Genomic DNA, 57,218 nt, shown 5'->3' on the forward strand with positions numbered 1-57,218 from the left:
TGAAGGCACACAAACGCCTCGCTTTGCGTGCCGACAAAACCGCCTCATCCTTTGCGGGGTTCATCACTTTCGCCGCCCTCCTGGATAGAACTCACCTCGCTTGATTTGCAAAGACACCGCCTAGCCCTCGGCTTCGATCACCGCGTTTCCACCTCAAGCCGACACCCTCATGAGCTACCAAGCCTGCATCCACCATCTCATCACGGGACGCTTCCTGATGCATTGCTCCGTCGAGGGTCATGATCTGCGTGAGGCGGAGAACGCCGCGATCGCCAAGGCCGCCCTCAAGGCGAAGGCGCTGCCGCGTGACATTGACGTGCGTCATCTGCATCAATGCGCGGAGCGTCGGTTTCCAAACGTCACCGGCGGCGACAGCGCATGAGCTGAACAACGCGAAGGCACATCCTACGGAGATGCTGATATAATCGACGCACACTTCAATCCTCCTCCTCTTGCCTTGGGGGAGGAAGAATAGGAGCAGGAGTAAGAGGAGAATTTGATCCTCTTTTTGATTTGTTCAGTGCTCCCTTATTGACCGGCTCAGGCCGATGGAATATCAGCGCTCCGGCTTGAATGTGGAAGGAGATCGAATCTTGGAAGACGTGGTCATGAAAGCGCCAAAGGCGCGATATTCCTCAGCCCACGGGCGCAGCCCTGGGTTTGCGAGCCGCGCGGTGTGTTGAAGATGCTGTCAGCCCTGCAAGGGCGAGACTCGACTCTGTGCAGGCGTATGGTGATGGACCGCACCGTGAGTCGAGTGCCGCGCTTTCAGCGCTAATCGTGTTCGGGATGTTTGAACCGTGTTGGTCCCAGGATTTCATCCTGGGCTGAGGAGTGTTGCGCTCTCAGCGCGTGGACGTTGACGGAGCTGCCGTAGATCAATGGAGCCTTGGCAGGGCCGGTTCGATGGATGTTTCCCGAGCCATACGCCACGTTTGTGTGGAAGGAGATCGGCGAGGACACTGAATCACCAAAGACGCGGGCGTTTTGGACGAAGGCGTGGAGCGGCCTCAACGTCTATGTTTGCTCTTCTCCTCCAAGTAAGCCTCGAGCAGCTTGTCGAGGGACATGAATTGGTATTCCAGGGCCAGAGAGTAGAACCACTCCAGTTCCTTCAGACGGGTGGTGCCTGTGATCGCCAGGCAGCGTTTCTTCCAATAGACCAAGGCAACGATCAAGTAAGTGCTGGCAAAGGAGGCGGCCAGAATGAGACCGAGGCTAAGATTGTTCAAGAGCTGCCACCCGGCACCCAAGCCAGCGAGTCCCAACAAGAAGGAGTTCCAGTAGGTCTGTTTCAGTCTCATGAAAGTGATCGGCTTGATGAGGCGGCGTTGGCCCTGTTTCCTCCCTTATGCTGATAGGTTTGCCAAAATCAGAATCACGATGGCGATGCAGACGCCGATGAGCACCCATTCCCAGCAAACGGCCATCAGGCCGATTGCGGCGGCGGCTCCGGCCAGCCGGATATGATCTTTGCGGCACCAGGATAGGACGCCGAGGGTGAATCCCAGCAAACCCAGCGCCGTGTACACCATCTGATACGGATGCAGGGGAAGACGGCTTGAGTCTTTGTTGACGGGGGCTGGAGCCGTCGGTTGCTTGCGCAGGATTTTCTCTTCCAGAAGTTTTTTGGCCGCCTCACCCGCGACTTCCCTCAAGGTCGGCTTGGGCGGTTCTGGCGGCGGGGCCGGGTGGATGTAATTGTTCCGAAACGCTGCCAGGCTTACGGCGATGAGCGCGATCACAAGTCCAATGGCGGCCAGGCGGTTGCTCATGATTGACGACGGATTCTGAGGTTAAACTTCCGTGCTCTGCTTCAAATGCCGGTCCAGCTCATATTTCCCGAGCGCCAGGGCCCCCAGCAAACCGGAACGTGCGCCCAAACCCGGGCTGACGATGAAGTCGTCGAGGTTGCGGCCGAGTTCGGGGACGCGGAGGTAGCCGTTGTTGAGCTTGTGAAGCTGGCCGCGGATGAGGGGCAGGATGTGTTCCTGGCTCATGACTCCGCCGCCAAGGATGATGCGCTTCGGACACAGGCTGAGGGTGAGATTCATGAGCGCGTGCGCCATGACATCGGCGACCTCCTCCCAGGCGGGATGATTGGGCGGCAGGGCATCGGCTTTGACGCCCCAGCGGGAGGCGAGGGCGGTGCCGCTGACGTAGCCTTCGACGCAGCTCTTGTGAAACGGGCAGTGGCAGGCCTGCTGGATGGCCGATGAGTTCTGCGGCGGCGGCACCAGGAGGTGGCCGATTTCGGGATGGAGCAGACCGTGCAGGAGCTGGCCGTTGATGAGCACTCCGCCACCGACGCCCGTGCCGACAGTGATGTAGATGAGCGGATCGGTGTTCTGACCCGCGCCCCAGAGGAACTCGCCGAGCACGGCAGCGTTCACATCGGTGTCCCAGGCGACGGGGACGTGGTAGCGGTCATGCAGCTTCGGCACGATATTGGTGAACTGCCAGCCGGGTTTCGGCGTGGTGGTGATGAAGCCGTAGGTTTCGCTGTCTTTGTCGAGATCGATGGGGCCGAAGGAGCCAATGCCGATCGCGGCGAAGGGGCCGTGCTTCGATTTGGCGGAAGAAAGGAAGCGCGTGACGCCGGCGAGGGTCTCCTCTGGCGTGGTGGTGGGAATGCGCGTGACCTCCCGCAGATCATGAGGCCCGGTGCCGACGGCGCAGACGAATTTCGTGCCACCGGCCTCGATGGCGGCGATGAGCGGCAGTTCCTCGCTCATGAGTGCGGACGCACGGCGGCGGAGTCACGAATGCCGAGGCTGGCGTAGATCTCACGCGTGGCGTGGGATTTGTTCAGCGTGTAGAAGTGGATGCCGTCCACGCCGTGGTCGAGCAGGTTGTGGCACTGCTCGGTGGCGTAATGGATGCCAACCTTCTGCACGGCATCCTCGTCATTCCCACAGCGCTGGATGGCGCGCAGCAGCTTGGCGGGGTAACGCGCACCGGCGGCCAGCTCGGCCATGCGGCGCATGCCGGAGGCGCTGGTGATGGGCATGATGCCGGCGATGATCGGGATCTTGATGCCGGCGAGCTGGCAGCGCTCGCGGAAGTCGAAGAAGTCGTGGTTGTCGAAGAACAACTGCGTGCAGATGTAGTCCGCGCCGGCATCGACCTTGGCCTTGAGGTGATCCATTTCCAAAACACGGTTCGGCGTGGTGGGATGGCCCTCGGGGAAACCGGCCACGCCGATGCCGAAGCCGCGCTTGTCAGGATGCGCGCCGCTGTCGTTGAACTTCTTGATGAAGGCCACGAGATCAGCGGCGTGCTGGAAGGCGTCCTTCGCGCGGTCATAATTGGCGAGGTTCTTGGGCGGATCGCCGCCGAGGGCGAGGATGTTGCTCACACCGGCCTTCGCATAACGCTCCAGGATGGAGGCGATGTCAGCCTCGCTGTGGCAGACGCAGGTGAGGTGCGGGATGGGATCGAGGGAGGTGGTGGTCTTGATGCGGACGACGAGATCATGCGTGAGCTCACGCGTGGAGCCGCCCGCGCCGTAGGTGACACTGACAAACGAGGGCTTGAAGGCCTCAAGCTCGCCGATGGTCTGATACAGCGCCTCAAAGGCTTCGGCGGTCTTCGGCGGGAAGAACTCGAAGGAAAGAGTGGGGCGCTGGGCTTGGAGGATGTCGGCGATGTGCATGGAAGAAAGTTCGCGGTTCTCGGTTCGCAGTGAAATCAGGCGATGTGCTCGCCTTTGAGCACGTCATCAAGAGTCTGGCGCTCGCGCACGACGGTGGCCTTGTCACCCTCGACGAGGATTTCGGCGGGCATGGGGCGCGTGTTGTAGTTCGACGCCATGGTGAAGCCATACGCACCGGCGCTGAGCACGGCGAGGTAGTCGCCTTCGTTGACGAGCGGGAGTTCGCGGTTCTGCGCCAGGAAGTCGCCGGATTCGCAGATGGGGCCGACGACATCGACTTTCTCGATCTTGTCGTTCGCGGGCTGCTTGAGCGGCACGATCTGATGCCAGCCTTCGTAAAGCGTCGGGCGGATGAGGTCGTTCATGCCGGCATCGACGATCTTGAAGATCTTGGCGGAGCCGCGCTTCTCATAGAGCACCTTGGTGAGCAGCACACCGGCGTTTCCGACCATGAAACGTCCGGGTTCGCAAAGAATGCGGAGGCCGAGCGGTGCCAGATGCGGCACCACGGCGTCGGCGTAGGCTTGAACAGTCAGCGGGTGCGTTTCGGCATTCTCCTGCCACCACGCGGAGTCACCGGAGTCGAGGCTCTGTTTGTAATTGATGCCGATGCCGCCGCCGATGCTGAAGAACTCGATGCCGTAGCTCTTTTTGACCTGCGTCACGAGCGGGATGACCTTTTGCACCGCCTCAAGGAACGGGTCCACGTTGGTCAGCTGGGAGCCGATGTGCATTTGCAGGCCCTTGATGAAGAGATTCGGGCAATCAGCCGCCACGCGGGCGTACACATCGAGAATCTGGTCGAAATCGATGCCGAACTTGTTCTCGCTCTTGCCGGTGGTGATCTTGGCGTGCGTCTTCGCATCGACATTAGGATTCACACGCACGGCCACGGGGGCTGTGAGGCCGAGTTCACCGGCGACTTTGTTGATGTAATGCAGCTCGGCCTCGGACTCGGCGTTGAAGCAGTAAATGCCCTGCTTGAGGGCGTATTCGATCTCATCGCGGGTCTTGCCGACGCCGGCGAAAGTGCATTTTCCGGGATCGCCACCGGCCTTGATGACGCGGTACAATTCACCCGCAGAGACGATGTCGAAGCCGCCGCCGAGCTTGGCGATGGTGCTGAGCACGGCGAGGTTTGAGTTCGCCTTCACCGCGTAGCAGATGAGGTGGTCCAGCCCGCTCAGCGCTGCGTCGAGGCGGGTGAAGTGCCCGGAGATCGTGCTCTTCGAGTAAACATAGAGCGGCGTGCCGTGTTTCTCGGCGAGGGACTGAAGCGGGACATTTTCAGCGAATAATTCGCCCTGGTGGTAACGGAAGCTGTGCATAAGCGGGCCGCGTAGATAAGCGGGATTCACGCCCGCGCAACCGGCGCGGCTACTTTGCCAGCGCCTGCGTGATCGCCTCGGCGACCTTTTTCGCCAGATGCTCGCTGCCAGCGTCGGTGTAGTGCAGATCCTTCTGCTTGTGAAGCTCCTCGAAGCGGGGTGCCATCCAGGCATTGAGATCGTTGATGGTCACGCCGTTTTCAGTCATCACCTTGGCGGCGATGGCGTTGTATTCGGGCACCTGGCCGAACTTGCGTTGAGGATTGAGCTCACCTTCGGGGATAGGCGTGGTGCTGGCCCAGACGAGCTTGGCACCGGTGGCCTTCAGCGTGGCGACGAGGCTGCGCAGATTGGCCTCGTAGTCGGCGGCTTCGACCTGACGCTTGCCATCGGGCATGAACTTGAGGTCGTGGATGCCCCAGTTGAAGTGGATCACGTCCCATTTGCCGGTGCCGAGCCACTTCTTGATGTTCGCGATGCCGTTCTTCGTCGGTCCACCGTTGGCGGGGATGCGGTGGACGTTGGCCTTGCCCTCCAGCAGCTTCCGCGTCGGCTGGGTGTAGCCGATGGAGATGGAATCGCCGATGAGGAGCACTCGCGGCAGACCTGCGACATCTTGAACCGGGGCCATGGCCGGGCTGGGAGCGCTTTTGGCTTTGGCCGGGGCGGCAGGCTGTTGGGCGGAGGCCGTAAGAAGGCCGGAGAGCAGAAAAACGAGGGCGAGGGTAGGGGAGTGGCGGTGCATGGCCCTCTTTCACAGTCCCAATCAGCCCGACCTTTCAAATTATGGAAATTTTAAAACAAGGCTTGCTTGGGGGTCGAATTTCCATAAAATAAGGCTCTGTTAAGTAATTTTCATCTGGGATGCCTCCATGAAAACCCTCCGTCTGTCCCTCTCACTGCTCCTTGCCTGCGCTGGCATGGCCAGGGCGGATGTGATCACGGACTGGAACGCCCTGATGCGGCAAACCTTCAAGGCGGAAACCACTTCGGCGACGCCACCGACGAATTCGCGCACCATGGGCATGATGGGCGGGGCCATGTATGACGCCGTGAATTCCATCAGCCGCACGCGCAGCTCTTACCTAGGTTATTATGATCCGACGACTGCAGGGGTCGGTATTGACGTGACAGCGGCGGCGGCCACCGCTGCCTACAACGTGCTCATTTCGAATTACAACGACATGTACGGCGGCAGCAACTCCTACGCCTCCAGCTTCACCAGCCTCTACAACTCACAGATGAGCAGCATCGCCGATGGTGAGGCCAAAACACGCGGCATGGAGGTCGGTTTGGCAGCGGCTCAGGCCATGATCACGGCCCGTGCCGGAGATGGGTGGAATGCCGCCTCGACCTACACGCCACAGACCTTCGGCACGCCAGGAGCCTGGCAACCGGGGAACACCGCCGGTGCCTGGGGTGCCTCCAGCGGCACTTTTTTGAAGTCCGAGTGGGGATTTGTGACGCCTTTTACCATGAGCAGTGGCGACCAGTTCCGGCCTGCTACCCTCGCTGGCTTTCAGGCCAATCAAATGCCCGCTTTTGTGGCTAGCCAGACCTACACCGACGGCTTCAACGAGGTGAAAAACCTCGGCGCTGCCACAGGCTCCACCCGCACCGCAGACCAGACCACCATCGCCTATTTTTGGGTGGATGGCCCCGGCACGGCCTCGCCACCGGGGCATTGGAACCGCATCGCCCAGACCGTCTCTGCCAGCATGAACCTTTCGGTGGAAGATAATGCTCGGCTTTTTGCCCTGCTGAACCTCGCTGAGGCCGACACCGGCATCGCCACCTGGGACGCCAAGCGCGCTTATGACCTGTGGCGGCCCATGCAGGCTATCAACACCGCCAGCACGGACGGCAATGCCGACACCCTCGAAAATGCCACCTGGTCACCACTAATCCCCACCCCCTCTTTCCCTGCCTACACCAGCGGCCATAGTGCCTTCAGCATGGCCGCCGCCACGATCCTCGCAGAATTCTTTGGCACGGACAACATCGCCTTCACCACCGACTCCGAGTCCCCCTTCCTCCCGCTGGGCTATACTCGCGATTTCACCAGTTTCAGCCAGGCAGCCGCAGAGGCCGGCATGAGCCGCATCTACGGCGGCATCCACTATTCTTGGGACAACACCGACGGTGCCGCGCTCGGCGCAGCCGTGGCTGACAACACCTTCAACACTCTGCTGCTCCCCGTACCGGAACCCGGCAGCGCCTTGCTGATTCTCACCGTTGGCTTGGTCAGTCTTCTGCGCCGACGACGTTGAGCCAGGAAGGGGATCATCCTGATCCCCCGCCTGAAGGAAAGAGGGCCTCAGACGACCTCCACGCTCACCTGAGCGCTCGTGTCCATCGTGCCGATAACCTTCGCGTTCTCGCCGCAGGCCAGCGCCTTGTCCACATCACCAGGGGCAACGATGGCGACCCAGCCGAGGCCCATATTGAAGGTGTCGAAGGCGTCCTTCGGGTCTGCGTGACGCAGCACCTTCTGCACGACGTCATTTTGCCAGAACGGAATGCGCAGACTGCAGCCGAGACCGCGCTTCAGGAAGATGCGGCCCAGATTTTCAGGCAGACCACCGCCGGTGATGTGCGCCATGGCACGCGGGCGGACGCCAGCAGCTTTGAGCGCCTTCGTCTCCTCATGATAAAGCAGCGTCGGCAGCAGCAGCGTGCGCATTTCATCGTCGCTGAACTGGAGATTCTCCTTCTCGATGATGCGGCGCACGAGGCTGAATCCATTGGCGTGGAAACCCGCGCTGGGCCAGCCGATGAGCACATCGCCTGCGGCGATGGTGCCGGGATCGAGCATGTCTTCCTTTTCGCAGGCGCCGATGGCGAAGCCGCTGAGCTCCACCATGCCCTCGGGCACCATGCCGGGCATCTCCGCCGTCTCACCACCGGCGAGGATGCAGTTGCAGGCCTCCAGGTATTCCGTCATGCCGGCGATGATGCGGGTGATCTGCCGCTTGTCGATCTTCGGGATGCCCACGTAGTCGAGGAACATGATCGGATCGGCCCCCGTGGTGAGCACGTCGTTCACGTTCATCGCCACGAGGTCTTTGCCGGCGGCTTCCAGTTGGTCGTGCTTCAGCAGCAGTTCGATCTTCGTGCCCACGCCGTCGCAACCGGTGAGGATCATGGGATGCTTGTAACCGCTGAGGTCGTAGGCGGCGGCGAACAGGCCAAAGGGGTTCGCCAGCTTCCGCTTCTGCTGCGTGCGCTTCACCAGCACGCCGATGTCATCGACCAGCGACGCTGCTTCGTGAATATCGACGCCGGCTTCTTTGTAAGTGTGTGCGGAGGAGCTGCTCATGGGGAAAAGGTGGCCCGCTGACTAGCCCGAAAGCACGGGCGGCTCAAACGGAAACTCATTCCGACGGGACGTGAGGCAGCCTGTCCCCCCACCTCGCACAAAGCCTCCGGCCAAATAGCTCAGAACGGCCTGTCTTCCGTCATGCTGGGAAAGCCCGCCTAACTCCAAAAAAATCAGCGGGACTCAGGGCCGATCCTGAGCGATTCTTAAGCTCGCGATGGAAACACCAGGTGCCCCATGATGAAAACCTTCCCATGCCTCACGACCGGACTGCTTCTGTTAAACAGCCTTGCTCAAGCCCAGGTGGTGCCGCCTTCACGACCCTCTGGATCAGGACCGGCGTATCCGTATCCCCCGCCCGGTGGGTCGGGAGGCGGGACTTTCGGCGAGACCGTCATCGCGTTCATCGTGATGGGCGTGGTGTTCTACGGCGGGATTTACGTGATCATCCGCATTTGGGATTTTCTGAAACGCTGGAGGTAGGCGTGGGCAAGCCGCCCTTTCTCACTTTTCGAAACCAAACCTTGATCGAATGAGCAAACTACAATGCGTAAACTTCTAACAGCACTTGCCTGCCTCTTCTCTGGTTGCCGAGACGAAGGCAACGCTAACTCATCGGCCGCCAAGCAAGATGCGAGTAAAGACGATTGGGGACAGAAAGTAGTTTGGCTTCAAGCCGGGAATCAGGACAACCCGTTTCCTCAGAAGGTGCTGGATTGCCGGGCGGTTGCGCTTGGATTCACGGCGATGACCTCAGATCGCGCCATAGCCGCATCCTTCAATCAATTGCGCACTGATGATGGCCGTTCGCTTATTGGCTCTTTACCCAACGACGATTTCATTGTGCCATGCGATCTGAGATTTCCTTACAATGGCAAGCGTGAGGATGGCGTTCTGTTCTCTGCCCCAGAGATGGAAGATAAGTGGGATTTCTTCGCCTACGACTCACGACTCTATGTCCGTCGCAGTTGGACGGGGCTATTGCTTCATGTCGCCGAGTTGAAATACACGGACACCGAGGTTGTCATCTCGACGCTCCATTCAAATCGAGAGGTTGTGCATGGTGACGCTGACTTTGCCAGGGCTCACCTTCGCTTTCTCATCCTCACCCATCTCGGAAGAAAAAAGCTGCCCTTCCCGATTCCTCCAGGCGCTAACCTTGAAGACGCAAGGGCGATCGCGCTGGCCGGATTCAGTAGTTATGGTCGCAGGGCTGAGTTTGCTTTTATCGTAAAGCAGTAGGCAGGAGCTTGAGATGTTGGCGGAGTGCTGCGGAATAAATTCCGCACGCCATTACTTCTTCTCAAACACCGGTTTCCCGCCCTTCATCACCGCCGTGATGTGGTCGCCGTCTTTGAAGCCGCCTTCGAGGACCGCCAAGCTCAGCGGATCGAGGAGGTGCTTCTGGATGGCGCGTTTGAGGGGTCTCGCGCCGAAGACGGGATCGAAGCCGGCGTCGGCGAGGTAGCGGGTGGTGTCGTCGGTGACGGTGAGGTGGATGTTCTGCTTAGCGAGGCGGTCGATGACGCGCTGGAGCTGGATCTTGACGATCTGGTCGAGCTGCGCGGCGTCGAGCCGATCAAAGATGACGATCTCGTCGATGCGGTTAAGGAACTCGGGGCGGAAGAATTGCTTCAGGCTGTCGCGCACCAGTGCATCGCGTTGCTCAGGATTGCTGACATCCTGGATGGCGCTGCTGCCGATGTTGCTGGTCATGATGAGGACCGTGTTCTTGAAATCGACCGTGCGGCCCTGGCCGTCGGTGATGCGGCCATCATCGAGCACCTGGAGCAGCGTGTTGAAGACATCCGGGTGCGCTTTTTCGACCTCGTCGAACAAGACGACGCTGTAAGGCCGACGGCGCACGGCCTCGCTGAGCTGACCACCTTCTTCATAACCGACATAGCCTGGAGGCGCTCCGATGAGGCGGCTGACGCTGTGCTTCTCCATGTATTCGCTCATGTCGATGCGCGTCATGGCGCTGTCGTCGTCGAAGAGGAACTCGGCGAGGGCTTTGCACAGCTCTGTCTTGCCGACGCCGGTGGGGCCGAGGAAAAGGAAGCTCCCAATCGGGCGGTTTTCATCCTGAATGCCCGCACGCGCACGACGCACGGCATTGCTGACGGCGACGATGGCGTCCTTTTGCCCGATGACGCGGGCGCTGAGGCGTTCCTCCATCTTCACGAGTTTCGAGCGTTCGCCTTCTTGCAGGCGTGAGACGGGAATGCCGGTCCAGTTCGCCACGACGCGGGCGATGTCTTCCTCGGTGACTTCTTCACGCAGAAGCGTGTTCGCGGTTCTCGGTTCGCGGTTCTCAGTTGGAGCGGATTGGAGCTTCTTCTCCAGATCGGGGATAAGGCCGTACTGAATCTCACCGGCGCGGCCGAAGTCGCCGCGGCGCTGGGCTTGTTCGAGTTCGGTGCGCAGGCGGTCGATTTCTTCCTTCACCTTGCGGCCGGCATCGACGGATTCCTTTTCCTTCATCCACTGGGCCTTCAGCGCGGAGGATTTCTCCTTTTGATCGGCGATTTCGCGCTCGAGTTTTTCGAGGCGGGCCTTCGAGGCGGCGTCTTTTTCCTTCTTGAGGGCCTGACGCTCCATTTCGAGCTGCATGATGTCGCGCTCGATGACGTCGATTTCCGTGGGCATGGAATCGAGTTCGATCTTGATGCGGCTGGCGGCTTCATCGACAAGGTCGATGGCCTTGTCCGGCAGGAAGCGGTCGGTGATGTAGCGATTGCTCAGCGTGGCGGCGGCAATGATGGCGTTGTCTTGAATGCGCACGCCGTGGTGCACCTCGTAGCGTTCTTTGAGGCCGCGCAGGATGGCGATGGTGTCCTCCACGGTCGGCTCGCCAACTTTCACTGGCTGAAAGCGACGCTCCAGCGCGGGGTCCTTCTCGATGTGCTTGCGGTACTCATCCAGCGTGGTCGCGCCGATGCAGCGCAGTTCGCCACGGGCGAGCTGCGGCTTCAAAAGATTGCCTGCATCCATCGCACCCTCGCCTTTGCCCGCGCCGACGATGGTGTGGAGTTCGTCGATGAAGAGAATGATCTCGCCCTCGCTCGACGTGACCTCCTTCAAGAAGGCCTTCAGGCGCTCCTCGAACTCGCCACGGAACTTCGCGCCTGCCATCATACCGCCGAGGTCCATGCTGATGAGCTTTTTGCCTTTGAGCGAATCCGGCACGTCACCCGCGACGATGCGTCGTGCGAGACCTTCGGCGATGGCGGTCTTGCCGACGCCGGGTTCACCGATGAGCACGGGATTGTTCTTCGTGCGGCGGCTCAGCACCTGCATCACGCGGCGGATTTCCTCATCGCGACCGATGACAGGATCGATCTTGCCGGCCTTCGCGCGAGCGGTGAGGTCGGTGCCGTATTTCTCGAGCGTCTGATATTTGCCCTCGGGGTCCTGATCGACCACGCGCTGGCTGCCACGCACCGCAGTGAGTGCCTTCGAAACGGTGTCGTAGGTCAGTCCGGCCTGCTTCAGCACGTCGGAGAGTTCCGTCTTTGTTTTAAAGAGCGCCAGGATGATGTGCTCGACGCTCAGATAGTCGTCCTTGAGCTTCTTCTGCTCGTCCTCGGCCTTCGTCATGAGTTCCCGCAGTTCATTGGAGAGGTGCAGTCCGCTGGTGCCGCCGGTGACCTTGGGTTGTTTAGCGAGCACAGCTTCCACTCCTGCCTTGAGGCCTTGGGCTGCGGCTGGATTCACAGCCGCCTTTTCGAAAAGCGGCGTGGCGATGCCGCCTTCCTGCTCAAGCAGGGCGAGGAGAAGATGCGAGGGCTTCAATTCCTGATGCCCATGCCTCGTGGCGATGGATTGCGAGGCATTGAAGGCTTCCTGAAGTTTGACGGTGAATTTTTCGGGGGACATGGCTGGTGGTTGGGTTGGTTGTTCGTAGCTTCTTTTGCTAGAACCATGCCACAGGCCTGCCATGGGCCGCTACGCTTGATTTGTCTAGGCTGGGGCGTCTTTGGAGGCCTTTCCAAGCCACGAGGTGAAGTGGCGTGATGGCACAGATGTGCTGCCGCTTTGGGCAGTTGCGTCACTCCCGCCCTGGAATCTCCGTGCTGGCTCCGCTGCCGATGGTTTCATCATCGTTGAGATGCAGGTCATAGCCAGCCACCTCGACCTCACCATGACGGATTTTTTTCTTCGCCATGGCGACGGAGATCCATTGGAACTCGGCGCTGTTGTCGAGCAGCACCTTGAGCACCATCGTGAGCGGCACGGCCAGAAACATGCCCAGCGGCCCCCACAGCCAGCCCCAGAAGATGACGGAGAGAATGACCACGAGCGGCGAGATGCCGAAGCGATTTCCAAGCATCGTGGGCTGCACAAAGGTATCGAGGCAGAAATTGATGCCACCATAGCCGATGGCGACGAAGATGGCCGTTCCCGGGCCGTGTTGCACGAGCGCCTCCACCACCGCTGGAATGCAAGCCGCAGCCGACCCCACCGCCGGGATAAAATTGAAGAGGAAGGCCAGCAGCGCCCAGAGCAGCGGGTAATGCAGGTCGAAAAACCAGCACCAGAAGCCGGCCAGAAGCCCGGTCAGCGCACTGATGAGTGTTTTGACGCCGAGGTACTTCTGAATGTCGCTCGCGCTGCGCATCAGCCCGCTGAAGTCCGGCCCGCCGGAAAGATTCACGGCCTGGAGCCGGCTCTGCGTGCCGTGTGCCTCCAGCAGGATGAAGAGCATCAAAATCAGCACCATCACCAGGCTGCCGAACAACGTTGCCAGCGTGCCGAAGGTGCTGCCCACCAGTCCGCCGAGGTTGCTCATCACGTCCTGCTGGGTCGCGTAGCCGATGAGCGTGTTCCAGTCGAACACGCCGCTCATAGTGGCTTTGGCGCCTGTGACACCTTTCATTTCCAACCAAACTCCGGCATCGTTGGAGTATTTTTCGAGACCACGCAGGTAACGTGGCAGATCAGCCCAGAAGCTGATCAGCAGCCGCACGCCCACAGTGATCAATCCGGCCAGCACGCCCAGATTCATGAGCATCGTGATGCCCAGCGCCAGACCGGCGGGAACGCGGTGCCGCCGCATCCAGCTCACCAGCGGATAACTGAGCACCGCGAGGAAAAACGCATACACCACCGGCACCAGCACCCCGGCGGCGATTTTCATGCCTGTGAGCACGACGAAAAGGCAGGCGAGCGTGACCACCGCCTGCGAGCCTTTGCGGCCCCAGTCCACCGTTTGATCATGCTCCTGAAACATCGACATGGTCTGCAATGCCGCAAAATGGACGCTGGCTCAAGATTTTTCCATGAAGTATAAGACCATCCATGATCCCCACTCTCCAACGTCTTCTTTGTGCCGGGCAAGCCCTCATGTATGGCGACTCGCGCGGCCGCCGCGGCTGTGCTCTCAACCCGCGTGTGATCATGGCGCTGCTCATCATCGGCGGCACCTTGGTTTATCACTGGATGGGCACCACGGAGTATCAAAATGAGTTCACCGGCCGCACGCAGACACTTGCGCTGGCCACTCCCCAGGAGGAGATCGCGCTCGGCTTGCAGTCCGCGCCGGAGATGATTCGTGAGATGGGCGGCCTTTCCCGCGATTCTGCCGGTCGTGCGCTGGTGGAGAAAGTGGGTGAGCGTTTGCTCGCCTCCACGGCAGCGCGGCAGACGCCGTATCAGTTCAAATTTCATTTGTTGTCCGATGCGCGGACCGTGAACGCCTTCGCGCTGCCCGGCGGCCAGATTTTCATCACCGAGGCTTTGTTTCGCCGCTTCAAGTCAGAAGACCAGCTCGCCGGTGTGCTCGGTCATGAGATGGGGCACGTCGTGGGCCGCCATTCCAACGAGCAGATGGCCAATTCGCGCTTGTGGAGCGGCTTGGCGCAGGGTTTGGGCGTTCTGCTCTCGGATGGCAGCAACAACACCGGTGCCCACATCGCCAACATGGTCGCGCAATACAAAGTGATGAAGTTCAGTCGCGAAGACGAGCTCGAATCCGACGCCCTCGGTGTGCGCTTCATGATTCAGGCCGGCTACAATCCCGAGGCGCTCGTCGGTGTGATGGAAATCCTCGCCGAGGCCAGCGGTGGCTCCAGCGGCTCCGACTTCATGAGTTCGCACCCGAGTCCCGACAACCGCATCGAAAAGATCCGCGAGGTGATCGCCCGCGAGCGTGGTGGGCGCTGAAAAGGAGGGGGATCATCCTGATCCCCCGTTTGCTGAGGGATCAGAATGATCCCTCTCCTAGGGCGACATCCCCAGCGGCCGGTTCTCGGTGCCTTTGACCTTGGTCAAAGCATCTCCCAGTTCTTTCCGCATCGGCTCAGTCAGCTTTTGCAGTCGCTCCACGACCTCCGGGTGCTCCTTCGCCACATCGCGCGTCTCACCCGGATCATCCTTCAGATTGAACAGCGCCAGCCCCGTCTTCTCCACGCGATAGCCATGCCGCGACGCGATGCCTTCAATGCCGCTTTGCGTGATCGCTTTCGGCTTCATTTGTCCAAACCGCGCCGGTTTGCCATCACGGCCCGGCTCACCGTCCACGGTGATGTAAGGATGCGGAAAGTGCAGCTTCCATTCGCCGCTGCGCACGGCCTGCAGCTCACTGCCACCATAAAAAATCAGCGCTTCATGTGGCGACTTCGCGCCAGTTTTGCCTTCGAGCAGGTCTAGCATGCTGTGACCATCGATCTTCTTTTCCGGCAGCTTCGCGCCATTCAAGGTGGCAATCGTCGGCAGCAGGTCGATTTCCATCACCGGCTCATCGCAAACCTGACCCGCAGGCACACGTTCCGGCCAGCGGGCGATGAAGGGCACGCGCACACCGCCTTCAAAGGTCGTCAGCTTGCCTTCGCGCAGCGGTTTCGCGCTACCCGCGTGATTGCCGTAGCTGAGGAAGGGGCCGTTGTCGGAGAAGAAGACCACAAGCGTGTCGCGCTCGATGCCGCAGCGCTTGATCGCATCGAGAATCTGTCCCACGGACCAGTCGAGTTCCTCCACGACATCGCCATACAACCCGGCAGCGGATTTGCCGCGAAACGCGTCGGAGGCAAAGATCGGCACATGCGGCATCACGTGCGGCAGGTAGAGGAAAAACGGTCGGCCTTTGTTTCGCTCGATGAAGCTCGTCGCCCGCTCGGTGAAGCGCCGCGTGAACTGGCTTTGATCAGGATCGGTCTCGATCACCTTCAAACCGTCGTAAAAGGGCAGGGGAGGCATCTCCTTCGCGAGCGAGGGGTGGAACTTGGTGTTGTCGTTCGAATACGGGATGCCAAGGAACTCATCAAAGCCATGCCGCAGCGGATTGAACATCGGGTAAGTGCCCAGATGCCATTTGCCAAAAGCGCCCGTGGCGTAGCCGACCGTCTTACACAGTTCCGGTAGCAGCAGTTCGTCAGGATGAATGCCCTCCTTGCTCGTATGGTTCAAAGCGCCCTGCATGCCGACGCGGTTCGCATAGCTGCCGGTCAGCAGCGCCGCGCGTGACGCGCTGCACACGGCCTGCGCCACATAAAAGCTAGTGAACTTCATCCCCTCCACCGCCATGCGGTCGATGTTCGGCGTTTTGATCTTTTCCGCGCCAAAGCAGCCGAGGTCGGCGTAACCGAGATCGTCGGCGAGAATGATGACGACATTGGGCAGACGCGGTTCGGCGGCGGAAACGGTCAAAGCGGAGAAAATCAGGGCAAGCAGCAGACGCATAAGCGCATCGTGGCAAAGCGAGGACGGGCTGGCGAGAAAGTTTTGCGCCGAAATGCCGCCGTGCTTGCCACGGCAGGCGTTTCCTGACACAAATCATGCAATGATCTGGCGTGTGGCGGCAGTTTTGGCGGTGCTTTTCTGGGCGGTGATGTCCGGGCTGCTGGTGCGTGACGTGTATTTCCCGGAAGCATCCCGCTTCGCCGCCGTGCCGCCGCGCCTGGTGATCGACTTGTTTCTGCGGCAGTCGGAGGTCTTTGGCAGCACGCTGCATCTGCATCATCACCGCGAGCGCATCGGCCACGCCAGCTTTCAGATCAGCCGCCGCATCAAGCCGAACCATCAGACTGTGTATGACATGTTGGCGCGTGGCGTGGTGGAGCCGACGGGTGAACAAGGCGGTCGCAGCATTGAGGCGAGTTGGAGCGTGGCCTGCATCCTGGCGGATGCCGAGCGCTGGCAGTACTTGAAGCTGGAGGCCCAGTTCCCCGCCCGCGAGGCCAGCCTGAAAATGATTTGGAACGAGGAGCACGCCACGCCCGAGGTGCTCGTGAAGCACGGGGACCGTGTGGTCATGAATTCGCAGGATATGAAGATGCTCCTCGGCTCCGGCAAGGACGGGGCGTTGGCCATGCTCTCCATGATCGGCGGCGGCATGCCAAAGGCGGGCGCGGAGCCCGAGGCCACGCAGTTGCGGGCGCGTGAGGGACTGATGCAACTCGCCGGACGCGAGCGGAAGTGCTTCGTGCTCACGCTGCCGTTGTTCGGCCCGCATGAGATCCAAATGATCTTCACCGAGGCCGGAGAGCTGGCCCGCATTGACCTACCTGACGGCTACGCCTTGCTGGAGCCAACCATCCACGGTTTGCAGGAGGGCTAGCGCTATTTGAATCTGTTTCACCCATGATCGAGATCGAAAACCTCACCATGAACTACGGCGACCTGCGGGCGCTCGATGGTCTGAACCTCACGATCCAACCTGGCGAGCTGTTTGCCTTCCTCGGACCGAACGGCGCGGGCAAAACGACCGCCATGAAGCTGCTCACAGGGCTGATGAAGCCCGACGCGGGCCGCGTCCGCCTCTGCGGACACGACATCCAGCAGGAGCCGCTGCTGGCCAAGGCGCTGCTCGGTTATGTGCCGGACGTGGCGGTGTTTTATGAAAAGCTCATGCCAGTCGAGTTCATGGAGTTCATCGCCGATTTGTTTGAGATGGACCGCGATCACGCCGCCGCGCAGACGAACGCGCTGTTCACCCAGTTCGCCCTGCATGAACACACGCGGCAGCGCATCGAGAATCTCAGCCACGGCACGCGCCAGCGCCTCGCGATTGCCAGCGCGTTGCTGCATGATCCCAAGGTTTTCGTCATCGACGAGCCGATGGTCGGCCTGGACCCCATCCACGCTCGCACCGTGAAGCGCGAGATCAAAGAACGCAGCCAGCGCGGCACGACGGTGCTCATGAGCACGCACCTGCTCAACATCGCCGAAGAACTCGCCGACCGCATCGGAATCATCCATCACGGCAAACTCATCGCCCTCGGCACGCTCGAAGAACTGCGCCGCGAGCACGAGCAGCGCGGTCAAAGGCTGGAGGACATCTTCCTCAGCATGGTGGAGTGAAAATTCCTCAAGGCCGCTCCTGCGCGAGCTGGGCGGCCAGTTCGGCGATCAAAGTCGTCAGCGTTTTGAGTTCGCGACTGGGCTCTTGTTTGGGCAGCACGAGCAGCAGCTCCGCCGTGGGCACGGGTCCGGCGAGCGGGATGATGACGCAGCCACCATGCGGCAATTTGCCGGCGTGAGCGGGTATCACGGCGACGCCTTCGCCTGAGGTGACGGCCCCCAGCATCATGGAGAGCGAATCAACCTCGCTGACAATGTTCGGCTCGAACCCGGCGGCCTGGCACATACCGCGCAAGAACTCACGACGGCCGGGAAAGAAGGCGTCGGAGAGCGAAACCCAGCGCTCGTGCTTCAGCGCGGCCAGCTTGATCGACTTCTTCTTTGCCAGCGCATGATCCTCGGGCAGCACGGCGGCCATTTTGTTGCGGGAAAGACGACGGATGTCGAAATGGGCGCGGTCACGTTCGTCGAGGTTGCCAAGGATGGCGGCGTCGAGCTCGTGATTGCGCAGGCGGTCGAGCTGCGCGCGCGGTGGCAGCTCAAACAGGCTCACCTGTGCGTTCGGATGGCGCTGGCGAAACTCGCGCACGGCGGGCGCGACGAGATCATCGAGAAATGGAGTGAGGAAGCCGAGGCGCAGCGTGCGGCGTGCTTTCCCAAATTGCTCGCGCAACTGCTGCGCGCCCGTTTCGGCGTCGCAGACGATTTGCCGCGCCTTTGGAAGGAAAAAGCGGCCTGCATCGGTGAGATGGATGCGTTTGCGGATGCGATCAAACAACGCCACGCCCAGCTCTGCCTCCAGCACGGCGATCTGACGGCTCAAAGCCGGCTGCGTGACGTGCAGACGCTTCGCCGCGCCCGAAATGCTCAAATCTTCGGCGGCGGCGATGAAGTAACGAAGCTGGTGAAATTCCACGCCAGATCAGACCACAGACCGGCTCATTGCGCAAATCTCCCGCCGGCGAGCAAGGCGGCGGGTTTGTGAACGTACAAAGCTGCCGTCATGCCATCACCGCTGTTTCGTCCCTCCATGGACCGTCGGGCCTTTCTCACGGCCTCGACGATGGGTTTGGCGTCTCTCGGATTCAAAGGTGGCGTTCGCGCTTCCACCGGACCTGCGGTCGCGGCTCCCACGCTCGCCAAGCCAGCGAAATCGACCGTACTGTTCTTTTTGTGCGGCGGTGCGTCCCACATCGACATGTGGGACATGAAGCCCGAGGCTCCTTTGGAGTATCGCGGTGAGTTCAAACCCATTCGTACCACAGGCGATGACATCCGCCTCTGCGAGCACCTGCCGCTTCTCTCGAAACAAGCGCACCATTTTGCCATGGTTCATGGCGTCACCGATGGCGGCCTGGCCACGGGCGATCATCACGCCGGTTATTATTACAACCTCACCGGCCACGCGCCTGACATCACCTTCAAGCAGCAGGGCAACGATCGCCGCCCCTATCCCGAAGACTGGCCTTACATGGGCAGCGTCGTGGCGATGAAGCGCCCGCAGCATCCGTCGCTGCCCTCGCTCATCACGCTGCCGCACAAGCCCAGCAAGCTGCCTTTCACGCGCCCCGGTCAGTTTGCAGGCCGCATCGGCATGGAGTTCGACCCGTTTCTTCTGAATGGAAACTTCGACGAGCCGCTGAACTTCGCCGCACCGACGATTTCTCTTGGCGGCGGCATGACCGCACAGCGCATGCTGGACCGCAAAGGTCTGCTCGCTGCGATGAACAGCGCCCGCCGCGAGCTCGATCACGAAATGGCGATCCAAAACTACGCGAAGCAGCAGGAGCGCGCCTTTGACCTGCTTTCATCGAGCAGCACCGTGAACGCCTTCGATATTCAAAGCGAGCCTCTCGCATTGCGTGAGCGCTACGGCCAGGACATCAACGGCATGAGCCTCCTCATGGCCCGCCGCATGGTCGAGGCGGGCGTGCCGTTCATCACCGTCTTCTGGAAAGAGGACGAAGGACTGCACAAGAAATGCAAAAGCGCCGGTGGCTGGGACACGCATGGCAACAACTTCAACTGCCTGCGCGAAAACCTCCTGCCGCAGTTCGACCGCGGCTTCTCCGCCTTCCTCGAAGACCTTTCATCGCGCGGATTGCTCGATGAAACGCTTGTGCTCGTCACCAGCGAGATGGGTCGCATGCCAAAAGTGGGCGACCGCCGCAGCGGCGGCCCTCTCGGCGCGGGACGCGATCATTGGACCGCCTGCATGAGCGTCCTGATGGCTGGTGCGGGCATCAAAGGCGGTCAGGTCGTCGGCGAAACGGATGCACGCGCCGAATTGCCGAAGGACAGGCCGATCCACCCCGAGGACATCACGAAAACCGTCTATTACGCCATGGGCATCGACAACCTCGAAGCCAAAGACAAGCTCGGCCGCACATACAATCTGCTCGATGAGGGCAAGCCGCTCACTGAGTTGTTTGGTTGATTGCCAATCCATACTTTATGCACCGCCTCATTCTCGCGCTCCCGTTTTGCGTCATCACGATTCACGCGGAGGACTGGGCGCAGTTTCGCGGTTCCAACGGCAGCGGCGTCTCCGCCTCGAAAAACATTCCGCTCGAATTCTCAGATGACAAAAACATCGCGTGGAAAGCGAGGCTCGGTGATGGAGTCGGCTCCGCCATCGTGAAAAACGGTGTTGTCTTCGCCACCGGCATGGCGGGCGATGCGAAAGTCGCGGTGCATGCCTTTGACGCGGCCACCGGAGCGCCGAAATGGAAGTCAGAGTTCGACACCGGCACGCTGCCGCGCATCACGCCGCCGAACAGCCACGCGGCCTCCACTCCCGCCACGGATGGCGAGCGTGTGTATCTGCATTTCAGCACCATCGGTCTTCTCGCTTTCGATTCCGTGACTGGAAAAGAGGTCTGGCGCTACGCGATGCCACGTCCGGCTTATTTGATGGACTGGGGCGCGGCCGCTTCGCCCATCGTGCATGAGGGCCTAGTCATCTTCTGCCAGGATGACGACCTCGCGCCCTTCCTCGTCGCTGTCGATGCCAAGACGGGCAAAGAAAAGTGGAAGACGCTGCGCAAAGACATGCTCGCCGGTTATGCGCTGCCGGTGTTGTGCGAGGCGAATGGCCGCACTGACCTCGTCGTCGCCGGTAGTGGCAAGATGAAGGGCTACGATCCTGCCACCGGCAAGGAGCTGTGGACCTGCAACACGCTGCTGCGCACCATCATGACCTCGCCCGTCGTGCATGACGGTGTCATCTACATCGCCGTGCAGAGCTATGGCGATGCCACACGCACGCTGAAGCACGCGCTGCTCGAATGGCTCGACACGAATCAGGACAAGATCCTCGCCCGTGACGAGACACCGAAGGAATTCCATGAGCGATTCGACGCTTCCGACAAGAACAAGAACGGCCTCATTGATGCCGATGAGATCGACACCGCCTTCCAAAGCCCCGACAACATGGCTGCGGGCGGAAACATCATCCAGGCCATCAAAGGCGGCGGCAACGGCGATGTGACGAAGACGCATGTGCTCTGGAACCTTGATCCTAAGACGCCCTCGAACCTTTCCTCGCCACTCCTGTTCAACAACCGTCTCTATCTGGTCAAAAGCGGCGGCATGTCGAGCTGCTACGATGCAAAGGATGGCAAAACACTCTGGGATCGCAGCCGCCTGGGTAATTTTGGCGATTACTTCGCCTCACCCGTTGCGGCGGATGGCAAGGTCTTCATCGCGGGCAAGAACGGCTTCGTCGTCGTGCTCGAAGACGGCCCGGAATTGAAGGTGCTCGCCAAGAATGACATCGGCGAGGAGATCATCGCCACTCCGAGCATCGCTGACGGTCGGCTTTATGTCCGCACGCGCGAGAACCTCTTCTGCGTGGCCGCAGGCGGCTCGAAGGCCGTGCTGGCGGAGAACGCAGCGATGCCCGCCACCATCGAACTCACCTCGCAGCCTGTCAGCGGCTCCCGCGTGTGGAATGGCTACACCGGCAATGCGATGGGCCAGGAGTCATGGAGCGAGGCAGAGCTTGAAATGCGTCTCCAACAACTCAAAAAACTCGGCTACTCCACTGTTGCGATTCCGAAGTCCGTCGCATCCTTCACGCCGATTCGTGTCGATGGTGATACCGGAGGTCGCAAGGCCTTCCGAGGCGCGAAAACCTTCGAGAATCCCGACGTGGCCGCCATCACGGCCCGTTTTCGCGAAAAGGCCGCGAAGCTCGGCTTTGAGATCATCACAGCGGAGCCGGTTGCAGCCTCGGTGCTGCCGAAGAATGACTTCCGTGACGAAAAAGCCCTCAGCGACCTCGTCACGCCCATGTGCGGCGAAGGCGTGGCCGAGCGCATGTGGCTGGGCTTCCTGGCCATCGACAAGGCCGCGAAACTCATCGCGCAAAACGATTCCAAGCTAGGTGTGCCAGCACAGGACATGCTGCTGCGTCATTTGAACTCGAAGGGGGCGCCGCCCGCTTGGCTCACCGAGGTCAAAACACTCTATACCACCGCGATGAACGAGATGTATCGCGCCAACACCCGCGCCCGCGAAGGCTCGCGCAGTTTCACGCTCTACAATGCGAAGCGGCTGGAGTTCACCTTCCACTTCATCACCGCCATCGAGTCCCTCTACAAGTCCCACGATCCCGCCACCCGCTCCGAATCGCTCGAAGCCGCGATGGAGTCCGTTTACAACTCGCTCAACTCCTATTCAGACGTGGCGCGGGACTCCAGCGACCGAGGTGCCATCGCCCTGCTGAACGAATACGGCTATCGTCCGCTGGTGAAGGCGGTCAAAGACGGCAGGTGAGTTTGATTACCATCCGGCATGAACTTGTGAAGCAAGCGGCATTGGAGAAATGACGGCGGGTGCGCGAATGCATCGCCGTTATGAAACTCAAACTTCGCAAATCCAACGAACGCGGCCATGCCAATCACGGCTGGCTCGACAGCTACCACACCTTCAGCTTTGCCGACTACTACGATCCGGCGCACATGGGCTTCCGCAGCCTGCGTGTCATCAATCAGGACGTCATCGCCGGTGGTGCTGGCTTCCCCACGCATCCGCATCGCGACATGGAAATCTTCAGCTACATCCTTTACGGGGCGCTGGAGCACAAAGACAGCATGGGCAACGGGCGCGTCCTCAAGCCCGGCCAGATACAACTCATGAGCGCTGGCAGCGGCGTGACGCACAGCGAGTTCAATCCATCAAAGACCGAGCCCGGCAGCCTGCTGCAAATCTGGATTCGTCCGCGCCAGAGCGGCCTGAAGCCCAGCTACACCGAATGGCATCCGAAACCCGAGCATGAAACCGCCGAAAAGGTGCTCGTCATCTCCAGCGATGGCCGCGAAGGCAGCGCCACCATTCACCAGGACGCCGACATCTACCGCGTGCGCCTTGGCGCAGGCAAATCCACCACTTATGAAGTCCGCGCCGGTCGCGGTGCCTGGCTCCAACTCATCAAAGGCAGCGTCAGTGTGAATGGCACCCCGCTGAACCCCGGCGACGCCGCCAGCACCGACGACACAGGCACACTCACCCTCACCGCCAGCGAAGACACCGAAGCCCTCCTCTTCGATCTTGCCTGATTTTCACAACCACCGCCAACAACTGCAAACTCACACTATGAAACACATCCCCACCATCGCCCGCCTTCTTCTCGGCCTCATCTTCACCGTCTTCGGTGCCAACATGTGGCTCCACTTCATCCCGATTCCTCCGCCGCCGGAAGGTCCTGCCTCAAACTTCATGTTCGCCATCTATGGCAGCGGTTTCCTCACCGTGGTGAAGATGCTTGAGGTCACTGGCGGTGTCCTGCTCCTCAGCGGGCGCTTCACCAATCTGGCGCTCATCCTGCTCGGTCCCGTTGTCGTGAACATTGCCATGTATCACTTCTTCCTCGTTAAAGGCGGCTATGAAATGCCTGTCGTGCTCGGCGTGTTGTCTCTGATGGCGCTTTTCAGCCGTAAAGACCTCGTGGGCACCATCTTTGCTGCCAAGTGAAACAGCTTTGTCATTCGACCTGGATTCCATTTTCATCCTCTTCTCATCATGTTCTCTCTTTTCAACCCTCTTCAAACCGGTGCTCTCAAGCTGCCGAATCGCATCCTCATGGCCCCGCTCACGCGCTGCCGTGCTGACGCGGATCACAATCCCACGCCGTTGATGGCGGAGTATTATGCCCAGCGTGCCAGCGCCGGACTCATCATCGCCGAGGCTACGATGGTGATGGAGGGGAACTCCTCTTTCTGGATGGAACCTGGCATCTACTCCGAGGCTCAAGCACAAGGTTGGAAGGCCGTGACTGATGCCGTGCATGCCAAAGGTGGCCAGATCGTGCTGCAACTCTGGCATGGCGGACGTGCCTGTCATCCGCTGCTCAATGGTGGCATCCAACCCGTCGCTCCGAGCGCCATTCCGATCACGGGTGACGAGGTTCACACGCCCGAAGGCAAAAAACCCTATGTCACGCCGCGTGAACTGCGCGACGACGAGATTCCCGGCATTGTCGCTGGTTTCAAAAAAGCCGCCGAGAATGCCAAAGCCGCCGGATTCGACGGCGTCGAAGTCCACGGTGCCAATGGCTATCTCCTCGACGAATTCCTGCGCGATGGTGCGAACAAACGCACCGGCCCCTATGGCGGCTCCATCGAGAACCGCGCTCGTCTCATGCTCGAAGTGCTCGATGCCGTCATCAGCGTCTGGGGCGCGGATCGCGTCGGCCTGCGCATTTCGCCGCTGAACAGCTACAACAGCATGATCGACAGTGATCCTGTCGCCGTGACCACCTACATCGCCGAGCAGGTCAACGCTCGCGGTCTTGCTTACCTTCACGTCATGCGCAGCGACTTCTCCCAGGCTCAACAAGGCGATGTCATGACACCTGCCCGAGCCGCATTCAAAGGCGTGCTCGTCGGAAACATGGGCTACACCGCCGACGAAGCCGATAAGGCAATCGCCTCCGGTCAGCTCGATGCGGTTGCCTTCGGTGTGCCCTTCCTCGCGAATCCTGATCTGCCCGCACGCATCGCCGCCAAGGCCGAACTCAACGCGCCGGATGCCGCGAGGTTCTACTCACCCGGTCCCAAAGGTTACACCGACTATCCCGCGCTCAGCGCCGCTTGAGATGAGCGCTCCCATTCATCCCGGCGTGCGCATCGGCCACGTTCATCTGAAGGTGGCTGATCTGGAGCGGGCACTGGCCTTTTACTGCGGCGTGCTCGGCTTTCAGCTCACGCAGCGCTACGGACCGCAGGCCGCTTTTGTGTCCGCTGGCGGTTATCACCACCACATTGGCCTGAACACCTGGGAAAGCCGTGGTGGGAAGCCCCCGCCGCCCGGCACCACCGGCCTGTATCACGTCGCCATCCTCTATCCCGACCGTGCATCGCTCGCCGATGCTCTGCGCCGCCTCATCGAGCACAAGATACCGCTCGATGGCGCCGCCGATCATGGCGTCAGCGAGGCGATCTACCTCCAAGATCCCGATGGCAACGGTATCGAGCTCTATACCGACCGTGATCCTGCCGTTTGGCCCCGCGATGCTAAAGGCGAAATCTCCATGACCACCGGCCCGCTTGATCTCGACGCACTGCTGGCCGAACCACCCTCACCTTCATCATGAAAATGATCACCGCTGCCGAACTCAAGGCACTCGCAGGCAGCGCCACGTTGATCCATGTGCTGCCGGAGGAGCGCTTTGCGCAGCAGCATCTGCCCGGTGCGGTGAACGCCTGCGCGTATGAGATGGTCTTCCTCTCGAAGGTGGCCGAACTCGTGGCGGACAAGTCGGCGTCGATCATCGTGTATGGCGCGGGTGCTCCCTCGCTCGATTCGAGCACGGCGGCGGGAAAGCTGGAGAAAGCGGGTTACACCAACGTGTGCGATTTTCGCGGTGGATTGACGGAGTGGCTGCAAAACGGCCTCGCCGTCGAAGGAACCGGCCTACAGGGCGATTCAATCAACCCCGATGGCATTTTCGAGGTCGATGTCGAAACCAGTGTCGTGCGCTGGACAGGACGCAATCTCTTCAATCATCATCAAGGCACGATCAAACTGGCCGGCGGCCATATTGAAGTGCAAAACGGCGCGTTGAAAGCCGCCCGCTTCACGCTCGACATGAACCGCATCGTTTGTGAAGACCTCGTGGACACGGCTTACAACGCGCTGCTCATCCGCCATCTGCGCGACGACGATTTCTTCGCAGTGGATCGTTTTCCAACCGCCGAGTTCGTCTGCGAGCATGCGGAGCCGCTGCTCGCCTCCACCCCCGGCACGCCGAACTACACACTGCATGGCGCGATGACGCTACGCGGGGTAACGAAGCCTCTAAGCTTCCCCGCCGTCATCGCAGCCGCAGATGCGGATCATCTCACCGGCCAGGCGCAGTTTGAGATCGACCGCACGCAGTTCGGCAGCCACTACGGCTCCGGCAAACTCTTTGCTTTCCTCGGCAAACACGTCGTCAACGACCACATCCACCTCCATATCAAACTCCACGCTGTCCGCTCCTCTCTATGAACACCCTCGAAGCCATCCACGCCCGACGCGCCATCAAGCATTACGATCCCGCCCACCGCATGACCGATGCGGAAATCCGTCAGCTCATGGAGGCGGCGTTGCAGGCTCCCACGGCCTTCAACATTCAAAACTGGCGCTTTGTCACTGTGATCGATCCCGAAGTACGGAAGCAGATCCGCGCGGTCGCGTGGGATCAGGCGCAGGTCACGGACTCGTCTCTGCTCATCGTGCTTTGCGCTGACAAAGACTCCTGGAAGAAAGACGCCGGGCGTTACTGGAAAAACGCGCCGCAGCCGGTGCAGGACTTCCTCGTTCCTGCCATCGGCCAGTATTATGAAGGCCGAGATCAAGTGCAGCGCGACGAATGCATGCGTTCCTGTGGCATGGCAGGCATGACGATCATGCTGGCCGCCAAGGCCATGGGCTACGACTCCTGTCCCATGGACGGCTTCGACTTCGACGCCGTCGCCAAAATCATCAAACTTCCTGAAGACCACGTCATCAGCTTCATGATCGCCGTCGGAAAAGGCACCCAGCCCGCCTGGCCGAAGCCGGGGCAGCTTTCGTATGACGAAGTGGTGATCCGGGATGGATTTTGAGAGGTTCGTGTCAGGCCTGCTCTTTGAAATGAAAAAGCCGGAGTCGCGAGACTCCGGCTTTGATTCAAACTGAGTGGTTCTAGTTACGCCGGCACGCCGGTCAAACCGGGAGCGAGGCCGCCTTCGTCCTCATCCTCACGTTGTACAGGGCGTGGGTCGTTGGCTTTAGGCAGCGGGGGCGGGGGCGGGGGCTTGCTCTTGTTTTCGGGCGGGTTGATGAGGCGACCGTGCTCCATGATCTCTTTGATGTGGGAGCCGTCTAGAGTCTCGTATTCGAGCAGAGCCTGGGCGATGGCGTCGAGCTTGTCCTTGTGCTTGAGGAGGATGTCCTTGGCTTGGGCGTAGGACTCATCAATGAGGCGTTTCACTTCCTCGTCGATTTTCTGGGCGGTGTCCGGGCTGTAGTTGCTGCTGCCACGGCCCATGAAGGCGGTGCTTTCGTTCTCGCCGTACTCGATCATGCCCAGCTTCGTGCTCATGCCCCAGGAGCAGACCATGCTGCGTGCGATGCGCGAGGCCATGCGGATGTCGCCGCTGGCGCCGTTGGTGACGTCGCCAAACTGGATTTCCTCGGCCACACGACCGCCCATGGCGACGACGAGGTCGTCCAACAGCTCGCTCTTGCGGTTGTTGTGCTTGTCTTCTTCTGGGAGCCACATGGTGGAGCCGAGGGAGGGGCCGCGCGGAATGATGGTGACTTTGTGCAGAGGGGAGGTGTGCTCCAGCAGCTCAATGAGGATGGCGTGACCGGCCTCATGGTAAGCGGTGTTTTCTTTTTCCTTCTCACTGAGGGCCATGCTGCGGCGCTCGCGGCCCCAGCGCACCTTGTCACGGGCTTCTTCCAGCTCGGGATTGGTGATGGACTTCATGTTCTTGCGGGCGGCGAGCAGCGCGGCCTCGTTGAGCAGGTTCGCCAGCTCCGCGCCGGAGAATCCGGGCGTGCCGCGTGCGATCTTGGAAAGGTCGGCGCTGTCGGCCAGCTTCACCTTCTTGGCGTGAACGCGGAGGATTTCCTCGCGGCCTTTCACGTCGGGCAGATTGACGGTGACCTGACGGTCGAAGCGGCCGGGGCGCAGCAATGCAGGATCGAGCACGTCGGGACGGTTCGTGGCGGCGATAATGATGATGCCTTCTTGCGTGTCGAAGCCGTCCATCTCGACGAGCAGCGCGTTGAGCGTCTGTTCACGCTCATCATGACCACCACCCATGCCATGGCCGCGATGACGGCCCACGGCGTCGATTTCGTCGATGAAGATGAGGCAGGGGGCGTTCTTCTTGCCCTGCTCGAACATGTCGCGCACACGGCTGGCACCGACACCGACGAACATTTCGACGAAATCGGAGCCGCTGATGCTGAAGAATGGCACATCGGCCTCACCGGCGATGGCTTTGGCCAGCAGGGTCTTGCCAGTGCCGGGAGGGCCGGTCATGAGCACGCCCTTGGGGATCTTGCCGCCGAGGCGCTGGAACTTCTTCGGGTCTTTGAGGAACTCGACGATCTCCTGCACTTCCTCCTTAGCTTCTTCCACACCGGCCACATCCTTGAAGGTGACCTTGTTGCGGTCCTGGGCCAGCATCTTGGCCTTGCTCTTGCCGAAGCTCATCGCCCCACGGCCGGCGCTGCGGAGCTGCTGGCGCACGAGGAAGTAGAAGAAGGCGAGGATGATCAGCAGCGGCAGCAGGAAGCCGATCAGCGAGGACCACATGTCGTTGTCATAGACCGGGATGAGCACGAGGCCGTGCTTGTCGAACAGCGCACGAAGTTCCTCTTTCTGGAACTCGATGTTCACGGCCACGCTGAACTCCTTCGAGTCATTTTTGGCCGCGTTGATGACGGCGGGCTTGCCGGTGCTGTCCGGTGCGGGCTCGATGGGCAGCGGCTTGCTCAAATCCGGCGCCGACGTTTCGCTTCCGCCGGTCAGCGGCGCGGCTCCTGAGCCTGATGGAAAGTAAAAGCCCTTGATGATCTGCTCGGAGGTGGTGTCCGAATTGACCAGCAGGAGCTTCTTGGACTTGTCGATCTGGCCGTTTTCGACGCTCTTCTTAAATTCGCCATAATCAAAGACCTTCCGGTTTGCCACCAGCCCCTTGTTCATCATGAAGCCCGAGATCAGCAGGGTGATCGCGAGGGCGAAGAGCATGAAACCGCGCCAGTTGAACTGCGGATCTTGATTGCGACGGCTGGGGCCGTCGGGGCGGTTGTTGAAGGGGTCGTCGGACATGAAGGGGGATGTGTTACCTCTTAGTAACGCGAGTGCGAGCTTACATGCCGGTAATTTTTTTGCAAAATGGGATTCTGGGCGCTTCACGCCTCAGTCAAGGGGTCAAGAAGTGGTCAAGTGACGACCCTTGACCTCTTGACTGCGCTGCCTTGACCTCGGTTTCAGTGCCTGATCGCCTTAAACTCCCGCGTGAGGCTGGTCAGCGAGTCTTCCACACCCATCCGTTCCAGGCTGCTCGCGCCGACGAAACCGTCCGCCGTGGTCTTGCTGAGGATGTATTCCGCATCCTTCGGCGTGTTGATGGGGCCGCCGTGGGTGAGCGTGAACACGTTCGGGTTCACGCTCTTCGCGGCGTCGATGATGTCCTGCGTGACTTTGACCGTGTGATCCCAGCTCACCACGGCATTGGTCACGCCGATGCTGCCGCCGACAGTCGTGCCGACATGCGCGATGATCGCGTCCGCGCCGTTTTTGGCCATTTTGATCGCTTCTTCCGGCGTCGCCACATAGACGATGCTGAACAGGTCCATTCGGGTGGCCAGACCGACCATTTCAAATTCCTTCTCCACGCTCATGCCGGTCTCCTCCAGCACGCCGCGGAAGTGACCGTCCACGATGGTGTGGGTGGGGAAGTTGTTCACACCGCTGAAGCCCATCTCCTTGACCTTGCCCAGCCAGTGCCACATGCGGCGGCGGGGGTCGGTGGCATGCACGCCGCAGATAACCGGGATCTCCTTGACCACCGGCAGCACTTCATACTCGCCGATCTCCATGGCGATGGCATTGGCATCTCCATAAGCCATCAGACCGCAGGTGCTGCCGTGGCCCATCATGCGGAAGCGGCCGCTGTTATAAATGATGATCAAATCCGCGCCGCCCTTCTCGATGAACTTCGCGCTGATGCCCGTGCCCGCGCCTGCGGCGATGATCGGCTCGCCTTTCGCCAGCGTCGCCTTCAGGCGGTCAACGACTTCTTGCTTCGTGTAGGGATTTCCGATTCCGGTCCAGGGATTGGGCATGGCGGTGATGAGTTTGCGGTTGATTACGATGGTTGGCGCTTCGCGCGTTTGCAGTTGTTTGGTAAACCATTGCAAACCACCGCCAACAACGGCAAACAACCGCAAACCTTCTTCAATGCACGCCAAAGCTGCCATCCAAGAGCTATCCGAAACCCACACGCACGGGCCGGGCACGGAGTTCCGCGTGGTGCGGGCCTCGGAGCGTGATACACGTGCCTGGCTGCGTGGTGCGCCGGTGTGCGGCACTTTGGGCACGCATCGAATCGCTCATGCGGGTGTCATGACGGCGCGTGCTCCCTACCGCATCGTGCGCATGCATCAGGGCGGCTTGTACTTCCTCGCCTGCCTGGAAGGCGAGGGGCGCGTGCTCGTCGATGGTGCGTGGAAGAAATGCAGCGCGGGCATGGCCGTGGCGTTGCCACCGTTCATGGTGAACGCCTTTCAAGCCGTGCCCGGCAAGATTTGGCGCTGCTGCTGGGTGCGCTACGAGCAGCAACCGGAACAGACGCCCATCCTCAGCAGCAGTTCGCCGCTCATGGCGCCCTTTGCCGGCACCGCGTTGTGGAATGCCATCGAAGGCCTTATTCATGAAGCCGGTCACGAGGCCAAACCCGCCGCCATGTTTCACTGGGTCGAACTGATCCAGCACTATATCGAGCGTTTTGCTCAGCCCTGGCAGGTCGATGACCGACTGCACCGCATCTGGGAAAAAGTCTCCGCCAACGTCGGTCATGACTGGACGCTGGATGAACTCGCCCGGCAGGCCCACGTCAGCGCCGAGCACCTGCGCCGTCTTTGCCGCAAAGCGCTCGGCCGCACGCCCATGCACCACGTCACCTGGCTGCGCATGCGCAAGGCCGCCGAACTGCTCTCCACCACCAATCTGAAGATCGAGACCATCTCCCACGAAGTCGGCTACATGAATCCCTTCGTCTTCAGCAACACCTTCAAAAGGTGGATCGGCTGGCGGCCGAGTGAGCATCGCAGCCGGATGGGTGGGTGAGTCGTGCTTTGCTCAGGATGCCCGTTTTCAAATCCTTGCAGATGCGGTGAAGGCTCACGGCAACCGCCACCCGTGAACGGCCGGACTGGGCGGCGATGTCACTGCTGCTACGGCCTTCGATGTAGCGGAGATGCAGGAGCTGACGTTGTTGTTTGGGCAGACTGGCAAGGCAGGCGTTCAAGGCGGCCAGACGTTTCGGCGATAGTTCGGGCGTGGCGCCGGTCACACGAAGCTCGTGCTCCACATACTCGCGCTCGCGGCGTTTTCGTCGTGAGTCACCCCGCAATCGTTTCTGTGCCAGATGCCAGGCGATGGTCCTGAGCCAGGGCATGAGGCGCGCGCCCTGGTGGAAACGTGACCCGCGTCTCAGCGCGGTCAGCAGCGCCTCATGGGACAGATCTTCGGCATCGCAGCCGGGCAGGCGGGCCTGGAGCCAGTGTCGTAGCTCGGGCATGCAGCGGGCATAGAGTTTGGCGGCGGCTTCGGAGTCAGAGGTGAGGGCACGCACGAACAGCCCGGCGTTTTCGTCCGGCGGTCCAAAGGAGGAATCATCCAGCGTGGCTTTCATGAGGGGCGATCAGGGTTTGACCAGCCGGAAGAACAGCTTGGGGTTGGCGACGCGGTTGACGCGGGACTTCTTCTTGCCGCCGCCCACATTCACAGGCCGGGTGCTGTTGACCCAGTTCACCATGTCGGAGCTTTCTTGCACGATCCAGCCATCGCTGGCCTCGGGCCATTCAAATTCCACCTCGTTGGGGTCTTCGGTCTCCTTCATGCCGGCGGCAGGCAGTACGACGAAATTGGCCACCAGCACGCGGTCCACCGCGGCATCGAACTGATAATCGAGGTCGGTGTTCACACGGACGCCGCCTTCGCTCCAGTGGCTGAATTTGTAGCCTTCAGCCTGCTTGGCCAGGGCGGTGACAGGCGCGCCGATGGCAAAGCTGCCACCACCGCTGACGTCACCTCCCGCAGGGGGGGAGGCGCTGACATCAATGGTCGCACTGCCGGAGGAGTAGAAGTTCGCGACGAGCGTCCGGCTGGTGTTGATGGTGAAGATATACTTCGCGTCGGCGCTGACCACGTTGCCATTTTCCGTCCAGTTGACGAAGGTGTAGCCGGGATTGGCGCTCGCCTGCACATCCGCGCCGTCACCCACCTCATAACTGGGCGCGTCCGCCTCCACGAAGCCGCCTTGCGGTGGCGAGGCGGAGACGCCGATGCTCAAGGCGGGCACAAAGACAGCGGTGAGGGTGCGGCTTGAGTTCACCGTGAAGGTGTAGTCTTTCAGCGCGCTGACCGCGATACCACTTTCGGTCCATTGGGTGAACGCGTAACCGGCGTTGTTGAAAGCGTGCAGCGTCACGCTGGCTCCAGGTGCGAAATTGCCCGTGCCGGTGACACTGCCGCCGATGAGAGGCTGGGTGGAGGCGCTGATCACGAACGAACCCTCCGGGCCGCCGCCCAAAGGTTGGAAATGCGCCACCAGCGTGCGGTTTGCGGTCGCGCTGAAGGTGTGGCTGGGGAGGTCGCAGACGGGAACGCCGCCCTCAGTCCAGTTCATAAAGGTGTAGCCTGCGTTTGGCGTCGCTGTCACCGTGACACTGCTGTCATTCGCCACGGTGCCGCCACCCGTGGCCGTGCCGCCAGGCCCCGTGCTCACACTGATGGTGCGCATGGGGGCAAAGTTGGCCACCAGATTTCGATCTGCGGTTGCCATGAAGGTGAAGCTCGCGGTGCTGCTCACCACCAGGCCGCCTTCGGTCCAGTGGGTGAAGGTGTAGCCTGCGTTGGCGGTCGCCACGACAGTCACACTCGTTCCGTCATCCACCATGCCAGCCCCCGTCGTTGTGCCGGCCGCGGCGGGCGCGGCACTCGTCGTGACCGACCACTGCACAACATCTGGCACGAAATTGGCCACGAGGGAGTGGTTCACATCCATTGCCAGCGTGTGGCTGGTGTTGGTGCTGACTATTTTGCCGTTATCCGTCCAGTTGAGGAAGGAGAAGCCGGGAACGGCCGAGGCTGTCATCGTCGCGTTCGCACCGACGTCGTAGGAGCCGTCGCCGGTCGTTGTGCCTGCGCCGACGGGAGAGACAACGGTGTCCAGCAAGCTCGCAGGCGGCAGCGCGGCACCGGCGGCGGCGATGACGAGTGTGTAGTTCTTCGAGACATCGGGATTGACGCCGTCGCTGGCCGTGATCTTGAACTGAAACTCCCCGCTGGCCGTCGGTGTGCCTGAAAGCACGCCGGTGATCTCATCGAACGTCATGCCAGGTGGCAGCGCGCCTTCCTGAAGGGCGGTGAAAGGATTCACGCCTTCGATGACGACCGTGCGTGCCGCGAAGGCCGTGTTGATCCTGCCTTCACCAACGTGGTCGATGAGGCCTACAGGTGCATCGACATCCACTGCGGCCATTTGTGAGCCAGTGAAGTCTCCAATGACCACCTTCGTCGCCATGTCCTCAGTAACCGTGACCCACTCGCCACCGACCATGTGATGATTGTAAGTCCTCATGCCAGAGCCATGAAGACCATCCGCATCGACGGCATCTGCCATCGCCTCGCCGCTCTCCTCATCAAGCGGGCCGGTGTATTTGTAGAACTCGTAGCGGCGGGTCACCACCTCGTCACCATTGGGCAGATCTTCGGGCGCGGCAGCAAGCTCGTCATTGGCGCCGCCGCCAGGAATATTGCGCTTCTGCAAGATGCGCCACTCCACCTCGACCTCATCTGGCTCGCCGTTGGCCCAGTTTTTATCGTTGGGGTCAACGGGGTCGTCAGAGACGAGATCGCGCAGCTTGACCTCCTTGTTGTTGTGCGTGGTCGTCTTGATCTCCTTCACCCACACGGCTTTGCCGAATTGCTTCACCGGAGGCACGGGCGGCGGCGGCGGGGCGATGACGGCCTGCACCTGCGCAGGAGCCGGATTGCCAACGACAGGCGGGTAATAGGTGAACACCGGCGTGGAAACCTGCACCGCGCCGCCATGCACCAAAACGCCCGCACCATTGTCGATCAGCCAGTTGTACTTCACCACCGACGCCGCCACGCGATACCCGACGCCAAAATGCTCGCCGCCGAAGTTCACGCTTGGATTCGTGAACATGTGACCGTTGGTCGGAGCGATTGGGGCGCTGGGGATCGCGGTGTAGGCCGCCCAGGAGCCGTCCGCGTTCTTTTTGCTCTCCCAGCGAATGCGGCACTTCGGATGGCCGACGATGCTGTCATCCTGCTCGATCCTCGGCGCACCGTAATGGTTGTAGTTGTAGGTGTAGGTGATGTCATTGCTGCGGCAGTCCTCGATCTCGATCTCAAAGCCGTGGCAGACGCTCCCGGTGTCGTTGACGGTGTCGAAGTTGTTGATGCTGCCGTAGGCGATGCTGGCCTGGACGCTTGGCGACAGAACGAGGACTGCCAGTGCGAAAAGGCTGAGAGAGAGGCGCTTGAGAAGGCTGGATGCGTTCATTGGCGCATTCCGCCACATGCTCGAATCTCTGACACGTTATCGTTTGGTAATGAATGCGGGAATTTCATGCCTGACGTAAAAAGGCATGCAGAGTTCTGCTGAAACGCGCCATGCACCTGCTCCTCGTCGAAGATGACACCGAACTCGCCCGCCAGACCAGCCTTTGGCTGGGCGAGGCCGGGCATTCATGCACTTGGCGGGAAAAAGGCGGCGCGGCGCTCATCTCGCTGGGCACGGAGGCTTTTGACGCCGTGATTCTCGACGTGGGCCTGCCGGACATGGATGGATTCACCGTGGTGGAGCAGATGCGAGCGCGTGGGTTTGGCCTGCCGGTGCTGTTTTTGACCGCTCGCGACAATGTGACGGACCGCGTGCGTGGTTTGAAGGCCGGTGGGGATGACTATGTGACGAAGCCTTTTGCCGTGGAGGAGTTGATGGCGCGCCTGGAGGCGCTGCAACGCCGCAGCGGCATCACACCCGCGACTTCCGCCCGCACGCTCGGCAAATGGACGCTGGACCCCGTCAAACGCCGCCTGCGCAGCAGCGATGAAACGGTGGAGCTGCAACCGCGCGAGTGGATGCTGCTGGAGGTGATGCTGGCGAACGAAGGGCGCATCCTGACGAAGAAGTTCCTGCTCGAAAAGGTGTGGGACATTCAGTTTGATCCGGGCACGAATGTCGTGGATGCGATGATCTGCCGCCTGCGCCGGAAGATCGACGCCCCAGGCATGCCATCCCAACTGCAAACTGTCCGAGGCAAAGGTTATGTTCTCAAAGCTGTTCCCTGAACGCATGCCGTCCACCTGGCGGCTGGGTCTGATGCTGACCCTGCTCATGGCCTGCAGCATGACCCTGTGCATGACCGTGGCAGGCTGGGCGATGAAACAAAATCTCAGCAGCATCGCCCGCGCTGTCGTCCTCGACGATTTGGGAGAATACGCCGTGCTTTACAACCGCAATGGCTTGAAGGAGATCAAGGATGTCTTCGCCGCAGGCGGTCATGAGAACGATCAAGCCGTGCGCATCACCAGTTCCGACGGGCGCGTGCTGTTTGAGCAAATACCGGTCGCTGTTGCTGGTTATCGCTGGCCAGACAACGCCGCTGCGAACTTGCAGGCTTCGCAAACGCTGCTCATCACCGTCGAACATGACCGGCGCGAGCAGCAGCTCCTCGCGGGCTGCCAGGTGCTCAATGATGGCAACATCCTCTGGTTCGGACGCACTGACGCGGAGGACCGGGCCTATGTGGAGCACATTCGCGATGATCTCTGGCTCGCGGGCCTGGTCTCCACACTCTTCATGCTGTTGCCGCTTTGGTGGTTTGTCCGGCATGTGTTGCGGCCGGTGCAGGACATGATGAAAAGCACCCGCAAGCTTGCCGAAGGCAGCACGGACGCGCGGCTCCTGGCCCCCAATGCCGTGCCGGAGCTGAAGGCCTTTGCCACCGCCTTCAATGCCGGCCTGGACCGCATCGACGCGCTGACCGCCGAGCTGCAAAGCGCCAATGACAACCTCGCGCATGAGCTGCGCACACCGCTGGCGCGTATCCGTGGCAACCTCGAAAGTTACCACGATCACACTGAAAACGCCGCCGCACGCGATGCTTCAGCGCGTGGCATGGAGGAGATCGACCGCGCCGCCGATCTCGTGCAGACCATTCTCACCACGCGGGCGGGAGAGCACAAGGCGCTCAAGCTCCATCTCGAAACCATCGACCTGCGCGAGCTGCTCACCCATTTGCACGACCTCTACAAAGCCGCCGCCGAGGAACGTGGCCTGATGCTCAGCCTTGATGTCCCCGAATCACGTTGGGTGCTGCTTGACCGCCAGCGCATCAATCAAGCCGTCGCCAACCTGCTAGACAACGCTTTCGCTTACACGCCGCGTGGCGGCAGCGTCACGCTCGCGCTGTCCGTGAATGACGATCAAACCCGCATTCTCGTGCGCGACACCGGCCCCGGCCTCAGCCCGGCCGATTTGACCTGCATCTGGAAGCGCTTCACCCGCGGCAGCGCCGCCAGCGCGAACACACCTGGCATGGGCCTCGGCCTCAGCCTTGTGCGCGCCATCGCCACCGCTCATGGTGGTCAAACCGGCTGCCAGAATCGCGACGAAGCCGGCGCGGAGTTCTGGATCGACCTCCCCGCCGGCGATCCGCTCAGCGCGGCGAACGGGGTGTGAGCTTTATCTCAATTCACCAAGGAGCAGGGTGCTCAATCATCCCCGTCCTCGCGCGAAATGCCGGCATACAGCTCCGGGAAGCGGCGTTCGAGGGACTTGGGGGTGATGTAGCCGATGAGCTGGGCCTCGTTCCAGTCGGCAAGCCCCCAGAACTCGTGCGGGAAGGCCATGATGACGGCGGTGCAGGTGGGCATCTTCGGGATGTGGGCGCGGGCGAGGATGTGCTCGGCGAAGTCATGCATGCCGGGGTTGTGCCCGAAGATCATGACGTGGTTCCAGCTTTCCTCGAAATTGCGCATGACCTCAAGGATGCGGTCGGACTCGGCGAGGTAGAGCCGGGACTGGAGCAGCAGGCTGTCCACTGGCAGGGCGAAGGTCTCGCGCATGATCTGCGCGGTGGTGAGGGCGCGCAGGGCGGTGCTGGTGACGAGCTTGTCCGGCAGGGGGAGCAGGGCCGATGAACCGCTGCCGCCGAAGTAGGTGCGGTGCAAAAACGCGGCGACGGCCGGCGCGGCTTTTTTGCCGCGCTCATTGAGCGGGCGATCATGATCCGCGAGTCCGGGCTGGCCCCAACTGGACTTGGCGTGACGCACGATCGTTAAGTACTTCATGTGAGGGAGAGCTTAGGGCAGAGGGCAAATTCAGGCGGCGACTTTTTCGAGCTTGATGGGGTAGGTTTGGAAGGCGTTCCACTGGCAGACGATGAGATCGCCGTTTTCCAGCACGCAGACATCGTGCCCATGATCGAAAACTCGTTCGGCCTGCATGAGCGGCTTGAGCTTGCCCTCTTCATATTCGGGCGCGGTGCCGCCGGGGGCGCTGATGACTTTGCCTGCGGCATCAAGGATGACGGTGAAGCCGCTGGGGTTCTGCGGGAGCTTGTTGATCTCGGGTGTCTTGGACCAGCAGACGCCGGCGTAAAGCTCCTGACCGGCGATGACTGGGCGGCAAACCATCGCGCCGGGCACGGCGAGGGTTTCGATGTATTTGCCGTCGAGCGTGAAACGGCGGAAGCAGTTATCGACGCGCGAGGTGACGATGACGGTGGCCTTGTCGGCGCCCTGGCGTGTGTCGATGGCGATGCCGTGGGCGTTGTTGAGGCGCTCCTCGGCGGGGACGTCCTTGTTGCCGCCGAAGCGCTGGATGAACTTGCCGCGCGCATCGTAGCGCAGCACAAACTGCGAGCCGTAGCCATCGACGACATAGATGTCGCCGTTCGGAGCGATGGCGGTTTCGGTGGGATTAAAAATCATTTCGGGCTCATACGCGCCGACGCTCATGGGATGGCTGATGGAGAAGATTTCTTTGCCACCGAGGTCGGTCTTGGTGATGCGGCCGGTCTGGCGATAGCCCGCGCTGCCGCTCTTCCACAAACCGCTGTCGGTGACGAAGAGGAACTCCTCGCCGTTTTCATTGGAGAGCGTCAAACCGTGCCCGCCGGGCCACACTCCGCCCCAGGAGTCAAGGATGGTGCCGTCAGGCTTGAAGACGAGCATCTGGTTGTCCCAATGATCACCAATCATGAAGAGGCGGCCGTCTTTGACCTGGACCATCTCGTGGCAGTTCAGAATGGGATGATGGCGGCCCTGGCCGGCGGGCACCCAGTCCTTGTTCACCTTGTAGCGATGCGCGCCGTGGCCGATGACGATGTCTTTCTTCGGATCAGGCGCGGCTCGCAGTGTCTCGGTGAACGTGGCGGCGGCGGCGGTGACGAGGCCGGAGAGGAAGTGGCGGCGTGTTTTCATGTGAGGCGGAAACTATCGACACAAGCACGACTCCGCGCACGCTCAATTCCGTTTCATCATGGTGGCGACGCGATGCACGGTCTGCGTGAGCTCACCGGCCTCGTAAGGCTTCGGCAGCACGCCGACGAAGCCGCGCTCCAGGAAAATCATCTGCACCTCCTGTGTGACGCTGCCGCTGGTGCAGACGATGCGGGCCTCGGGATCGAGGTGAAGGATTTCAGCGGCGGTCTCGGTGCCGTTCATGCCTCCGCGCAGCGTGAGATCCATCAGCACGACATCGGGCGGCGTGCCGGTGCGGAACAGGCTCTGGTAAATTTTCACGGCGTCCTGGCCGTTGTCACACTGCACGACCTCATAACCGCAGCGGGTGAGGATCATGTGCGCGACTTTGCGCAGATCGTCCTCGTCATCGACGATGAGCACCGTGCCTTTGCCATGCTTGAGCGGCACAGGCGCGGCGTCGGCAGGAATAAGCGGCTGCGTGGTGCCGGAGCCTTCGGCGGCGGGCAGGGTCACGCTGAATTCGGTGCCGACATTCGGCGTGGAGGTCACGCGGATGCTGCCGCCCATCTCGTCGATGAATCGTTTGCAGGTGGTGAGGCCGATGCCGTTGCCGTCGGGCTTGGTGGTGAAGGATTCGCGGAACAGGCGGTCGAGATTTTCCTTGGCGATGCCGCAGCCGCGGTCACGCACGACGAGGCGCACATGCGGGCCGGGCCTGAGCGTGCCATCTCCCATGGCTCCCACGAGGTGATTGTGCGCCTCCACATCCATGTAGCCGCCGTGCGGCATGGCCTGGATGCCGTTCATGACGAGGTTTTGCAGCACCTGGCTGAGTTTCACTGGATCGGCGAGCGCCAGGCGCAGTTGGTCATCGTTGCGCACGCAGACATGCACATTGGAGCCTGCTCCGGCGAATTCGACGGTGTCGCGCATCAGGGCGGCGATGTCGGTCGGCTCGTGCTTGCGGGGTTTCGCCTTTGAGGCCGTGACGACCTGGGAGGTGAACTGCTTGGCGCGTTTCAGGCCGGCAAACACGAGTTGCAGCTCCTGGGCCAGTCCTGGGTGCTCCTGCACCTGCTGGATCAAGGCGGACAAGCGCACCGTGACGGGGCCGAGGAGGTTGTTCACGTCATGCGCGATGCCTTGGGCCAGCGCGGCGAGGTTTTCTTTGCGGAGCAGCTCCGACTGCGCGTCCAGATCATCCGCCGCAGGCTTCGTGTCCGTTTTGGCGCTGCCAGCGGACGCTTGGGCGGGGCTGATGAGAATCGTGAAGTTCAGCAGCTTGCGCATGCTGTTGAAGACAGCTCTCACGCGCCACTTGCACAGCGCAGGCACCTGGGTGCGCAGGCTTTGCAACTGGCATTCGCACTCGTGGCAGCCCCCGTTTTCCATGGCCAGACGCAGACTTTTCAGCAGCGTTGTGGCATCGCGGTCGCCAGCGACGAGATCATTCAAGCCGAGGCCACGCAGTCCGGCCTCGGGGTCGGCCCCGGCCAGCATGGCGGCGGCGGCGTTGCTGAAGAGTACCTTGGGGCCGCATTTGGGGTCACTGGCCTCGCTTTCCACGATCACCACGCCATCGGCCACCTGGTCCAGTGCCACACGCAGGTAATAGTTGGCGATTTTGAGCTGCTCCATCCCCTGTTCCAGGTCCGCAAGCGCGGCTGGAGTGGCGGAAGAGGTGGAGGGAGAGGAAGTCATGGATGTTCCGCGTGATGGCGGTTCTTTTAGCAATCTCGAATAATTAAGACAACTTTAATTTTTGATATTTTGAGTTTTTCTGACTCCCATTTTTGAGAGTGGTTGTTTGGAGTGGCTGTTGTCTCTCTGCCACAGACTGTGAAAAACACCTTGCCGAAACGGTCTTCTCATTTAGCATCCGCGCCCCTATGTCCAAAAATGCCGGTATCGCCAAGACGAGGAAAGCTTATTCCAAGCGGTTCAAAATAACTGCCACGGGTAAGGTGCTGCGCCGTAAACAAGGCAAGCGCCATATTCTGCAGAACAAGAGCCGCAAGCGTAAGCGCAACCTCGGTAAAGTCGCCCTCGTGGCGGAAGTGGATGTCAAAGCTATCAAGGCGAACATGCCGTTCTCCCATCGCTAAGACGACCACACGGTCCTGAAATCAGGACCACGATGAATTTGCCTGATCCCGCTCTGTGGGATCTTCGAACAGGTGAGGCAGACCATCGCTACCCAAACAACAGCCTGATCATAGACAACGACCCATGCCAAGAGCCACCAACTCCCCCGCCAGCCGGAAGCGCCGCAAGCGCGTGCTGGCAAAAGCCAAAGGTTTCCGCGGCTTCCGTTCCACGCATTTCCGTTATGCGAAGGACGCCGTACGCAAAGCCGAAACCTACGCAACCCGCGACCGCAAGACCAAGAAGCGCAACTTCCGCAATCTGTGGGTGCAGCGCATCAACGCCGCCACACGTCCCCTCGGCCTGAGCTACTCCCGATTTATGGAAGGCCTCAAGTTTGCCGGTATTGATCTCGACCGCAAAGTCCTCGCCGACCTTGCCGTTAAAGACATCGCCGCCATTGAGGCGCTCGTCGGACAGGCCAAAGCTGCTCTCGAAAAGAAAGCCGCCGAAGCTCCCAAAGCAGCCGCGTAACGCCGCAGGTTCATTCAAACCTTTCACCGCAGCCGGGACGCAACACGTCCCGGCTGTTTTCTTTTTCCGACCCATCATCTTTTTATCGTCATGCTCTCCCAACTCGACTCCCTCAAAACCGAAGCCCTCGCCGCCATCGCTGCCGCGCAGGATGAATCCGCGCTCGAAGCCGTGCGCGTGAATTTCCTCGGCAAGAAAGGCAGCGTCACCGCCCTGAGCCAGGGAATGAAGGACGTGCCTGCCGATCAAAAGAAAGAGGTCGGGGCCAAGCTCAATGACGTGCGCACCGCTGTTACCGAAGGCATCGAGTCGAAGAAACTCGCGCTTCAGGCCGCCAAAGACGCCAAAGCCGTTGAAGGCATCGACATCACGCTGCCAGGCCGTCCGGGCGCTGGTATTGGTGCCCTGCACCCGCTCACGCAGATTCGTGATCTCGCCATCCGCACGCTGCGCCGCATGGGCTTCGCATTGGCGGAGGGACCGGAAATCGAAACCGAATGGCACTGCTTCGACGCGCTGAACACGCCTGCCGATCATCCTGCGCGCAATGAGAAGGACACTTTCTATCTTCCTGATGGCCGCCTGCTGCGCACACACACATCAAGCGTGCAGATTCGCACCATGGAAGCCGCGAAGTCGCTCCCCGTCCGCATCATCGCTCCTGGCGCGGCCTATCGCCGCGATGAGATCGATGCCACGCACCTCAGCGTCTTCAACCAGCTCGAAGGCCTCTACGTCAATCAAGATGTCAGCCTCGGCGATCTCAAAGGCACGCTCGAATACTTCTTCCGCGAGATTTTCGGCCCCAGCACCGCCGTGCGCTTCCGCCCGCACTTCTTCCCCTTCACCGAGCCGAGTTTTGAGATCGACGTGAAACTCGAAGCGAAGGGCAAAGACGCCCGCTGGATCGAAATCGCCGGCTGCGGCATGGTTGACCCCGCCGTTTTCACCGCCATCAACAAAGCGCGTGGCGACACGCTCTTCGATCCCGACACCACCACCGGCTTCGCCTTCGGCCTCGGCCTCGACCGCCTCGCCATGATTATGCACGGCATCACCGACATCCGTCACCTCATCGACAACGATGTGAGGTTCCTTCAACAATTCGCTGCATGATTTTCGACAGAAGAATGGGGACAAAAGAATGTCCCTGATTCTTCTGTCCCCATTCTCCTGTCGATTTCTTTTATCTTTTCACGTCATGCAAACTTCCCTCTCCTGGCTCAGCACTCATCTCGACCTGAGTTCCTACACCACCGCTCAGCTCTCCGATCTCCTCACCTTCGCCGGCGTCGAAGTCGAAGGCATCGAAGAACGCGGTGTCACCACCGACAAAGTCGTCGTGGCGCAGATTCAGTCGTTCGAGCAGCATCCAAATGCCGACAAACTCAGTGTTTGCCAAGTCGATGACGGCAGCGGCAGCACACGTCAAATCGTCTGCGGCGCGAAGAACTTCAAAGCAGGCGACAAAGTACCCCTCGCACTCCCTGGAGCCACTTTACCCGGCGGATTTGCCATCAAGGAAGGCAAACTGCGCGGCGTCGATTCCATGGGCATGATGTGCAGCGGCAAAGAACTCGGTCTTGGTGACGATCACAGCGGCCTGCTCATCATGGCAGCCGATGCACCCATCGGCACGCCCTTCAACCAGCTCAATCCCGCCGACGTGCTCTTCGACCTCGAGATTACGCCAAACCGCCCCGACCTCCTCAGCCATCTCGGTCTCGCGCGTGAACTCGCCGCCCTCACCGGCCTGCCACTCAAGAGCGAACGCCACCACTCGCAGACCACCACGAAAGCCAAAAAGGCCGCTGACGACCAGGTCGTGCTCAAGGCCGCCGAAGCCTGCCCGCTTTACACCGCCCGCATCATCAAAGGCGTCAAAGTCGGCCCCAGCCCCGAGTGGCTGCGCCGTCGTCTCGAAAGCATCGGTCTGCGTCCCATCAACAACATCGTGGACATCACGAACTACGTCATGATGGAGATGGGCCAGTCGCTCCACAGCTTCGATCTCGACAAGCTCAACGGCGGCATCGTCGTGCGCCTGGCTGCCGAGGGCGAAAAATTCCTCGCGCTCGATGGACAAACCTACGCGCTGCAAACCGACGACCTCGTCATCGCCGACAGCCATCGCCCCGTCGCCATCGCCGGCGTCATGGGCGGTGAAGAAACCGGCGTCACCGACACCACCGTCAATGTGCTGCTCGAAAGCGCCTACTTCGCCCCCAGCGGCATCCGCCGCACCTCACGCCGCCTCGGCCTCAGCAGCGACAGCAGCTACCGCTTCGAGCGCGGCATCGATCCGCAGCAGGTGCAGGGCGGTTCCGAGTTCGCCACCAAACTGATCCTCTCCATCGCCGGTGGCATCGCCGAAGATGTCGTTCTCGTCGCTGGCGAAGCACCCGCGCTCGTCGGCGAAGTCACGCTCGATGAAAATCGCGCGCGCAAGCTCCTCGGCACGCCCGACATCACGGGCGATGAAATCCACGCCATCCTCGAAAAGCTCGGCCTCACCAAAAAGTCCGCCAACAAGCACGAAAGCCACTGGCTCATCCCCAGCTATCGCCTCGATCTCCAGCGCCCAGTCGATCTCATCGAAGAACTCGCCCGCGTCATCGGACTCGATCGCGTTCCCTCGCGCCAAGTCGCCGTCGCATCGCCCGTCGAGGCCGCCGACCGCACTTATGACTTCAGCATGAATCTGCGTCAGTCACTGGCCAGCCGTGGCTTCTTTGAAGCACAAACCCTGCGTCTCATCGCCACCGCGCAACTCGCTGACAGCCTCGGCGCTGCCGATGCCACCAGCGTGGCCGTTGCCGTCAAAAATCCGCTCAGCGAAGACCACACCACGCTGCGCCCTAGCATCGTCCCCGGCCTCATCGCCACCGCCGCGCTCAACATCCGCCAGGGATTGCATCGCCTCCGCTTCTTCGAACTCGGCCGCGTCTTCCTCAAACTCCCCAACGGCTCCAGCCGCGAAGAAGAACGCCTCTCCATCCTCCTCAGCGGCCCCGTGTCGCCTTCGAGCTGGCACGCGCGCGAACCGCAGGCCGCCGACATCCACGAACTCGTCGGCCAGATCCAAAACCTCACGCGTACGCCCATCGAAGTGCGCCCTGCGAAGGAAAACGCCGCCAACTTCCTCCTCACCAGCGAACTCCGCGCTGGTAATCGCGTCCTCGGCTGGATCGCGCAGCTTCATCCCTCACGCGCCCGCGACATCGACGCCCGTCATCCCGTTTACGTTGCCGAACTCCTCCTCAGCGCCCTGCGCCAAGGCAGCACCGGCCCCACCAAGTTCGAGGAACTGCCACGCTTCCCAGGCATGACCCGCGATGTCGCGATGGAAGTCCCCGCCGACCTCCCCCACGCCAAAGTCGCCGCCTTCTTCGCCGCCCAGAAGCACCCGCTCTTCATCGGTGCCGAAGTCTTCGACATCTTCACCGACCCCACCGGCACCAAGATCGCCAGCGACCGCAAATCCATCGCCTGGACCCTCACCTACCGCGCCTCTGACAAAACCCTCGAAACTGCCGAAGTCGATGCCGCCCACACCGCCATCCTCACGGCGCTGGAGAAAACGTTGCCTGCCAAGGTGAGGGGTTAATTCTCCAAGTCCCGGCCACTCTGCCTCTCCGCTCCTCTGCGGCAAAGTCCGAGCGTGTCAGCGCCACCGATTCATCGCAGAGAGGCCAAGGAGCAGAGAACGCAGAGGGAAAAGCCCTCAATGCTCTTTTTTCCTTGCCCCATGCTCAAGAATCATCAGCCCGTGGGACCAGGCCGCCACTCACGCGCACGGCTTGAAGCAGGCCATCGAGGCCATCAAGTTTGAAATCACCTCACTAAGCACCCTGTTCAAAGGCCGCAAGGATCGAGTTTCAACCAGCATTTCCCTGCTAGTGTTCGCAGGTGGAAAATGCGACCGTATCCTCCTGCGATGAAGCCACGAACCCAGTCAACCCTTCCTCAATCTGATCATCTGTGGACCGCACCGAGTCCAAGTGAGTATTACAGGCAGGAACACCCGGACTACTTCTCGGACAGCGAAAGCGTCGATGTGGTGGGACTTGGCGAGGATCAACTCAAGTTCTATCTGGATCAACTCACGACCGAAAGACGAGAGCGAGAGTTTGAGGAGTTTGCGCGCGCAATTGCAGAGAAAGAGATATGCCCGAATCTTTTACCACAGACCGGTCCTGTGGGTGGTGGGGATTCGAAGACTGACGCATCCACATATCCTGTTTCCGAAGAACTCGGGGATCGACGATACTGGGCCAGCCAAGCTCGCCCGGCCAATGATGACTGGGCATTTGCATTCAGTGCGCAGAAGACCTGGAAACCGAAAGTTGCAGGGGATGTCACAAAGATCACCGGATTGTCCCGGCAATTCTCGAGAATCTTTTTCCTCACAAACCAACCTGTCCCTGACAAAGACCGAGAGAAGTGGGAAACCAAGATGCGGACTCTAAGCGGTTGTGACGTAAGGATACTGGATCGCACATGGCTCGTTGATCGTGTTTTCAAAGGGCACCACGTTGAACTGGCTGTCGCCAAATTGGGGCTCGATGTGCGAATGTCGCAGACCAAACGACTTGGACCACGGGATGCCTCGCGCGAGGTTGAGTTGGAAACACTATTGAACTCACTCAGGAATCCTGACTTGGCTAGAAATGACGACTACTCTCTAGCCGAGAGCTACCTTGAAGCGGCAAAGCTTGCTTGTTCCCTCGAACGCCCCAGAATAGAGGTGGATGGACTGTTCATTCAAGCCCGGCACTTGGCTGAAAAATCCCGGCACCCAGGCTTGGCGTTGCGGGCACACTACCAGCATGCGTGGAGAAGTTATTTCTGGTTCGATGACCCCAACGAGACCGAAAGAATTTATGAGGCAATGGAGCCACTTCTTGAGCAGATTGGAACGGGCGAGGAATGTGAGCTCTTCTCGAATATTTGTAGTGTTCTCCAGGCCGCCAAACTTCTTCGGCAACACGAGATAGCGGATGAAAGGGAGGAGGCACGAGTTGATCGCCTGAGAGCACGCTTTACTGCATTGGCGGCAGATGCAACCCGACCGAACACCGCACTGTTTGCCAAAACCTTGCTCGTTCGCCTGGGACTGAAGGAAAGTCTCGGAGACAAGCAACGAATGGGTGAAATGCTCGACGCTTATCTGGAATGTTTTCGCCAATCAAAGGGACTTGGCACCTATCCTCTGCTGAGGTTTGTGGATGCCATCGAAGGCATAGGCGAGTTTCTCTGTTCATTGCCGAACTACAATGCATTTCAAAACGAGGTGCAGCAGCTTATAGTCGAACGCTGCGGTGTGCGCGAGACAGGCCACCGCCAATTGAACTACGGCATTCAACTGCTCACCAATAAACGCTATCGCGAGGCGGTGTCCCAGTTGTCAAAGGCCCGATTTAACCTCGCCCATGAGGAAACATTGCTGGAAAGTGGGAAAGCATCCTTGGCATTAGGCGCGGTCTATGGCGACTTGGAACTTCGATGGGCGTCACGGGCTGCATATTTGGGAGCTGCTCACATCGCGTTGTATTCAGTTGAATCAATGCGCGCGAACCCGAAACGTGGTTTCGATTGCGTTATGCGATTAGCCTGGACTGAGCTGCAGCTTGGAAGAATCGCCCCATTTTTGGCTTGGAGGAACTTCGCGCATGGTTTGGCGAATCAAGTAAAAGCCTCGGGACAGAGCACCGAGGACGTAACTGAAGAACTCGAGCGCCAAGATGGGTGTCTGGGGTGCCTCTTCCTCAAATTGGCACCTGAACACGCTGCCGAGCTTAAATGGCTACCACCGACATTGGATGAGATGGGACTCGCCTCGTCTAGAATCGCACTGCTCTATTCTCTTGGTGAATCCTCGGTAATCGAAGCTGAGCAGTCAGCAAGTCCAGCCGAGATTCAAGACCTTGTAGAATCTTGGAAAGAACAGCCTGCTTACTCACAGATTCGCAATTCTACCGTGGGCGAGACTCGTCCTGCCAGTCTTTATGAGGCCACGATTTTTGGTGTGAAGTATCGTATTCGGTGTGCGAACGAGCTTGGTGCCCAAATTTACGCCGAAACCATTCTTGGGATGCTCGAATCAGCGTTCGCTGATGCAAAGTGGGAGAGCTTCGCGTTCGTGGTCGATACTGTTGACCTTTCTATTGTGTCAAAGGCTGGTGGTGTTAACCCTCCAAAAATCGATCCAGCCCTTTTGGGCATGGAATCGCAAGAACTTGTTTGGGGGACAGGAATGATCGACTGGATGCGAAACAAGCCTCAAGAGTATGCTCAGCATCTTTATGGCCTCCTCACTGACATCCTCTTGTTCACGACCATAGACTCTCAGAACGACATAGAACAAGAGCTTGCTGCATGGAAGGCTGGCGGGGTCTTCGAGCGAGCCTGCTCAACCGGACGCACCTTCACTGCCCTTCTCGACTTAATTGGAGCAAACAAGTATGACATCAACAACTGGCTCGCCACCCCCTCATCGTAGATTCGATGAAGCCGATTCGCTTCGGCAGATTCGTGACCGCTATATCGGCTTGAAGCAAAGCATCATGCCCCAAGTTGAAGCCCTTCAAAAGGACAAGAGGTTCATGGCTCTATGCGCCGAATACTATGAACGCGGTTACAAGGATTGGCATATTCTGTCTGCCGTGCTCAATCAGGTTTTACATTTGGAAACTGAGCGGCGTGGTCTGGGCTGGTCGCCAGATGACATGAGGCTTCGGCAAAAAGTGATGAATGAACTTCACAATGCGCAATTTGCTCCAAATGCTTTCAATCGAGCGGATATGGATCGAAACCTCAGCATGCATGCGATGACCTGCCTACAGAGCTACGGATTCATGCTTCGGAACCGCCGAGTGAAGCCGGAGGTCGTTGAGAAGTTTCTCAGGGAACGAATGATGCACTTCACATTGGATCTGCCTCATGATCCGATGTTTGGGAACCCAGTGGGGAACTGGCCTGTGTGAGTTGGTGGGTTCATCGACGCGGCTGATCTCGACGATGGGTTCGGTGAGGTAGCTGTCATTCTTCGCTGAAGCTGCGAAGCCCAGGGAGGTGCGACGATGCCCTCTTCCTTAGGGGTGAAGCGGGCGAGAAGGTCTCCGAAGATGAACTCAAAGGGGGACATTTCCCTGTGGGAAACCGCAATCGCTGCTCTATTGGTCCCAGCTATTTTGCGGCCACGCATGCTGCAGAGGCCGTCAAAATACACTCTTGTATAAATACAGAAATGTATGAGCGGGCACGCCAGCGGTTTTGCAGATCACACCACTGTCTCAATCACCTCCGCCACGCGATCCATCTCTGCTTCCGTGTTGTAGAAGTGCGGACTGAAGCGGAGCAGCGGTTGGCCGGCGCGGTTGTGGCGCAGGGACGGGGTGATGCCTTGCTCGTTGAGGTGCTTGGCGATGTCTTCGAGTGAGCGCTGCGGATGCTGCACAGTCGTGATGGCCGAGGCGTGGATGCTTTGTGGGTCGGGGCCGAGGAAGGTGAAGCCTTGCGGCTTCAAACCGGCGTGCAGACGGGCTTTGAGCTTCACAAGCTGGGCGCTGATGGCGTGGAGGCCGATTTCTTGAATCAGTTCGATGCCGGCCTTCATGCCGAGAATGCCGGAGATGTTCAGCGCGCCGGGTTCGTAACGACGTCCTCCGCGTTCGAAGGCGATTTCGTCCTGCGCGATGAAGTTCGGACTGCGCACGTTCCAGGAGCCGAGCAGGCTGGGGCGGAGCATGTCCTGCAATTCCTCACGCACATAAAAAATGCCGGCGCTCATGGGGCCGAGCATCCACTTGTGCGAGTCGGCGGAGAGGAAATCGACGTGCTCGACGCGGGTCTCGAAGGCACCGACGGTTTGAATGGCATCGAGGCAGAACAAGACACCGCGCTCGCGCAGCATGCGGCCGATGCGGTCGATTTCGATGCGGTAGCCGCTCTGAAAATGGCAGGAGGCGAGCGCGACGAGCTTGGTTTTGGATGTTAGCGCCGCCTCGACGAGTTCAAGGGTGATTTCGCCGAGAGAAGCCGGTTGGAGGCGTTTTAGGACGACGCCTTGACGTTCGAGATCGCTCCACGGATACACATTCGCGGGATAGTCATCGAGATAGCTGACGACTTCGTCGCCCGCCTGCCAGGGCAGTCCATTCGCGACCAAACTGAGACCGACAGACGTGGGGCCAATGAGCGCGATCTCACTGGCCTTGGCGCCGATCAATTCGGCCGCGACGACGCGGGTTTCATTCACCGCCCGCCAGGCCTCGGGATACTCCTGCATGCGCAGGCTGCATTGTTCGAGGTAATCCTGCATCGTGCGTGTGACACGGCGTGGCAGGATGGTGACACCCGCATGCGCGAGGAACAGGCTGTCTTTGATGACCGGAAACTCCTGCTGGCGCAGGGATTCATCCGAAAGCAGGGCGTCTAGGGTGAGCATGGTGGCAAAATGACGAATGTGGAATGACGAATGCCTATTGGTCAGAGGTCAGGCGAATTCGTCATTCCGTCATTCGGAATTCGTCATTTCGGGAGCCTAAGCGACTTTCAAGGTCTTCGCGCCTTCGTCGATGAGGTGCCAGAAGCTCTTGGATTTGCTCAACTCCTCGTCTTCGCCGCCACCGGGGAGGTTGCTGCGGAAGAGGAAGTCGGTGAGGGTGTTTTTGTGCAGCACCCGGTGAACGCGCACATTGCCCTCGACGATGCCGAAGTAGATGCGGTGGTCTCCCGCACGACAGCGGTAGAGTTTTTTGCCGCCACGCTCTAGGACGCCATAGCGTTTGGCGAGGATCGCCTCGTCGATGTCGGCAGGCTGGATGTTCAACGCTTCCAGCAGGTGAAACTGGGTCTGCGTGGGAAGCTGCGAGAGCTCGGCGGCGCTGATGTCGTTGAAAACGATCTGAATCACGGGGGCGACGGGGTTCGCTGTTTTTAGAAGCGTTTGATGACGTGCTTCTTGCGGATGGACTCCATCCACTTGTCGATGTTGTCCTTGGATTTCTCCTGGTTGATCATCCGCTCGATCTCAGGCCGCATTTTTTCCAGCGGGGGCGCGGTGCCGAGCTTTTTCGCATCGCACGCAACGATGATGTAGCTGGTCTCCTGGTCGATGATGGGGCTGATGCCGCCGGTCTTGAGTTCCATGGCCGCGTTGGCGATGGCAGGCATCATGTCGGTCTTGGCCATCCAGTCCCACGAGCCGCCGTTTTCAGCGTGACTGTCCTGGGAGTAGGCCTTGGCCGCCGCAGCAAAGTCGCCGCCGTTGACGATCTTGGAGCGCAGCTCCTGGGCGAGCTTTTTCTGCTTTTCAGGCGATGAGCCGGCTTCGCCGCTGAATTTGGGAATGGAGATGGTGGAGATCTTGATCTGGTCACCCTCGCGCCACTTGTCCACATGCTTGTTGTAGAAGTCCTCGACCTCCCGCGGGGTGGCCGGCGGGTGATCGCCGGAATGGCGGGCGCGCATGACGTTCATGACGATCATCTTCTCGCGTTGCTCGCGGAACTTTTTCACGCTCATGCCTGTTTTGGCCAGCTCGTCCACGAAGGCGTCGCGGTTGCCCTTGAAGCTCTCGCGGATGATGGTGTTGACATCGTCATCGACGTACTGGCCCTTGATGACACCGCCGATTTTTCTGAACTCGGCGAGCAGGATTTCGCGGTCGATGAGGCTTTCGACGGCGGAGGCGCGCACTTCGGCGAGTTCCTTGGCCAGGCGGGCCGGGTCGTTCTGGTGCTGGTAGCGCAAAATCTGCTCCTGGGCCGTGATCGTGTCCCGCACCTCGGATGCGGCGATAGGCACGCCATCGACGACGGCGACGATGCGGTTGGAGTAGGTCTGGGCCTTGACCGTGGTGAAAGCAACGACGGAGAGGGACAGAAGTAGGCTGATGCGCAGAAATAACATGACGAAAGAGCGGCCATCCTAGGGCGTGGGGGCGGTGTGGCAAGGCGAAGTTAAGCATGTGAGCTTGGCCTTGCGTAAAAGCGGCTCCGGCCTCTAATCTGCGCCTCCCAATCGCCGCCCCAACCCAGCCATGAGCAAGAAAGCCGCCGCCAAACCCACCCCGAAGAAAGCCGCCAAACCCGCCGCCAAGGTTTCCAGCAAAAGCCTTCTTGTCGAAAACCGCGTGTTCAAGCCTGGCGCCGAGTTTGCCAAAAAAGCCCGCATCAGCAGCATGGCGCAGTATAAGGCGATGCACGCCGAGTCGCTGAAAAGCCCGGACAAGTTCTTCGGTCGTGAGGCGAAGGAGCTGCTGTGGACGAAACCCTTCACCAAGGTGCTCGACTGGAAGTGCCCCAACGCGAAATGGTTCACCGGCGGCAAGCTCAACGTCAGCGAGAACTGCCTGGATCGTCATTTGGACGGCCCGCGCAAGACCAAGGCCGCGCTCATCTGGGAAGGCGAGCCCGGTGAGAAGCGCGTCTTCACCTACCAGCAGCTCCATCGCGAGGTCTGCCGCTTCGCCAACGTGCTGAAGCGTCACAAGGTCAAGAAAGGCGACCGCGTCATCATCTACATGCCGATGATCCCGGAGGCCGCGATTGCCATGCTGGCCTGCACACGCATCGGTGCTGTGCACAGCGTCATTTTCGGCGGCTTCAGCGCCGAGTCGATCAAGGACCGCGTGCTCGACAGTGGCGCCGCGATTGTCATCACTGCGGACGGCGGCTATCGCCGCGGAGCGGTGGTGCCTTTGAAGAAGAATGTTGATGATGCTCTTCGAGGCGGCGACACGCCGGTCAAGACGGTCATTGTTTACAAGCGCACCGGCCAGGAAGTTCATATCGAAGAAGGCCGGGACGTGTGGTGGAATCGTGAGTTGGAGTACGTCGATGCGCACTGCGCGCCTGTGGCGCTCGATTCCGAGGCGGATCTCTTCATCCTTTACACGAGCGGTAGCACCGGCAAGCCGAAGGGCATCCTGCACAGCACTGCTGGCTACCTTCTGCACGCGCAGATGACCTGCAAATACGTCTTCGACCTGCGTGACGACGATGTGTACTGGTGCACGGCCGACATCGGCTGGGTCACCGGCCACAGCTACATCGTTTATGGCCCGCTGGCCCTCGGCGCGACCTGCCTCATGTATGAAGGCGCTCCGAACTGGCCGGAGAACGACCGCTTCTGGCGGATCATCGAAGAATACGCCGTCACCGTCTTCTACACCGCGCCGACCGCCATCCGCGCCTTCATGAAGTGGGGCGACGAATGGCTCAAGAAGCACGATCTGAGCAGCCTGCGCCTGCTTGGCACCGTGGGTGAGCCGATCAATCCCGAAGCCTGGATGTGGTATCACCACAAGGTCGGCGGCGGCAAATGCCCCATCGTTGACACCTGGTGGCAGACCGAAACCGGCGGCCACATGATCACGCCGATCCCTGGAGCCATTCCGACCAAGCCCGGCACCGCCACGTTGCCGTTCTTCGGTGTCGAGGTCGGCATCGTCGATGATCTGGGCAAGGAAGTCGGCCCCAACGAACAGGGCAAACTCGTCATCAAGAAGCCCTGGCCGTCCATGCTGCGTGGCATCTGGGGCGACAAAAAACGCTACCAAGAAACTTACTGGAGCGAGTTCAAAGGCTGGTACTTCGCTGGCGACGGAGCACGCCGCGACAAGGATGGCTACATCTGGATCATCGGCCGCATTGACGACGTGCTCAACGTCGCCGGTCACCGCCTCGGCACCGCCGAAGTCGAGAGCGCCCTCGTTTCGCACCCATCCGTCGCTGAAGCCGCCGTGGTGGGCCGCCCGGATGAGTTGAAAGGCCAGGGCGTCGTCTGCTTCGTCACCGTCAAGGAAGGCATCAAGACCAGCCGCGAACTTGGTGAAGAACTGAAGAAGCACGTCCGCAAGGTCATTGGTCCCGTCGCCACGCCGGATGAAGTCCGCTTCGCCGCCGCGCTGCCCAAGACGCGCTCCGGCAAGATCATGCGCCGTCTTTTGAAGCAGGTCGCCGCCGGTGAACTGATCAAAGGAGACACGACGACCCTCGAAGACATCAACGTCATCGCCGCCCTCGCTGCCAGCAGCGAGGACTGAGGCCGTCCTGATTAAAGCATTGGTGTTTCACGCTCCAACGTGTGTTTGCCCGGCGTGAAAGCTGCGATTAGCTTTCACGCCTATCCACATGACCCACGCCGTACTCAGCCTCCTCAAAGAAAGCCGTCATCCCATGCGCATCGACCTCATCGGTGTCGCAGGCTCAGGCATGAGCGGATTGGCGCTGCTGCTGCTGGGCCTCGGTCACAAGGTTAGCGGTTCGGACAAGGCGACAACGCTTGAAACGGAGCGGCTGCAAAAACTCGGATTGCAGTTCTTCCCGCAGCATTGCGACAAGGAGGTCGAGGACTGCGACATGGTCATTTACTCCAGCGCCATCAAGCCGGGGAATGTGGCCTATGAGGCAGCCTACAAGCAGGGCATCCCGCTCATTCGACGCGCCGAGGCGCTCGCCGCCGTGATGGCAAACAAGAAAGGCGTCGTCGTCTGCGGCACACATGGCAAAACGACCACCTCCGCGCTCACCGCGCATGTGTTGCGCCAGGGCGGGCTCAAACCGAGTCACTACGTCGGCGCGGAGATTCCGATTCTTGGTTCCAACGCGCACTGGGATGCCGAGGGCGAGCTGTTTGTGGCCGAGGGCGATGAAAGCGACGGTACGCTGGTCAACTTCCATCCCGAGCATGCCATTGTGCTCAACATCGAGCCCGAGCATCTCGACTTCTATGACGGCATCGAGGCCATCAAGGCTGTGTTCCGTCAGGTGCTGAGCCAGACACGGGGACATTGGGTTTTTTGCGCCGAAGATCCCGTTGCCAGCGAGGTTTGCGCTGGCCCGCAAGGTGTCAGCTACGGCTGGGACCGCGATCATGACTTCTCGGCGAACATCCTCTCGATGAAGCCGGATCACTCCGTGTTTGACGTGTACCAAAGAGGCATGCTGCTCGGCAGCGTCACTCTCGGCATTCCGGGCAGGCATAACGTTTCCAACGCGCTCGCTGCCATCGCGCTCGCCACACGCTGCGGCGTGACGTTTGAGGCCATCCAGCATGCCTTGCGCACCTTCCGTGGCGCGAAGCGTCGTTTTGAGATCCGGCACAGCGGCGAGCATTTCACCGTCGTCGATGACTACGGCCATCATCCGAGCGAAATCGCCGCCACACTGGCCACCGCGAAGGGCTTGAATGCCGAGCGCATCGTCTGCCTGTTTCAGCCGCATCGTTACAGCCGCACGCAACTGCTCAAAAAGGAGTTCGGCGCGAGTTTTGCTGCCGTGGACGAGTTGTTTGTCACCGATGTTTATCCGGCGAGCGAAAAGCCGCTTCCCGGCGTCAGCGGCGAGACGATCCTCGAAGAGGTGCGCCTGCAAAACGACCACACCAAGACCGCCAGCACGCCCACGATGCTCATCGCGCGTGACAAAGTCGGCAATGCGCTGCGCCCCGGCGATCTGCTCATCACCCTGGGCGCGGGCAACGTTCACGAAGTGGGCCGCTGTATCGCGCGCGACCTGCCCGTGCTCGAAAAACTCTGCGGCATCCTTGAACACAACGGTGGCGGCGTGGCACGGCTTTATGAGCCCATGAGCCGCCACACCACTTGGCTCATCGGCGGCCCCGCGCAGTATTGGATCGAGCCGCGCAACGAAGCGTCCTTCGCTGAAGTCGTGCGCTATTTGCGTTCGGCGTCGATGCCGATCCGCGTGATCGGCCGCGGCTCGAATTTGCTCGTCAAAGACGGCGGCATTTGCGGCGCGGTCATTCATCCGAAGGGCGACTTCGAAAATGTTGCCGTGAACGGCAATGAAATCACCGCCGGTGCTGGAGCACGCCTCAAAAAGATCGCCAGCGCGGCGCGCAAGGCCGGCATCGGCGGTTTCGAGTGGATGGAAGGCATTCCCGGCAATCTCGGCGGTGCCATACGCATGAACGCAGGTGCCATGGGCACCGAAACCTTCGATCAAATCGTCAGCGTTCGTTTCATCGACACGGATGGCAGCATCAAAGAGAAACCGCTGGCTGAAATCACGCATCACTACCGCAGCGTGCCAGAATTCGAGGAACGCTATGTTGTTTCCGCCGTTCTGAAAGGCTCGCCTGCCGCGCCAACCGAGATCGATGCCAAACTCGCCGCCTCACATCACAAACGCCGCACCAGCCAGCCTGTTGGTGCCAGCGCCGGATGCACCTTCAAGAACCCGGAGATCTGCGGAGCTGGCAAATTGATCGACGATTTGAGCCTCAAAGGTCGCAGTGTCGGCAAAGCCATCGTTTCGGACGTCCACGGCAATTTCATTGTCAACCAAGGCGGGGCGACAGCGCGTGAGGTGCTCGATTTGGTCGCCCAGATCAAAGAAACCGCGCTCCAAGAACGCGGCGTGACCTTGGAGATGGAAGTGAAGGTCATCGGCGAGGATCAGCCGCTCCCTCTTTGATGGAGCGCACGCGTCCTCGCGTGCTGTTTCCCGCGTCTCGCGAGAAACCGTTCTATCGCTCACTTTGACTCGCAGATCATGGCAGATCCAGTGGGTGTTTCAGGGACGGACTTCGGCGGGGACGCCGAAGTCAGCACGCGGGACGCGTGCGCTCCACGTTCCAGACGCGCTCCAGGCTTGCGCTTTCGCGCGTCAGCGGTGAGCTTTCGGCTTGATGCAGAAACTTGCCCTCATTCTTTTCCTCCTCGGCCTGTTCGTGACCGGTTTGCTCGGCACGGAGACGCGGCTGCTGTTTTTCTGGCCGGGATGCGCGTTGATCGGCCTGGCGGGATTGCTGGCGGCGTTGCGGTGGAAACTGCGGGTGAGCTTTCAGCCGAATGACTGGTGCTTGTTCACCGTGCTTGCCCTGACGGCTTACATCGGCTGGCGGGCCTGGGCATCGCCGGTGGAGGTGTTTGCGCGTGAGGACGCGGTCATGCTGCTGGCCTGTTTTGTGACTTATCTGATGACGGTGACTGCGGCGAGTCACCCGAAGTGGCGGCTGGGCATCGTGGGCGTGCTGCTGGTGCTGGTGGCGGGGAATCTGGCCGCAGGGTGGCTGAATTTCAAAGGTCGCTGGGACTTCCATCTCGTGCCAGGTTTCTTCCGCACCTTCCCGCCAGGACGCATCGGCGGCTTCTTCAACAATCCAAACCACCTCGCGGCATTCCTCTCATTTGCGGTGTTTCTCTCGGCGGGGGTGATGTTGTTTGCACGGATTCACATTGTTTCCCGGCTGCTGCTGGGGTTTGGCATCCTGGCGATGCTGGCGGGCGTGGCGCTGACGGTCAGCCGTGCGGCGATGTTAGGCCTAGCTGCCGGAGGTGTGGTGTTTGTGCTGCTGATGCTGTGGACCGTGTGGCGTACGCAGCGGCCACTGTTCAAGTGGCTGGTGATCGCGTTGATTCTGGTCTCAGGCGCGGCCGGTGGCGCTTTTTACAAGGTGAACGAGGATTCCATGCTCACGCGCCAGCTTGTCACGCCGCTAGGGGATGACATGCGTCTGCACATCTGGCACGCGGCGCTGGCGCAGCATGCGGAATCGCCGTGGATCGGCGCGGGCTCGCGCATGTTCTATGTCGGCGGGATCACACATCGTGACCCCGAGGCTTCGGCGCAGACGGGAGACTCGTTGTTTGCGCACAATGAATACCTGCAGATGCTGGCAGACTATGGCTGGGCCGGGCTGGCGCTGCTGCTGCTGGTGGTGTTGGCCCATCTGATGAACGGCATCCGGTTTCTGCGCTGGTTTGCCGCCGAGAAGTTCCCCTCCACCGGAAAACTCGGCAGCAACACGCTGGCGCTGACGCTCGGCGGCATCGCCGCGCTCGTGGCCACGCTGGTCCATGCCGTGTTTGAGTTTCACGGTCATGTGCCGGTCATCGCCCTTCTGGGCACGATGGTGCTCGGCCTGCTGGCAAATCCGGGCAACGAGAGCGAGGTGTTCAAATCACGCCGCATCTGGGGACTGCGGTTTCTGATGAAAATCGTGATGCTGGCGGCCTCGGCGGCGATGATCGGCGGCGCGGCCGTATTCGGCGTAGCTGACGCGCATTTCGCCGTCGCCCAGGTGCAGAACAAGCGCGGAGAGACCGTGCTGGCGCTGCGCAATTTCGCGCGTGCGGCAGAGACCGACCCGCGCAACGCGGTTCTGGCCTACCAACACGGCCTGGCCTTGATGGACTCTTACAAACCGGGCATGCCTGACGAAGAGCGCCGTCGTCTCATTGACAAGATGGTGTGGGAGTTGACGCGGGCCAACATGCTGAACCCTTAC

48 protein-coding genes (1 of these 48 running past the window's edge) are annotated in these 57,218 nt (G+C 60.5%); 27 read left to right on the plus strand and 21 right to left on the minus strand.

What is annotated here, in order from left to right:
- Nucleotides 1-169 precede the first annotated feature (169 nt).
- A complete protein-coding gene (locus ACILSI_RS07740) occupies nt 170-382 on the plus strand; it encodes a hypothetical protein (protein ID WP_395721286.1) in 213 nt (70 codons plus the stop codon).
- A gap of 628 nt (nt 383-1,010) precedes the next feature.
- Here the strand turns inward: ACILSI_RS07740 and ACILSI_RS07745 are convergent.
- The 6 genes from ACILSI_RS07745 to ACILSI_RS07770 are packed head-to-tail and all read right to left on the minus strand — an operon-like array spanning nt 1,011 to nt 5,728.
- Nucleotides 1,011-1,304 (minus strand): hypothetical protein, encoded by a 294-nt coding sequence (locus ACILSI_RS07745; RefSeq protein ID WP_395721287.1) that lies wholly within the window; start codon nt 1,302-1,304, stop codon nt 1,011-1,013.
- Nucleotides 1,305-1,349: 45 nt separating this feature from the next.
- A complete protein-coding gene (locus ACILSI_RS07750) occupies nt 1,350-1,775 on the minus strand; it encodes a hypothetical protein (protein ID WP_395721288.1) in 426 nt (141 codons plus the stop codon).
- 21 nt (nt 1,776-1,796) lie between these two features.
- Nucleotides 1,797-2,735: an ROK family protein gene (locus tag ACILSI_RS07755; protein ID WP_395721289.1), complete on the minus strand. Its 939-nt coding sequence runs from the start codon at nt 2,733-2,735 to the stop codon at nt 1,797-1,799.
- Nucleotides 2,732-3,655, minus strand: a complete 924-nt coding sequence (metF, locus tag ACILSI_RS07760) for a methylenetetrahydrofolate reductase [NAD(P)H] (RefSeq protein ID WP_395721290.1) — start codon at nt 3,653-3,655, stop codon at nt 2,732-2,734. Before metF ends, ACILSI_RS07755 begins: the two co-directional genes overlap by 4 nt.
- A 35-nt stretch (nt 3,656-3,690) precedes the next feature.
- A complete protein-coding gene (gene lysA / locus ACILSI_RS07765; RefSeq protein WP_395721291.1) occupies nt 3,691-4,983 on the minus strand; it encodes a diaminopimelate decarboxylase in 1,293 nt (430 codons plus the stop codon).
- A 49-nt stretch (nt 4,984-5,032) separates the two neighbouring features.
- The gene (locus tag ACILSI_RS07770; protein WP_395721292.1) at nt 5,033-5,728 is read right to left on the minus strand and encodes an SGNH/GDSL hydrolase family protein; all 696 of its coding nucleotides are present in this window, start codon (nt 5,726-5,728) and stop codon (nt 5,033-5,035) included.
- Between the two features lie 127 nt (nt 5,729-5,855).
- Between ACILSI_RS07770 and ACILSI_RS07775 the strand changes: the two genes are divergently transcribed.
- Nucleotides 5,856-7,253: a phosphatase PAP2 family protein gene (locus ACILSI_RS07775; RefSeq protein WP_395721293.1), complete on the plus strand. Its 1,398-nt coding sequence runs from the start codon at nt 5,856-5,858 to the stop codon at nt 7,251-7,253.
- A gap of 47 nt (nt 7,254-7,300) precedes the next feature.
- Here the strand turns inward: ACILSI_RS07775 and purM are convergent, their stop codons facing one another.
- Entirely contained in the window at nt 7,301-8,302 is a 1,002-nt protein-coding gene (gene purM, locus ACILSI_RS07780; RefSeq protein ID WP_395721294.1) for a phosphoribosylformylglycinamidine cyclo-ligase, read from the minus strand.
- Between the two features lie 237 nt (nt 8,303-8,539).
- On the opposite strand from purM, the gene ACILSI_RS07785 reads away from it, so the two are divergent.
- Nucleotides 8,540-8,785 carry a hypothetical protein gene (locus ACILSI_RS07785; RefSeq protein ID WP_395721295.1) on the plus strand — a complete coding sequence of 82 codons (246 nt, stop codon included), beginning with the start codon at nt 8,540-8,542 and terminating at the stop codon, nt 8,783-8,785.
- A 63-nt stretch (nt 8,786-8,848) separates the two neighbouring features.
- Nucleotides 8,849-9,544: a hypothetical protein gene (locus tag ACILSI_RS07790; RefSeq protein ID WP_395721296.1), complete on the plus strand. Its 696-nt coding sequence runs from the start codon at nt 8,849-8,851 to the stop codon at nt 9,542-9,544.
- 51 nt (nt 9,545-9,595) lie between these two features.
- Here ACILSI_RS07790 and clpB read toward each other — a convergent pair whose 3' ends face one another.
- Both clpB and ACILSI_RS07800 read right to left on the minus strand, forming a co-directional pair.
- Nucleotides 9,596-12,181: an ATP-dependent chaperone ClpB gene (gene clpB, locus ACILSI_RS07795; protein WP_395721297.1), complete on the minus strand. Its 2,586-nt coding sequence runs from the start codon at nt 12,179-12,181 to the stop codon at nt 9,596-9,598.
- A gap of 172 nt (nt 12,182-12,353) precedes the next feature.
- A complete protein-coding gene (locus tag ACILSI_RS07800; protein ID WP_395721298.1) occupies nt 12,354-13,541 on the minus strand; it encodes an AI-2E family transporter in 1,188 nt (395 codons plus the stop codon).
- Nucleotides 13,542-13,603: 62 nt separating this feature from the next.
- Between ACILSI_RS07800 and ACILSI_RS07805 the strand changes: the two genes are divergently transcribed.
- Nucleotides 13,604-14,467, plus strand: coding sequence for a M48 family metallopeptidase (locus ACILSI_RS07805; protein ID WP_395721299.1), 864 nt, complete (start codon nt 13,604-13,606; stop codon nt 14,465-14,467).
- Nucleotides 14,468-14,524: 57 nt separating this feature from the next.
- Here the strand turns inward: ACILSI_RS07805 and ACILSI_RS07810 are convergent, their stop codons facing one another.
- A complete protein-coding gene (locus ACILSI_RS07810) occupies nt 14,525-16,072 on the minus strand; it encodes a sulfatase (RefSeq protein WP_395721300.1) in 1,548 nt (515 codons plus the stop codon).
- Nucleotides 16,073-16,082: 10 nt separating this feature from the next.
- Here ACILSI_RS07810 and ACILSI_RS07815 point away from each other — a divergent pair, with 10 nt between their 5' ends.
- The gene (locus ACILSI_RS07815; RefSeq protein WP_395721301.1) at nt 16,083-16,859 is read left to right on the plus strand and encodes a hypothetical protein; all 777 of its coding nucleotides are present in this window, start codon (nt 16,083-16,085) and stop codon (nt 16,857-16,859) included.
- Between the two features lie 23 nt (nt 16,860-16,882).
- Nucleotides 16,883-17,602 carry an ABC transporter ATP-binding protein gene (locus tag ACILSI_RS07820; protein WP_395721302.1) on the plus strand — a complete coding sequence of 240 codons (720 nt, stop codon included), beginning with the start codon at nt 16,883-16,885 and terminating at the stop codon, nt 17,600-17,602.
- A 7-nt stretch (nt 17,603-17,609) separates the two neighbouring features.
- On the opposite strand, the gene ACILSI_RS07825 is transcribed toward ACILSI_RS07820, so the two are convergent.
- Nucleotides 17,610-18,518 (minus strand): LysR family transcriptional regulator, encoded by a 909-nt coding sequence (locus ACILSI_RS07825; protein ID WP_395721303.1) that lies wholly within the window; start codon nt 18,516-18,518, stop codon nt 17,610-17,612.
- Nucleotides 18,519-18,605: 87 nt separating this feature from the next.
- On the opposite strand from ACILSI_RS07825, the gene ACILSI_RS07830 reads away from it, so the two are divergent.
- The 8 genes from ACILSI_RS07830 (at nt 18,606) to ACILSI_RS07865 (ending at nt 26,694) form a co-directional block, all read left to right on the plus strand.
- Nucleotides 18,606-20,039 (plus strand): DUF1501 domain-containing protein, encoded by a 1,434-nt coding sequence (locus ACILSI_RS07830; protein ID WP_395721304.1) that lies wholly within the window; start codon nt 18,606-18,608, stop codon nt 20,037-20,039.
- Nucleotides 20,040-20,056: 17 nt separating this feature from the next.
- On the plus strand, nt 20,057-22,381 hold the full coding sequence (locus tag ACILSI_RS07835) for a PQQ-binding-like beta-propeller repeat protein (protein WP_395721305.1): 2,325 nt from the start codon (nt 20,057-20,059) through the stop codon (nt 22,379-22,381).
- Nucleotides 22,382-22,461: 80 nt separating this feature from the next.
- Nucleotides 22,462-23,163, plus strand: a complete 702-nt coding sequence (locus tag ACILSI_RS07840; protein WP_395721306.1) for a pirin family protein — start codon at nt 22,462-22,464, stop codon at nt 23,161-23,163.
- Between the two features lie 37 nt (nt 23,164-23,200).
- On the plus strand, nt 23,201-23,578 hold the full coding sequence (locus ACILSI_RS07845) for a DoxX family membrane protein (RefSeq protein WP_395721307.1): 378 nt from the start codon (nt 23,201-23,203) through the stop codon (nt 23,576-23,578).
- 48 nt (nt 23,579-23,626) lie between these two features.
- Nucleotides 23,627-24,700, plus strand: coding sequence for an alkene reductase (locus ACILSI_RS07850; protein ID WP_395721308.1), 1,074 nt, complete (start codon nt 23,627-23,629; stop codon nt 24,698-24,700).
- A 1-nt stretch (nt 24,701) separates the two neighbouring features.
- Nucleotides 24,702-25,199, plus strand: coding sequence for a VOC family protein (locus ACILSI_RS07855; protein ID WP_395721309.1), 498 nt, complete (start codon nt 24,702-24,704; stop codon nt 25,197-25,199).
- Nucleotides 25,196-26,095, plus strand: coding sequence for a YceI family protein (locus tag ACILSI_RS07860; RefSeq protein ID WP_395721310.1), 900 nt, complete (start codon nt 25,196-25,198; stop codon nt 26,093-26,095). Before ACILSI_RS07855 ends, ACILSI_RS07860 begins: the two co-directional genes overlap by 4 nt.
- Nucleotides 26,092-26,694, plus strand: coding sequence for a nitroreductase family protein (locus ACILSI_RS07865; RefSeq protein WP_395721311.1), 603 nt, complete (start codon nt 26,092-26,094; stop codon nt 26,692-26,694). The genes ACILSI_RS07860 and ACILSI_RS07865 overlap by 4 nt, the downstream gene beginning before the upstream one ends.
- An 83-nt stretch (nt 26,695-26,777) precedes the next feature.
- Here the strand turns inward: ACILSI_RS07865 and ftsH are convergent, their stop codons facing one another.
- Complete coding sequence (gene ftsH, locus ACILSI_RS07870; RefSeq protein WP_395721312.1) at nt 26,778-28,916, minus strand: ATP-dependent zinc metalloprotease FtsH; 2,139 nt, start codon at nt 28,914-28,916, stop codon at nt 26,778-26,780.
- 161 nt (nt 28,917-29,077) lie between these two features.
- A complete protein-coding gene (locus tag ACILSI_RS07875) occupies nt 29,078-29,935 on the minus strand; it encodes a phosphoenolpyruvate hydrolase family protein (protein WP_395721313.1) in 858 nt (285 codons plus the stop codon).
- A gap of 115 nt (nt 29,936-30,050) precedes the next feature.
- On the opposite strand from ACILSI_RS07875, the gene ACILSI_RS07880 reads away from it, so the two are divergent.
- A complete protein-coding gene (locus tag ACILSI_RS07880; protein ID WP_395721314.1) occupies nt 30,051-30,938 on the plus strand; it encodes a helix-turn-helix domain-containing protein in 888 nt (295 codons plus the stop codon).
- Here ACILSI_RS07880 and ACILSI_RS07885 read toward each other — a convergent pair.
- Both ACILSI_RS07885 and ACILSI_RS07890 read right to left on the minus strand, forming a co-directional pair.
- Complete coding sequence (locus ACILSI_RS07885) at nt 30,883-31,506, minus strand: RNA polymerase sigma factor (RefSeq protein ID WP_395721315.1); 624 nt, start codon at nt 31,504-31,506, stop codon at nt 30,883-30,885. The two genes, ACILSI_RS07880 and ACILSI_RS07885, sit on opposite strands and share 56 nt — an antisense overlap.
- A gap of 9 nt (nt 31,507-31,515) precedes the next feature.
- Nucleotides 31,516-34,407, minus strand: a complete 2,892-nt coding sequence (locus ACILSI_RS07890) for a putative Ig domain-containing protein (RefSeq protein ID WP_395721316.1) — start codon at nt 34,405-34,407, stop codon at nt 31,516-31,518.
- Between the two features lie 110 nt (nt 34,408-34,517).
- Here ACILSI_RS07890 and ACILSI_RS07895 point away from each other — a divergent pair, with 110 nt between their 5' ends.
- Both ACILSI_RS07895 and ACILSI_RS07900 read left to right on the plus strand, forming a co-directional pair.
- Complete coding sequence (locus ACILSI_RS07895) at nt 34,518-35,195, plus strand: response regulator transcription factor (RefSeq protein ID WP_395721317.1); 678 nt, start codon at nt 34,518-34,520, stop codon at nt 35,193-35,195.
- A 4-nt stretch (nt 35,196-35,199) separates the two neighbouring features.
- Complete coding sequence (locus tag ACILSI_RS07900) at nt 35,200-36,588, plus strand: sensor histidine kinase (protein ID WP_395721318.1); 1,389 nt, start codon at nt 35,200-35,202, stop codon at nt 36,586-36,588.
- 32 nt (nt 36,589-36,620) lie between these two features.
- On the opposite strand, the gene ACILSI_RS07905 is transcribed toward ACILSI_RS07900, so the two are convergent.
- From ACILSI_RS07905 to ACILSI_RS07915, 3 genes are read right to left on the minus strand one after another with little or no spacing between them, the layout of a single operon-like run.
- Complete coding sequence (locus ACILSI_RS07905; protein WP_395721319.1) at nt 36,621-37,199, minus strand: SixA phosphatase family protein; 579 nt, start codon at nt 37,197-37,199, stop codon at nt 36,621-36,623.
- Nucleotides 37,200-37,229: 30 nt separating this feature from the next.
- Entirely contained in the window at nt 37,230-38,333 is a 1,104-nt protein-coding gene (locus ACILSI_RS07910) for a 6-bladed beta-propeller (protein ID WP_395721320.1), read from the minus strand.
- 42 nt (nt 38,334-38,375) lie between these two features.
- On the minus strand, nt 38,376-40,037 hold the full coding sequence (locus tag ACILSI_RS07915) for an ATP-binding protein (protein WP_395721321.1): 1,662 nt from the start codon (nt 40,035-40,037) through the stop codon (nt 38,376-38,378).
- A 188-nt stretch (nt 40,038-40,225) separates the two neighbouring features.
- On the opposite strand from ACILSI_RS07915, the gene rpmI reads away from it, so the two are divergent.
- The 6 genes from rpmI (at nt 40,226) to ACILSI_RS07945 (ending at nt 47,941) form a co-directional block, all read left to right on the plus strand.
- Nucleotides 40,226-40,441, plus strand: coding sequence for a 50S ribosomal protein L35 (rpmI, locus tag ACILSI_RS07920; RefSeq protein ID WP_395721322.1), 216 nt, complete (start codon nt 40,226-40,228; stop codon nt 40,439-40,441).
- 124 nt (nt 40,442-40,565) lie between these two features.
- Entirely contained in the window at nt 40,566-40,955 is a 390-nt protein-coding gene (rplT, locus tag ACILSI_RS07925) for a 50S ribosomal protein L20 (protein WP_395721323.1), read from the plus strand.
- A gap of 90 nt (nt 40,956-41,045) precedes the next feature.
- Nucleotides 41,046-42,071 (plus strand): phenylalanine--tRNA ligase subunit alpha, encoded by a 1,026-nt coding sequence (pheS, locus tag ACILSI_RS07930; protein WP_395721324.1) that lies wholly within the window; start codon nt 41,046-41,048, stop codon nt 42,069-42,071.
- Between the two features lie 85 nt (nt 42,072-42,156).
- Entirely contained in the window at nt 42,157-44,562 is a 2,406-nt protein-coding gene (gene pheT, locus ACILSI_RS07935; protein WP_395721325.1) for a phenylalanine--tRNA ligase subunit beta, read from the plus strand.
- A gap of 330 nt (nt 44,563-44,892) precedes the next feature.
- Nucleotides 44,893-47,457, plus strand: a complete 2,565-nt coding sequence (locus ACILSI_RS07940; protein WP_395721326.1) for a hypothetical protein — start codon at nt 44,893-44,895, stop codon at nt 47,455-47,457.
- Nucleotides 47,420-47,941, plus strand: a complete 522-nt coding sequence (locus ACILSI_RS07945; protein WP_395721327.1) for a hypothetical protein — start codon at nt 47,420-47,422, stop codon at nt 47,939-47,941. The genes ACILSI_RS07940 and ACILSI_RS07945 overlap by 38 nt, the downstream gene beginning before the upstream one ends.
- A 296-nt stretch (nt 47,942-48,237) precedes the next feature.
- Here the strand turns inward: ACILSI_RS07945 and ACILSI_RS07950 are convergent, their stop codons facing one another.
- The 3 genes from ACILSI_RS07950 to ACILSI_RS07960 all read right to left on the minus strand — a co-directional run bounded on the left by ACILSI_RS07950 (nt 48,238) and on the right by ACILSI_RS07960 (nt 50,870).
- The gene (locus ACILSI_RS07950; protein WP_395721328.1) at nt 48,238-49,404 is read right to left on the minus strand and encodes an aminotransferase class V-fold PLP-dependent enzyme; all 1,167 of its coding nucleotides are present in this window, start codon (nt 49,402-49,404) and stop codon (nt 48,238-48,240) included.
- Nucleotides 49,405-49,500: 96 nt separating this feature from the next.
- Nucleotides 49,501-49,872, minus strand: coding sequence for a hypothetical protein (locus ACILSI_RS07955; protein ID WP_395721329.1), 372 nt, complete (start codon nt 49,870-49,872; stop codon nt 49,501-49,503).
- Nucleotides 49,873-49,895: 23 nt separating this feature from the next.
- Entirely contained in the window at nt 49,896-50,870 is a 975-nt protein-coding gene (locus ACILSI_RS07960) for a peptidylprolyl isomerase (protein ID WP_395721330.1), read from the minus strand.
- 130 nt (nt 50,871-51,000) lie between these two features.
- Between ACILSI_RS07960 and acs the strand changes: the two genes are divergently transcribed.
- The 3 genes from acs to ACILSI_RS07975 all read left to right on the plus strand — a co-directional run.
- A complete protein-coding gene (gene acs / locus ACILSI_RS07965; protein ID WP_395721331.1) occupies nt 51,001-53,007 on the plus strand; it encodes an acetate--CoA ligase in 2,007 nt (668 codons plus the stop codon).
- Nucleotides 53,008-53,095: 88 nt separating this feature from the next.
- Nucleotides 53,096-55,402, plus strand: a complete 2,307-nt coding sequence (gene murC / locus ACILSI_RS07970) for a UDP-N-acetylmuramate--L-alanine ligase (protein ID WP_395721332.1) — start codon at nt 53,096-53,098, stop codon at nt 55,400-55,402.
- Between the two features lie 214 nt (nt 55,403-55,616).
- Nucleotides 55,617-57,218, plus strand: partial view of an O-antigen ligase family protein gene (locus ACILSI_RS07975; RefSeq protein ID WP_395721333.1) — the 5' portion only. It continues 306 nt past the right edge of the window; only the first 1,602 of its 1,908 coding nucleotides appear in the window; it begins with the start codon at nt 55,617-55,619; its stop codon lies beyond the right edge, outside the window.

The sequence above is a fragment of the Prosthecobacter sp. genome (assembly GCF_044232965.1).
Lineage (GTDB): Bacteria > Verrucomicrobiota > Verrucomicrobiia > Verrucomicrobiales > Verrucomicrobiaceae > Prosthecobacter.

Excerpts from the sequence above, each read along its gene's own strand:
- ACILSI_RS07820 (WP_395721302.1), top strand. The coding sequence starts at position 16,883 with ATGATCGAGATCGAAAACCTCACCATGAACTACGGCGACCTGCGGGCG.
- ACILSI_RS07845 (WP_395721307.1), top strand. The coding sequence starts at position 23,201 with ATGAAACACATCCCCACCATCGCCCGCCTTCTTCTCGGCCTCATCTTC.
- ACILSI_RS07890 (WP_395721316.1), bottom strand. The coding sequence starts at position 34,407 with ATGAACGCATCCAGCCTTCTCAAGCGCCTCTCTCTCAGCCTTTTCGCA.
- ACILSI_RS07740 (WP_395721286.1), top strand. The coding sequence starts at position 170 with ATGAGCTACCAAGCCTGCATCCACCATCTCATCACGGGACGCTTCCTG.
- acs (WP_395721331.1), top strand. The coding sequence starts at position 51,001 with ATGAGCAAGAAAGCCGCCGCCAAACCCACCCCGAAGAAAGCCGCCAAA.
- ACILSI_RS07905 (WP_395721319.1), bottom strand. The coding sequence starts at position 37,199 with ATGAAGTACTTAACGATCGTGCGTCACGCCAAGTCCAGTTGGGGCCAG.
- ACILSI_RS07750 (WP_395721288.1), bottom strand. The coding sequence starts at position 1,775 with ATGAGCAACCGCCTGGCCGCCATTGGACTTGTGATCGCGCTCATCGCC.
- ACILSI_RS07940 (WP_395721326.1), top strand. The coding sequence starts at position 44,893 with ATGAAGCCACGAACCCAGTCAACCCTTCCTCAATCTGATCATCTGTGG.
- ACILSI_RS07945 (WP_395721327.1), top strand. The coding sequence starts at position 47,420 with ATGACATCAACAACTGGCTCGCCACCCCCTCATCGTAGATTCGATGAA.
- ACILSI_RS07865 (WP_395721311.1), top strand. The coding sequence starts at position 26,092 with ATGAACACCCTCGAAGCCATCCACGCCCGACGCGCCATCAAGCATTAC.
- ACILSI_RS07915 (WP_395721321.1), bottom strand. The coding sequence starts at position 40,037 with ATGACTTCCTCTCCCTCCACCTCTTCCGCCACTCCAGCCGCGCTTGCG.
- ACILSI_RS07875 (WP_395721313.1), bottom strand. The coding sequence starts at position 29,935 with ATGCCCAATCCCTGGACCGGAATCGGAAATCCCTACACGAAGCAAGAA.
- ACILSI_RS07785 (WP_395721295.1), top strand. The coding sequence starts at position 8,540 with ATGATGAAAACCTTCCCATGCCTCACGACCGGACTGCTTCTGTTAAAC.
- ACILSI_RS07880 (WP_395721314.1), top strand. The coding sequence starts at position 30,051 with ATGCACGCCAAAGCTGCCATCCAAGAGCTATCCGAAACCCACACGCAC.
- ACILSI_RS07840 (WP_395721306.1), top strand. The coding sequence starts at position 22,462 with ATGAAACTCAAACTTCGCAAATCCAACGAACGCGGCCATGCCAATCAC.
- lysA (WP_395721291.1), bottom strand. The coding sequence starts at position 4,983 with ATGCACAGCTTCCGTTACCACCAGGGCGAATTATTCGCTGAAAATGTC.
- ACILSI_RS07855 (WP_395721309.1), top strand. The coding sequence starts at position 24,702 with ATGAGCGCTCCCATTCATCCCGGCGTGCGCATCGGCCACGTTCATCTG.
- ACILSI_RS07900 (WP_395721318.1), top strand. The coding sequence starts at position 35,200 with ATGCCGTCCACCTGGCGGCTGGGTCTGATGCTGACCCTGCTCATGGCC.
- ACILSI_RS07950 (WP_395721328.1), bottom strand. The coding sequence starts at position 49,404 with ATGCTCACCCTAGACGCCCTGCTTTCGGATGAATCCCTGCGCCAGCAG.
- ACILSI_RS07850 (WP_395721308.1), top strand. The coding sequence starts at position 23,627 with ATGTTCTCTCTTTTCAACCCTCTTCAAACCGGTGCTCTCAAGCTGCCG.
- rpmI (WP_395721322.1), top strand. The coding sequence starts at position 40,226 with ATGTCCAAAAATGCCGGTATCGCCAAGACGAGGAAAGCTTATTCCAAG.
- pheS (WP_395721324.1), top strand. The coding sequence starts at position 41,046 with ATGCTCTCCCAACTCGACTCCCTCAAAACCGAAGCCCTCGCCGCCATC.
- metF (WP_395721290.1), bottom strand. The coding sequence starts at position 3,655 with ATGCACATCGCCGACATCCTCCAAGCCCAGCGCCCCACTCTTTCCTTC.
- ACILSI_RS07745 (WP_395721287.1), bottom strand. The coding sequence starts at position 1,304 with ATGAGACTGAAACAGACCTACTGGAACTCCTTCTTGTTGGGACTCGCT.
- purM (WP_395721294.1), bottom strand. The coding sequence starts at position 8,302 with ATGAGCAGCTCCTCCGCACACACTTACAAAGAAGCCGGCGTCGATATT.
- ACILSI_RS07860 (WP_395721310.1), top strand. The coding sequence starts at position 25,196 with ATGAAAATGATCACCGCTGCCGAACTCAAGGCACTCGCAGGCAGCGCC.
- ftsH (WP_395721312.1), bottom strand. The coding sequence starts at position 28,916 with ATGTCCGACGACCCCTTCAACAACCGCCCCGACGGCCCCAGCCGTCGC.
- clpB (WP_395721297.1), bottom strand. The coding sequence starts at position 12,181 with ATGTCCCCCGAAAAATTCACCGTCAAACTTCAGGAAGCCTTCAATGCC.
- ACILSI_RS07800 (WP_395721298.1), bottom strand. The coding sequence starts at position 13,541 with ATGTCGATGTTTCAGGAGCATGATCAAACGGTGGACTGGGGCCGCAAA.
- ACILSI_RS07775 (WP_395721293.1), top strand. The coding sequence starts at position 5,856 with ATGAAAACCCTCCGTCTGTCCCTCTCACTGCTCCTTGCCTGCGCTGGC.
- ACILSI_RS07835 (WP_395721305.1), top strand. The coding sequence starts at position 20,057 with ATGCACCGCCTCATTCTCGCGCTCCCGTTTTGCGTCATCACGATTCAC.
- murC (WP_395721332.1), top strand. The coding sequence starts at position 53,096 with ATGACCCACGCCGTACTCAGCCTCCTCAAAGAAAGCCGTCATCCCATG.
- ACILSI_RS07755 (WP_395721289.1), bottom strand. The coding sequence starts at position 2,735 with ATGAGCGAGGAACTGCCGCTCATCGCCGCCATCGAGGCCGGTGGCACG.
- ACILSI_RS07830 (WP_395721304.1), top strand. The coding sequence starts at position 18,606 with ATGCCATCACCGCTGTTTCGTCCCTCCATGGACCGTCGGGCCTTTCTC.
- ACILSI_RS07960 (WP_395721330.1), bottom strand. The coding sequence starts at position 50,870 with ATGTTATTTCTGCGCATCAGCCTACTTCTGTCCCTCTCCGTCGTTGCT.
- ACILSI_RS07815 (WP_395721301.1), top strand. The coding sequence starts at position 16,083 with ATGATCTGGCGTGTGGCGGCAGTTTTGGCGGTGCTTTTCTGGGCGGTG.
- ACILSI_RS07910 (WP_395721320.1), bottom strand. The coding sequence starts at position 38,333 with ATGAAAACACGCCGCCACTTCCTCTCCGGCCTCGTCACCGCCGCCGCC.
- ACILSI_RS07805 (WP_395721299.1), top strand. The coding sequence starts at position 13,604 with ATGATCCCCACTCTCCAACGTCTTCTTTGTGCCGGGCAAGCCCTCATG.
- ACILSI_RS07790 (WP_395721296.1), top strand. The coding sequence starts at position 8,849 with ATGCGTAAACTTCTAACAGCACTTGCCTGCCTCTTCTCTGGTTGCCGA.
- rplT (WP_395721323.1), top strand. The coding sequence starts at position 40,566 with ATGCCAAGAGCCACCAACTCCCCCGCCAGCCGGAAGCGCCGCAAGCGC.
- ACILSI_RS07885 (WP_395721315.1), bottom strand. The coding sequence starts at position 31,506 with ATGAAAGCCACGCTGGATGATTCCTCCTTTGGACCGCCGGACGAAAAC.
- ACILSI_RS07770 (WP_395721292.1), bottom strand. The coding sequence starts at position 5,728 with ATGCACCGCCACTCCCCTACCCTCGCCCTCGTTTTTCTGCTCTCCGGC.
- pheT (WP_395721325.1), top strand. The coding sequence starts at position 42,157 with ATGCAAACTTCCCTCTCCTGGCTCAGCACTCATCTCGACCTGAGTTCC.
- ACILSI_RS07895 (WP_395721317.1), top strand. The coding sequence starts at position 34,518 with ATGCACCTGCTCCTCGTCGAAGATGACACCGAACTCGCCCGCCAGACC.